Here is a 57,671-nt window from a genome sequence, read left to right as displayed (position 1 = left end):
TCCACGATGGGCTCGCCACGGCGATCTTTGTTTTCACGCTCCTGCTGCTCCTGTTGTTTGGAATCATTTTTACTCATCCGAATCCCTCCTTTACCCTGAGCTCTGCCTTATGATGCGTAATTATCAGCCTGTTTATTCGGAAGCGGCAGCGCTCTGGGATTCCGGTAAGCTTTGCTGGTACGAGTGCACAGGAAAGGAAATAATGAAAACCGTTCCCTCGCCTAGCTGCGACTTCACATCAATGGTCCCGTGATGACGCTGTACAATGCTCATGCACAGGGCGAGTCCTAGCCCCGTTCCCTTACTCTTCGTCGTAAAAAAAGGTTCAAACAAGCGCTCCAGCTCATTCTCGGAGATGCCGATTCCCGTATCCGCAACATAAAGCTGGGCCTGATCCCCATCGAGCCGGGTTTCGATCGTCAACGTCCCCTTGTCGTCCATCGCCTCCATCCCATTTCGGCACAGATTCAGAATCAGCTGTTTCATCTCCTTGGCATTCAGGTACAGGCGGGGAATCCCATTTCCGAGTTTCAGGTCAATGCTCTGTCCGCGCAAATTCGCGTCGGCCCACAAGAGCGGGCTGAGCTCATGGATAATGTCATGCAGGTGACACTCTTCCTTCTCTGCAACCCGGTTCTGGGCGAGGGATAAAAAATCGCTGATGATACCGTTGGCCCGATCGAGCTCCTCCATGACGATCCGGTAATAATGGTCCAGCGTATCCGGACTCTTCTCCTGCATCAGCTGCAAGAATCCGCGGACGACAGCCATCGGGTTGCGAATCTCATGGGTAATGCTTGCCGCCATTTGGCCAACCAAACTTAAACGTTCTACTTTAATGAATTCCGTCCGAAGTCTCTCCAGCTCCGTAATGTCTTCCATAATACCTACCGCACCCAAGATGTCGCCGTTCCCATTATGTATAAGCGGATAGATGCCTGTGGAATATACCCGGGTAGCGCTTCGCATAATCTCGCCGGTGCTTTCGATTCCGTCCATAGCTCTCTGAAACCGGCTGCGCAGATGTTCCTTTTGAATCATGCCGTCCAATAAGTCAAATAAGGGTCTGCCGATGACATCCTTGGTTGTCAGATTAGGAAACACGTTGCGAAAGCTGCGGATAAGCGGTTGATTAAATGCGATGATATTGCCGTTTCGATCCACCGCGACCATCCCTAAAGGAATCATCTCCATCATTTTCGTTAAAGATGACCACTCTCTGTTCTTCACATCGTATTGGCCAGCGCCCAGGCGCTCACATGTTAATTCGATCCAGTATACAATCATTCCTGAATAAAAAATGCCGATCAGCATATACAGAATGGTCACCAATATCGTATCCGGATTCAGATCATTATTCTTAACCTTTCCTTCAATCGCGTGGGAGGCTACAATAATCAGCATAGCCGGAATAAGCGCGCTCCACAGCCAACAAATTTTTTCGGTCATGGAGCCTTTCTTGAAATTAGAGGTAATCCAGGGTAATAGCGAATACCCCAGAATGAGCATATTCAGAATGAGGCCGATCGTTGACCAACCGTTAATCAGCCCTTGGCTTGTGATATACATAGCTGCAAGAAAAAGCCCTGAACGACGACCTCCATATAATATGCCTAGAAACAACGGGATTACACCAAGGTTGATCGGTACGTAATAATCGTTCATGGCCGAGATCAAAATGCATAATATGGTGCTAATCCCGCTTGCTATGACAATATGTTCGCGAAATCGAAGCAGATCATCCGGATGCTTCTTGTTCAGCCACTTTAGATGTCTGTCGAGGAGAAGCGGCAGATGAAAGATGAGTGTACCAGACAGCAAAACTTGCAGCAAGATATCTTTCCATAGGCTCAGCACAGTGATCGATCACCTCAATTGGACGACGCATCTAATATTTCTGATTAAAGCATAGGCGACATCATATTACAATATCTTGTAATTTCTCTTTCGAAGTCTGGGGAAACTCCATCCTATGTCCTATTCATGGGGTTTGGGATAATTCGCAAAAATCCTATATAATAAGATTCATCTATTAATTGATATACCCCCAAAGGAGCTATGAGCAAACATGCTTGATTATGATATTATTGTCATCGGCGGCGGACCTTCCGGATTAATGTCCTGCGTGGCTGCAGGGGAAAGAGGAGCTTCCGTTCTGCTGATCGACAAAGGAGATAAACTTGGCCGTAAACTTGGCATATCGGGCGGCGGAAGATGCAATGTGACGAATGCCAAAGAACAGGATGAATTGATTGCCAACATCCCGGGAAACGGCCGTTTTTTATATAGTGCTTTTCAGCATTGGAACAACAAGGATATCATGTCTTTTTTCGAGGGCCTTGGTATCCGCCTCAAAGAAGAAGACAACGGGCGCATGTTTCCTGTGACGGATAAAGCCTCCAGCGTCGTGAATGCCTTGATTGGCAAAGTGAAGGAGCTCGGTACCGACATTCGGACAAACAGTCCGGTGAAGAGAGTTCTCTATGAGAACGGCCGGACGGCCGGGGTAGAACTTAAATCCGGGGAAGCGATCAAGTCATCCTGCGTGATCATTGCAACCGGCGGGCAGTCTGTGCCGCAAACCGGTTCCACGGGGGACGGCTATCCATGGGCTGAAGCGGCAGGCCATACCATCACGGAGCTGTATCCAACTGAAGTGCCTATCGTCTCCACCGAGCCGTTTATTGCCTCTAAAGAGCTGCAAGGCCTTTCACTGCGGGATGTCGAGCTGTCCGTCTGGAATCCGAAAGGAAAAAAAGTGATTGCCCACCGGGGAGACATGCTGTTCACCCATTTCGGGGTGTCCGGTCCGATCGCGCTGCGCTGCAGTCAGTTCATCCGCCAGGTACAGCGGAAGTTTGATATCGTGAATGTGGACATGGCCATCGATCTGTTCCCCGATCGCTCCCAAGCAGAGCTTGAGGCCGAACTCAAAGGGCGGCTGGAGGATGAGCCGAGGAAGAGCATCAAAAACGTGCTTAAAGGCGTGCTGCCGGAACGAATGATCCCCCTGCTGCTATCCAAGTCGTCCATCGATTGCGATATGATCTGCAGCGGAATATCCAAAACAGCACTGACAACCTTTGCCTCCATTCTAAAAAAGTTCACGTTCCGCGCTTCGGGCACCCGTTCGCTGAAGGAGGCCTTCGTGACAGGCGGCGGCGTCAGCCTCAAGGAAATCCAGCCCAAAAGCATGGAATCCAAGCTGATGCCCGGCCTCTTCTTCTGCGGTGAAATTCTGGATATTCACGGATACACCGGCGGTTACAATATTACGGCTGCCTTTGCGACCGGTTATACGGCAGGCAAGCATGCAGCCGAAGCCGCAGCGATAAACAAATCATAAGAAAAACGTCTATCGACGTACTTTCACAGATGACAGACCGCAGTTAAAGGAAGTTTTTCTTGCGATATCAGGAAGTCACAAGCTTCGAAGTTTATACTTCTGATATCTACAAGAAAAACGTCTATCGACGTACTTTCACAGATGACAGACCGCAGTTAGAGGAAGTTTTTCTTGCGATATCAGGAAGCTACAAGCTTCGAAGTTTATACTTTCTGATATCTTAAATAAAGCGCGCTGGTATGCCCATTCATTGGAGCAATCCAGCGCGCTTTTTGTTATTCTTGCGGGTGTCTCTCTTCCTTGTAGACCGGCCAAGACATGAGCGATGGCGCGATCATGACAGCCAGCACAGTCAGTGCAAGTACGGCGATCCATCCCATCGTCCCTTGTAAAAGCGTTAGTCCAGCCACGAGCGAATAAAGAAAGGCGGGGAGAGCGAGCAAGGTTCGGACCGCGAGGACACCGGCCGAACGATGCTGCTGATTCGTAAACGGGAGCACCTGCATAAACTCCGCCTTGGCGAACACCGCCCACCTTGTATTCAGCCAATACGACATCATCAATACCAGAGCAAGATATACAATGATTTTGATGATCGGCGGTGGCAGCCAGACGGCCGGAATGCCGACCAGCGTAATCTGAATGTACAATAACAAGCTCTCAGGGTGGCGCAGAATCGCCTTTAACCCCGCATCGGCCAGCCTCTTCTCCGGCGTACCTTTGAACAATCGGCCGGACTTGCGCATAAACCAGGTTTTACTTCGTACACTTGGAGGTTTGCCGACGGCTTGAACCAACAGCTTCTCCGTCAACTGGACCCTTGTCTTTGCATCCTCACGCGCATCTGCGATGAAGGTCCCTTGCATGGCAAGCCGCTTACGGCTAAGAAGAAATAGCAACAGGAGCAGAATCAAGGCAGCTGCCCACAATACAACATAGAACTCAAGCCAAAATGTAACAAGCAGCGCTAGCAGTCCGAATGAGAGCCAGCGTACGAGATAAGTCATTACATGTTTCCGCCAGCCTTTATAGCTGGAACGAATCATAGCGGTTGATAGATTCGCGCACCAGGCGCATACAGCCGTAATCACCAGCAAGGTCAACAAGGCAATGCCGGTTATCTCATGTTCCCTGACCAGGATTGGCAGCACAAGCACGGTAACGACCAATCCCTTGATCGCTGAGACCGTATGGCTGTACGCCATGCCTCTGATCATTAACCCCTTCATCCAGCCCCGCTGCTGGCGAAGAAACAACACGTCAGCCTCTTCCAGGAACAGCAGCACTCTGCCGGAGAACATAAAGAGCAGGATGCCTGCCACCGCCTGCAGCGGGAAGAATTGTGCCCATCCGGGGAGCGGGCTCGTCCATAACTCGCGGTAGAGCCCGCCTCCCAGGAGCAGACCCGGAACAATGATGTACAGCATCACAATCCAGTCGACCACAGTTGCCAGATTATCGCGTTGATTCTTCCAATGAGCGGTCACCCTTCGCCAAAAGAGGGCGCCAGGATGGCTGAAATGATAGGAGCGATCCATGTCCATCACCTCCCTCATGTCAGCACATCGAAGCAATCAAACAATGATGCGCCGGGAAGATCAGCGGCCTGTTGGATTTGATCCAACGTGCCCTCCGAGGCAATCCGCCCTCCGGATATGAGCACAAAGCGATCGCAAATTTTCTCTGCGGTATCCAGCACGTGGGTGGACATCAATACGCCGGCTCCTCGACTTCTCTCCTCAAGCAGCAAATTCAAGAAATCTCGGGTGGCGCGGGGGTCCAACCCAATAAACGGTTCATCTACAATATAAACGTCCGGCTTGGAGAGAAAGCCGATCATCAGCATCATCTTCTGCTTCATTCCTTTGGAGAAGCCTCCCGGCAGTTCATTGCGCACGGACTCCATTCCAAACTGACGGAGAAGCTGATCGGCCTGTGCCTCGAAATGTTCATCATCCATTCCAAATGCGGCAGCTGCCAAATCCAGATGCTCCCATAGCGTCAAATCCTCGTAAAACACGGGCTGCTCGGGAACGTAAGCATATCGGGGAGGATTGCCCGCAATATAGACGTCGGCTTTACTATCCTTAAGCAGCCCCAGCACCGTCTTTATGGTTGTGCTTTTTCCGGCTCCATTCGGCCCGATCAAACCCAGCAGCTCGCCGGGCACCACTTGAAACGATATATCCCGTATGCGCGGGCGGCCTGGTTCGTAACCCGCCTGCTGAATATCCACTTTCAGCACCGGCTCGGGCTCAAGTCCATTCTCTTGAATCTTATGCATCCTAACACCCCATCCGTTAATCCTATTCTCAGTATTACGCAGATGGACAGCAATTCGTTGCATTTAGCGAAACATTCTTTCATTATATCGTAGAAGTTTCAGGGACCATGAGGCCTTCGCTCCTTGCGGCAAAAGCCTCATCCTTCCGTTCGATTCTGCGTTTGCACAACAGCAGCGCGGCACCCACTGCAGCAGTTCCAAGCCCTGCAACGATATAAGTCGGCACAGGTCCCATGCCTGTTACAAGCGCGCCGCCGAGCGTAGGTCCTATGATCACAGCACCGCTTGTAAGGCTGTTGACCGTCCCGAATACGCGGCTTGTCATATGCTCAGGGGTCCTCTTCATCAGCAGCATCTGGAACGGAACAAGCACAAAGCCTCCGCCTGCACCCGCCAAAAAGAAGGAACCGAACAAAACTACGCTTTGCAGCAGATGCGGCATTTCGATCACGACCACTACGGCACATACGGCAAATACCAAACCTGCCGCGGCAGAGCCTACGCCCATCTTGGCAAGCGTGCTCCAGCTCAGCTTGCGGACAAACATGGCTGCGATCAACGTGCCCAAGCCGCTGGCCGAAATACAGTAGCCAAGCAGATCATCCGATACGTCGGGGATCAGCCGGAACAAGGTTACGATCTGGGAATCGGCCATCTGCAGCACCAGCATGACTGCGCATATCGTAACGACGCCGCCCAGCAGCAGCGGCATGCCATAGATCAGCTGCAGCCCTTCCCCGATCTCCTTGAAGAAGGATTTTTTCTGTGTGTCATGCCCACTTCGCGCTTCATTTGGCGACTCACCGATCAGTCCTTTCTGCTTAAGCAGCTTCCGACCCGGAACGCCAAGCAAAAACAGCGCCGATACGATGAAAGCCCCGGCATCGATGATAAAGCATAACTGAATGCCGAATAACGCCATCAATAGTCCGCCCAAGGAAGGCCCGATGATTTTGGACATCTGCTCGATCGATGAACTGATCGTCACCGCCTGATCGATGTGCTTCGGGTCTACGATCTCTTTGATCTTGCCGCTCTTGGCAGGAGAGAACAGGACATCCATCAAGCCTTTAACGATCAGCAGTATATAAATTTGTATTAGATTGCCTGCAAACAAAACCCCAATCAAGATAAAAGCTCTGACCACGTCCGATATCACCATGATTTTTTTGCGGTCATACTTGTCACCGATCCATCCTGCCACAGGGCCGCCAATCAAGACGGGAATGGCCATGCACAATGTCATCGCCGCTATTTCCCAAGGCGCGGCCTGCCATTTTAATCCGACAAGCGTTAAGAGCGCGATGATATACAGCCACTCTCCCATGTTGGACACCAGCTGGGAGCCCATCAATAGCATATAGTTCCGATTGCGCAGCAGCGGTTGAAGTCCCTCTGATTCCACGATTTGTGCTTGATTCATGTTCCCCACCCTTTTCATCCCATTTGAATAATTTCATTATAGAATCGGTGTTCAGAGGGCGTATCGGGCTGGAGGTGTAGCTGATATCGAGCCGCAGGATGAAAATGTTTCGGCCGCATTGTGACAAATCACATGTTGAATTTATTCATTTCAGCGTAATCTTAGATTTGAAGTAATTCAGGACATGAGTCCATATCAAAGGCGGGAGAATGTATGAAGGTGTCACATGAATGCGATACACAGCTTGCTATGCACCTGTATCGGGTGTTTGCCAAGTCATTCAAGAGCGTCAACGAGCATGTCGTGAATGGAAGTAAAATCGAAGGCTTTAATCCAACTTCTTTTGCCGTAATGGAAGTACTGTTCTATAAAGGCCGCCAGCCCATCCAGCAGATCGGGGCACAGCTGCTCCTGCAGAGCGGAAACGTAACCTATGTGGTTGATAAGCTCGTCGAAAAAGGATATGTGCGCCGCAAACCCTGTCCCGAGGACAGAAGAGTGATTTACGCCGAGCTGACCCCGCCCGGAGAACAATTGATGCAGAAGCTTTACCCCCTGCATGAACGTCACATCCAGCATGCCCTCGGTGGATTGGATGAGGAAGAAAAGCACCAACTGATTGGACTTCTTAGTAAAATGGGAAAACATGCGGAACAGGTGCAAATCGTACGCCAGCAAGGCTGAAAAAGCAAAGAGAAGAACCCTCCTCCTTCTCGGAATTCAGGGTTCTTCTTATTGAATGTACTGGTTAGAAACGCTCAGTCTTTAAAGCCTTCCAAGGCTATGGTCGGCTTCCCGTCCGCCTGCCAGGCCCCCTTGTTGTATCCCGCATTGTATCCCGGCGTTGCTTCAGGCTCCCAGTAGAACACGCCCAGCCCCGTACCTCCCGCTAAACCTCGCACCTTGGTCTTGATGCTCTGAATAAAGCCCTTGGCTGCCGCCGGCTGATTGTAATCCATGCCGATTTCGCTAATCATGATGCTTTTACCAAACCTGGACGTCATGTCTTTGGCATTGGCTATCGTCTGATCGACCTTCGATGACCAATCGCTTACTTCCGGGTACAGCGACATACCGATAATATCAAAGTTCGCGCCGTTGCTGATCAAGCCGCCAATGTTCCACTTGAACAATTCATTATCGTAGCCATTGGATAAATGGACAATCGTCTTGGTAGAACCGCTGACAGACTTCACCGCATTATGCCCCGTATTAACGAGCCATGCGTAGTTCTTCATGTTCACCGAAGCTTTGCCGTCCTCCCACAGCATCCCGTTGTTGGTTTCGTTGCCGACCTGCACCCAATCCGGAGTAACGCCCTTGTTCTTCACGGTGTTCATCACATAGACGGTATGGGAATAGACCGCATCCATCAGCTGCTGAAAGGTGAAATTACGCCAGGCATACGGCTTGTTCTGCTGCCCCGGGTCCGCCCAGGAATCGCTGTAATGCAGCGTAAGCATAATGCTCATGCCTTTGTTCTTGGCACGCTGAGCCAGCTCGGCCGCCTTTTCCGCATTCAGATAGCCGTTCATATAATCATTCATATTGGGATTGACCCAGACCCGAATCCTTGCGGAATTGATCTGGTAATCGTTCTTCAGAATGTCCAGAATATCGCGCTGAGCCCCGTTCTTGTCCTTCCACTTATACCCCTGAGCTTCCATACCGGGGACCCAGCTGATGTCAGCCCCTTTTACAAAAGCAGGCACCGCCTCGGCGGAGCCGTTACCCGAAAAGCCAAACGATAACGCAAGCATCGACACGCAAAGAAACATCTTGAACCAAACTCCTTTCACAACTCCAGTCATCATGATACCTCCTTTGTCATTTCTTCACTGCGCAAGTGACACCCTTATTGTAAGCGTTACCCAAATGAAGCCACAGGGCATAATGCCAACATTTCCGGTCCTTTTCCAAGCAAAATAAAAATGTGCAAAAGAAGGTTTTCTTGTGATCTCAGGAAGGTCCCTGCTTCGAAGTTTATACTTCCTGAAAAAAAACAGGTGCCAGCATGGCACCTGCCCTTATATGAGGATATGTCTGGCGGACTAACGGATTCATTTACATGCTTACGTTACGCGTGATAACCTTCACGCAATAAGGTTCCAGCTCAAGATCCGTATCCACAGCTTCGCCCGAGATAAAATCGTTGTACCGGGTTCCGTCCAGCGTGACCCGCTTCGCTTCGCCAGAGAAGTTCATTACAAAAATGTAGTCCGACTCACCATCCGTACGAATGGATGAGCTTACGCCCGAAGGCAGCTCCACCGGCAGCGCCCGGCGCACGCCTGTCTGTTCAACAAGCTTCCTGTAAAAATCGGAATGAAAAGGCTCCCTGTTCCGGGAGGCGATATAATAGGCTCGGCCCTTCCCGAGCTGATTGACCGTCAATGCTGGCCGCCCCGCGTAGAAATCGGACCGGTAAACGGCCAGTGCCTCCGCCGTCTCCAGATGAATGAGGTCGCACAGCTCAACGGCTTCATAAGCCTCGGCCAGGCCAAGCCCACCTCCGTCATTCGTTACGATCCCATTGACATCGTGATCATGGAGAGCATCGATTTCCTCCGACCATACGCCGAGCGTCTTACGGAGGGGACCCGGAAATCCACCGAGGAAGCAAAGGTCAAACTCATCGACGATTCCCGACCAATACGTTGCAACAAACGTGCCGCCCGCTTCCACAAATTGTTGAATCCGCTCGCCCACGCCTGGGCGCACCATGTACAGCATGGGTGCGACCAAAAGTTTATATTTGGAGAAATCCTGCTCCATATCGATGACATCGATCGGGACTCCCTGCTTCCATAAAGCCCGGTAATGCTCTTGTACAGTCTCCTCATACTTGACTCCCTTGTTCCGCGGACCTTGCGCATCATTGATGGCCCAACGGTTCTCCCAGTCAAAAATGACGGCCGCTTCCGCCGGAATGCCCGTTCCTACAACGGCGTCCATCTTCTTGAGATAGTCCCCTACCTCAGCCACATCGCTGAACACCCGGGTGCGTTCATGACCGACATGATCAACGACGGCGCCATGCAGCTTCTCACTCGATCCCCTGCTCTTGCGCCATTGAAAATACTGCACCGTATCCGAACCATGGGCAACGGCTTGCATGGAGGACAGCAAATGCATACCCGGACGCTTCAGCTTGCTCACCGGCTGCCAGTTCGTCAGACTTGGCGTGCTCTCCATCAGCATCCAGGGCTTTCCGCCTTTGATCGAGCGGATGATATCATGCATCATGGCAACGCGGGCCGCCTGCACGGCTTCATCCCCGCCCTGATCATGCCAGGTCGGATAGCTGTCCCAGGACACCACGTCCAGCAGATCGGCAAACTTCCAGTAATTCAGTCCTTCAAAATATTCCATCAGGTTGGTCGTAATGGGAAGGGATGGATTGACCCTGCGGAGGGGTTCCGTTTCGTGCCGGATGAAATCCGCCGTCTGATCGGTTACAAACCGTCTCCAATCCAGGTTCATTCCGTGGACCTGCGTCTCCCCGTGTGGTGCCGGAGATTCAACCTGGCTCCAATTCGTAATCGTATGGCTCCAGAATGCGGTCCACCAGGCATGATTCAGCTCATCCAGCGTGGCGTACTTCGCCTGCAGCCAAGACCGGAATGCGTCCTGACAGTAGTCGCAATGGCAATCGCCGCCAAACTCATTCGAAATATGCCAGCCGATGACGGCTGGATGGTTGCCGTACCGCTCCGCAAGCTTCCTGTTGATCGTATGGACCTTCTCCCGATAGACCGGCGAAGTATAACAATGATTATGCCGGAAACCGTGCAGGTTACGGACGCGCTTCTCGCTCACGCGCAGCACCTCGGGATACTTCTCCGACATCCAGGCCGGTCTTGCGCCGCTTGGCGTAGCCAGAAAGGCATAGATTCCATTGGCGGCAAAACGGTCCAATACGGCGTCAAGCCAATCAAACGTAAATACCCCTTCCTCGGGCTCCAATGAAACCCATGAAAATATGCCGACGGACATCACGTTGCAATTCGCCAGCTTCATCAGCCGGATATCCTCTTCGAGCACTTCGGGATAACGGAGCCATTGCTCCGGATTATAATCGGCGCCATGCAGCATGTGCGGAACGCGCTGGCTAATCGGATTAAACGTTCGTTTCATAGTAAGTTAACCTCCTGTTTCCTGATAGGATCGCATCTCTTATTCTTTGACAGAACCCAGCGTCATCCCTTTAACGAAAAAACGCTGCAAAAAAGGATAGACCAGCAGGATGGGCGCAGCACCGATAAAGATCTGTGCGGCATTCACCGTCGTCTGGGACAGCAGCTCCATCTCCTTCGGGCTCATGCTCATCGAGCTCATGTCCCGCTGGATAATGACCGTCTGCAGGAAGGTGGCCAGCGGGAAGTCCTTGGCATTGTTCAGATATAGCAGCCCGTCAAACCAGGAGTTCCAGTGAAACACCATGCTGAAGAGCGCAATCGTGGCAATCGAGGGCAGCGAGATCGGCAAATAAATCTTAAACAGCGTTTTGAAATGGCCGGCTCCATCGATGAAAGCCGCTTCCTCCAGTTCTTTTGGAATCCCCCTGAAGAAGTTCAGCATCAGGATCACCAAAAAGGTGTTCACCGTGCCGGGAATCACCAGCACCCAGAAGGAGTTGATCAAGCCCAGCTTCTGAATCACGATATAGAACGGCACCAGGCCGCCATTGAACACCATGCTGAACACAAACAGCCAGGAATAAACACTGCGGCTGCGGAAGACGCGGTTCTCTTTGGACAGCGGATATGCGGCCAGAAAGGTTACGGCGAGCGTCAAAGCCGTTCCCAGTACGGTACGTGCAATCGAAATCCAGATCGAGTGCAAAAATGCCGGGTTATTGATCGTTTTCTTGTAAGCTTCCAGTGAAAAATCGACCGGCCATAATCCCACCAGACTGGCGTCGGCAGCCGCTTTGGAGCTGAACGAAATCGCCAGCACATGAAGCAGCGGAATGATGCAGAGAATGGCCAGCGCGATAAGCAAGCAGGTATTAAACACGTTAAATATGCGGTATTCCATCGTTTTATGGTACATGGCTCTCCCTCTTTCGCTCTGCTAGAATATACGGTAGCCCGCCCACTTGTAGGCCAGCCGGTAGGATACGAGAATAAGGACCATGCTGATCACGGATTTGAACAGGCCGATAGCCGTTCCGAACCCCATCTCGCCATTCAGGATTGCTGTACGGTATACAAAGGTATCGATGATATCGCCTTTCTCGTATACCAGCGGATTGTACAGGTTGAAGATTTGGTCAAACCCGGCATTCAGGATGTTGCCGAGCGCCAATGTCCCGACAACGATCGTGATGGGAATCATGGAAGGGATCGTGATATGTAGCGTTTGTTTCAGGCGTCCCGCTCCATCGATCTCCGCTGCTTCGTACAGGGTCGGGCTAACGCCGGCCAGAGCAGCCAGGAACACAATCGTATTGTAGCCAAACTCCTTCCATACGTCGGACACGATCACCGTGAACCGGAACCAGTTATTGTCTCCGAGAAAAAAGATCGGATCGATGCCGACAGCGGCCAGAATTCGGTTGACAAAGCCGTCCACCGCGAGCATTTCGATCAAAATTCCGCCCAGGATAACCCATGACAAAAAGTGGGGCAAATACACCATCGTTTGGATGCTTCGCTGAAGCGCCGTTTTTCGGATTTCATTCAGCAGAATGGCAAACACGAACGGAATCAGCAGATTGAACACGATTTTCATCACCGCGATGACAAAGGTGTTCCATATGACCTGCATGCTGTCCTGCCTTTCAAACAAGTATCGGAAATTGTCCAAGCCCACCCATGCGGAGCCGCCAACGCCCTCCCACGGCTTATAGTCCTGAAAAGCCATAATGATGCCGCCCATCGGCAAATAACTGAACAAGAACAGACAGATAAGGGCCGGCAGCAGCATGACGTGGAAAGGCCATGTTTTTTTCATCCTCTTCATCCAAGATCCTCCCGTTAAATCAATCTACCTCTTGATTATAGGACCCGTCCCACGGAGCGCAGTAGCCCACAAAACCAATATTCATGGCACGATAGCAATCAATTTGCAGCCGCTCCGATGGAGCAAAAAGGACGGCCTCTTGGCAGGCCGCCCTTCTCGGTAACCACAACTACTTCACGCTTTGGTACCATTCGTTAACCTCTTTGGTGATCTGTTCCCCGCCTCCGGCTTTCCACGTCTCCACAAATGCATCAAATGATTCAACGGGCTGCTTGCCGTAAATGATCTCGTTCAGGGTTTGGTTCTCGATCTTCAGGAGATAATCCCACTTCGATTTCATGGTGGCGGTTACCGGTCCCGTAAACATGTTTTTCTTGGAGATCTCCTCTTGGGAGAGCAGCACTTCCGCAGCGGCCGGCGTATCCTTGCCATAGTTGACCGCCACATCCTTTTCGAGGCGGCTCTCCGGCTTCCCGCCTTTCGCCAGCTTCAGCAGCGCTTTCATCTGCTCGTCCGGAATCCGAGCCCCATCGCGGACCAGCAAATAACGGACGACATTGACATAACCGCCCTGGATCTGATCGTTCGGCACCATTTCGCCATTGGCATCGAGCTCGAAGTCGTAACCTTCGAACAGCCCGTTGGCAAATTCGCCGCCTTCCTTGGATACGGCAAAGTTATCGAACAGGTAGTTCTGATACGTGAAGAAGGCTTCAGGATGCTCCATATCTTTATGGATCAGGGTAACGCCATTTGTATACTGCGTTCCATGACGCATCGCAACGCCGTCAGGGCCAGCCGGAATTGGCACAGGCCTCCAGACGGCTTCCGGCGCATTCTTTACGGTATCGATCAGCGGCCAGCCGCTCATCCAATAGGGCCCCGGAATGATGCCGGCCGTTCCGGCTACGGCCGGCTCCGCCGTTTTGTTCTCATCCCACAGCGCGGCTTCCTTCGGAATGTATCCTTTATTCATCCATTCGTTCAGCTTCACCAAGCCTTGCTTCATGCCTGCATGGACCGAGCCGTATTCCAGGCTTCCATCCTCAGCCACGTTCCACTGCTGCGGCAGCGTTCCGTAAGCGCCGAATATCCACGACGGATCGCCCATCCAGGTGCTCATGGACGTTTTGAAGCCGATGCTCAGCGGCGTGACTTTATCCGGAGCAAGTCCGGACGGGTTCTGGTTCTTGAAGGCATCCATCACCTGCTCAAGCTCATCCATCGTCTTCGGTGCGCTCATCCCCAGCTTGTCCAGCCAATCCTGCCGGATCCATAATACATAGTCGTGATTATAGGCAAAATCCAGTACCGGAAGCCCCATTCGCTTACCGTCCCGGCTGTATTGATTCCACACATTGGAATCCAGATTCATTGCGTTCTTCCACGTTTCCGATGCATACTGGTCAAACAGCGTGCCTACCTCGGCAAACATGCCGGAATCGATCAAATCCTGGGCCAGCTGCTGATTTTCGGTGCCAAGCGTGACGATATCCGGCATCTCCTGTCCGGAGGACATGGCGAGCCGCAGCTTGGTCGCAAAAGCGCCGTTGGTATCCGTAATGGACCACAGCGATTTGATATTGATGCCGAATTTCTCCTTTGCCCACTTCGTAGCCACGTTGTTCTCGATCGTTTCCCCATTCTTGAATTGCAGCGTCGGATCAACGCCCCATACCGTCGTAATCGTAACTTCCGGATCATATTTCTCTTTGTAGACGTTTTCAGTTTTGGATTCGGCTGGCTGCTGCGCCGCTTCCGGCTTCGGCTCGCCGCCGGAGCATCCGGCCAAGGATCCGGCCAGGAGCAAGGACGCGGCCAGGATCGGGAACCATTTCTTTCTTCTAGCGGTCATCGTTAAATCCCCCTTCTACCACCTTATGGATTACATGTTTAATTATAGAGGGGCCGGCAGCCGCATCCTATGTCACGAATCGAAGATTTCTGCACCTTTAGCAACATCCTTGGTCTCTGTATTCATTCGGGGTCATTCCGTAGTGCTTCCGGAACATCTTGCTGAAATACTGCGGATTCTGGTATCCAAGCTCAGCGGTAATTTCATAAATCTTCTTGTTCGTATGCTTCAGCAGATATAACGCCCGCTCCATTCGCTTGCGGATGATATAATCGCCGAGTCCCTCTCCGGTTTCGCTCTTATAAATCTTGGATAAATACACCGGATGCAGGAATACCCGGTCCGCAATTGCTTTGACGGACAGGTCATGACCCGAATCGGCTGTCACCATCTCCTGGACCTGTTTGATGATATGGCTCTTGCTCGTTGTCTCCTGTTCGGACGAAATATCGTGAAGTTTGTTCAGCATATCAAGCGACCAGGAGCGCAGCTTGGCAGCCGACTGAACCACCTGCTGAATATATAAGGGGTCCCAGCCCGCCTGGTCCAGCTGATGAATGGTGTGCCCCTGCTTATGAGCAAGGTACATATAGGCATTTGCAACTGATAAAAAAATTTCATACAACGCCGTCTGCCCAATGAATACGGTTTCAAGTTCTGCAAAGACTTGTTCTATTTTGTCTCGGACGGCATCCCACTGCCTTGTCTCCAGCAGATGCAGCAGGCTCGGCGGCTTTGCAAACGCCTGGGTTACGTCCCATACAGGCTCACGCAGCCGGACATCATGGTCTTCGGAGAACCGGATAGCTTCATGATCTCCGTTTCCCCAGAGGTAAAGCGAGCTTAATCCCGACCGGTAAACGGATGCCAATTCCCCCGGAAAATCAAAGGAGGCTGACACGAGAACCGAAATGCTTCCCTTTAGATAGCTGTCCACATCCTGTTGAAACTGGGTTATATACCGTTTCAATTCGCGGGAATCCGCGAATGTTTCCATTTCTCCAGCCTTCGACTCTCTCTTGGGCTGAGCCAACAGAATCAAACCATTATGCGGCGTTTTGCTGGACCACACATGGAACAGCTCGGCAAATACCTCCTCAGCAATGTTGCCGATGGCATATTCCATTAGGCCGACCGAATGGTCGTCCATTCCCGTAAACCTCTGCCCAAGCTGGATAAGCAGCATGATTGCCCGCTGGTCTGTTCGGAGCGGAATTTCATATTCATGAAGCTTGTGATCGAGTGAATGCCGCGACATCTCGCGTCCCAGCAAGAGATCATGCATGAGGCTGTTCCGCAGAATGCCGAGATCCGATTTCCGGCTGTACAGCAATTGATGGTAGTGCCCGAGCTCCTTCCGCTCCTCCTGAATCGATGCCAAAGCGGAGCTCACGCTTCGCATGAATTCACCATCGTCCACCGGCTTCAAAATGTAATCGGATGCCTGCAGTCGAATCGCCTGCTTGGCATATTCAAAATCCGAATAACCCGTAAGTAAAATGCAGCGGATATGCGTCCAGCGCTCGGCAATGGTCTCCATCAGCTCCAGACCGGTCATCACCGGCATCCGAACATCCGTAACTACCACATCGATGTCCTGCTCCTCCAGCAGGTCGATCGCCTCCAGGGCGGAAGAAGCCTGATATACTTCTTCAATATCCAGCTCACGCCATGGTATGGTCTGATATAAACTTTCCGTGACATAACTCTCGTCATCAACCAATAAGATATTCATCAACTCTCTGCCCCCTGCCCTGACTTTGATTGATTCCTCCCAAGCGATCCGGCAGCGGCCAATAGAGCACAGCCCTTACGCCGCCTTGCGGAGATGCCGCAAACCGCAGGCCGGCTTCTTCACCATAACGCAGCCGCATTCGCTGGTGAACATTCCAGACGCCGCAGCCCATCTCCTGATCCATCGGCCTGTTCAGCCGAGCCTCCAGCTCGGCCAGCTTCCACCCGTTCATGCCGATTCCGTTATCATCCACTTGAATGCAGGCAACGCCGTCCAGAATCCGGAAGGTTACCCTGATCTCACCGTCGCCCGAATGAGGTTCAATGCCATGCAGCACGGCGTTCTCCACCAAGGGCTGAATGACCAGCGGCGGGATCTCCATGCCTTCCGCTTCCTCCGTCAAGTCGAGATGATATTGAAGACGCCTCATCCGCATCTGCTGAATTTCCAGATAATGCGTAACGAACTCCACCTCATCCGACAAGGGAACCAGTTCCCTTTCCTGACGCGTGGTATACCGGAAATACCGGGACAAGTTGTGCGACATCGCCACGACGGCTTCGTATTTCCGAAGCTTCGCCATGCTGGTGATAAACGAGAAGCAATTGTAGAAGAAATGGGGATTGATCTGGGACTGCAGCTGCTTCAGCTTCGCTTCCCTGACATGGATCTTTTCCATGTATACATGCTCGAACAGCTCCTGAATCTGCTCCACCATCGAGTTGAATCTCGTAGCCAGAAAACTGAACTCGTTCCGGCCCGATACCTTCATCCTGACCGAGTAATCCCCGGCTTGCAGCCTGCGGAACACATAAACCAGCTGCTTGATCGGAACCTGAACCTGGGAGTACAGCAGGTATGCGGCGAGGCAGCTCATCAAGAGCAGTGCGCTGATCGATATATAAAAGAGTCTGTTCGACGTATGGATCGGCTTCATAATGTCCGATAGCGGAATATAGTCGATCAAATACCATCCGGTCGTTTCCGATAATACGATGCTGACCGAATAGGTTTTGCCGTCCACTTCCTTCACGCGGTTCTCCACGTCCAGCAAGGATTCGCGGCCCAGCTCCGCAATCATATGATTAATCAGTTCCTGGTCCGCGGTACGATTGTAGATGACGCCCGTATCCGGTTTATAGTAGAACGGATCGCTCCTTCCGTCGCTCTTAAAGCGGTCCAGCATATCTTGGATATTGGTGCTGTCGAATTCAACCTTGATCACGGTATTCGACTTGCCCGTATGATGCTGGGTGGAATACGGTGCAACCGAATACCAGACAAACAGGAAACGCCGATCGCTCCCCTCATCATAAGGAGTGACCTGCCACCCCGGCTTCACGTCCTCCGCGAGATCCTCGGGCGAGTAAAACCCGGCATCGCTTTCGGTTACCACCCTCCCGAGGGACGGGGAATAAATCGCCAGATGGCTGCGCCAGTTCGAAGAGCTCTCCTGTATGCTCAGCTTCGTCTGAATCTGCTTCACCAGGTTAATCGCGTCCAGGTTCAGATACTTATCCTGCAAATAAATATCCCGAAAGCTTGAGATGTCCGGGTCATGCAGCAGCAAATTCGGCCACGATGCCAAAATATCGATATTGGTATTCACCTGATTCTGAAAGAAGACGAGCTGGTTCGTATTCGATTGGCTGAGCTCCTTGCTGAGCACGTTCGTCGTGGTTTGGTTCGAATAGAAATAGAGGCCGACAATGGGAATTAACATCAGGAAAATAAACAGAACGATTTTTCGAAACAGATTAAATTTGGACATACATCGGCAGCCCCTTGGTTTATGTAGTGGGAGAAGTTCATTTATAAAGCGAAATATGTTTATTATATCGGAGTTCGCCCTGCGCCGTGTAGGGCATAAAAGCAAGATTTCGGGCACTTTCGAAGGGGATTGCTGCGAGATGGCCGCTTGCAGTCCACCAAGAACCGCATAAAACAAAAAAACAGGACCCCGGCCTCAAAGAGAGCGGGGTCCTGTTAAACTTATAATATGAAATATATGCCTTGCATGAGTTCATCTATCAATGGCCTGACGGTTTTTCCTCTCCCGCCTCCGGTTCAGGGGGCGCATTGCGGAAGGCAGTCACGATCAACATACAGATCACCGCCATCACGGCCATCACCACAAACAGGGAATTGAGGCTTCCCTCCAATATTCCGCTCAGCAGGCTGCCTGACCCCTCCGGCAGTTCAGCCATTCCATGCGGAGAGAGCAATTTATTAATGTCGTCGCTGGTAATGCCTGCCGCATCCGGCTCAGCGGCAAGCCTGCCCGCAATTCCCGCGTTGACCCATAATCCGAACACCGCTACGCCCACGGTCTGACCGAACGTCCGAATGAAGGAGTTCAGCGCCGTGGAAGCTCCGCGAACCTCGTAACCGACCGAGGATTGCGCGATGATCTGAAACAAGGTGGAGATATAACCGAAGCCTACGCCATAAATGAACGTAAAGACCAGCAGCACGCCCAGCGCCGTATCTTTATGCATGAACGCCAATCCGACCGCTCCGATTATGAGGAGTACGACGCCGATCATCGCTGTTTTCCGGGAACCGGATTTAACGATCAGGCGCCCGCTGATAATCGAGCCGATCAGCCATCCGATCGACATCGGGGCCAGCGTCAGACCCGACAAGGTGGCGTTGCCGCCCCGAACGCCTTGAATCCACAGCGGCAAATACGTGGTCAACCCGATGATAAGCGCACTGACCAGAATATTGGCTACCGTCGATACCGTAATATCCCGGATCTTGAATAAATGGAGCGGCAGCATCGGCTCCTTCACCCTACTCTCCACCACCAGGAACGCAGCGAGCAGCACCACGGAACCGATCATCAGACCGAGCATGAATGGAGAAGTCCAGGAATAGCTCTCTCCGCCGCCTACCGCGAGCGCAAACAGCAGCGCCGTCATCCCCACGGTAAACAGGGCCGCTCCCCCATAATCGATCGATACTTCGCGGGTGGTGCGTTCCTCTTTGAAATAACGGAAAATCAGCCATATCGATAACAGCCCGAACGGAACATTAAAGACAAAGATCCAGTGCCAGGACAGGTAATCCACGAAATACCCGCCAAGCAGCGGTCCGATCAGAGAGGAGATTCCCCATACGGAGCTGATCATCCCCTGAATCTTCCCTCGTTCCTCCAGATTGTAAATGTCTCCGACAATCGTAAAGGTTACCGGGATAACAGCACCTGCCCCGATCCCTTGGATTGCCCTGAATATGATCAGCTGCGTCATGTTCTGCGACAGGCCGCACAGCAATGAGCCTACGAGAAAGATCAGCGAGCCGTATAAAAATACGGGCTTGCGTCCATATAAATCGCTTATTTTACCGAAGATCGGCGTCGTTACAGCCATCGTTAGCAGATAGGCCGTAAAAATCCAGCTCATCAGACTCACGCTGCCGAAGCTGCTGATAATCGCCGGACCCGCCGGTCCGACAACCGTTCCTTCGATCGCAGCCATAAAGGTGGATAACAGAATACCGACCAGGATATAACTGCGTTTGTCTTGTTTTAATACACCCACGTTCCTTCGTCCCCTTTACTCTAGACAGCCCCGGCATGATTCCTGTTCCTGCCGATCCATGTTTCCCGTATGTATCCTATATGGATACGGATAAAAACCGGGGCCAACAGCATAAAAGCGCCTCCCGATACCAGGAGCGCTTTCACATCATGTAACATTTCTATTATAAAGGTTACCGCGATGGTTGCACAGACATTTTCCCGCCCCGCAGATGAATAAAGGAAGTAGCGTGTCGCTTCATAAGCTCGGGATCGTGCGTGATCATCAGGATGGCCGAGCCTTCCCCGATGACATAACGGCACAGCTCGGTTACCTTCTCGATGGCGGCATAGTCCATTCCCGAGGTCGGCTCGTCCAGGATATACAGCGATCTCTCCAGCATCAATTGGCTGATGATGCTTAAGAGACGCTTCTCGCCCTGACTGAGCAGATAGGGAGACATCTGAAGACGATCCGTAAGTCCCGCCTTGTCCAACAGAAACCCGGCTCGCTGCTGCTGGCCAGCTGTCAGCTCGGGGCGCTTCTTCACGGACAGTCCGCCATGAAGGCTGTAGATCAGCTCCTCCCAAACATTCGGAGCCGTAAACATATATTCCGGCTGCTGGAACACGTAGCCGATTAACTCGGCTCTTCGGTAGACGGCCATTCCCTTTGTATCTTCCCCCTGCCAGCGTATGCTGCCTGCCGGAGCCGGCAGCAGTCCCATGATCAGGCGGCTGAGGGTCGTTTTGCCGGATCCGTTCTCCCCGGTCAGCAGCACCCAATCGCCGGGATGAATCACCGCCTCGATATCGCGCAGCGCCTCCCGACCGCCGGGATACGCAAACGTCAGCGAATCAATCTGGAGCAGCGGGGAGGCCGCAGACAGCCTGGCGCCTTCCCCATTGAGTACCGCGGCAGACATGGAACCTGCTGCGATCTGCGTGCCCGCATGGCGCCCAGCCGGATGCGGGGGAGTTGCCGCCGGGACAGACTGGTCCCCGGCGGCACTCGCTGCCTCGCCTGCGGGCCGAGGCAGCAAGCCCAGCTGCACCAGCTGCTCCCCGCAGCGGTGCAGCAGCTCCTCCGGCGGCCCGTCGAGCACGACGGTGCCGCCCTCCAGGACGATGACGCGCTGCGCGGCGCGCGCGACATCGTCAAAGCGGCCGGACGCGGTGATGAGCGTCCGGCCCTCTGCCTGCAGCTTATGGCACAGCTGCAGGAAGTTCGCCTGCGCCGCGGCATCCAGGCTGGCGCAGGCGTCGTCGAAGACGAAGAGCCGCGGGCGCAGCGCCAGCACCGCGGCCATGGCCGTGCGCTGCCTCTGTCCCCCGGACAGGCTGCGCACCGGATCGGTCCGGCGGTGAAGCAGCCCAACCGCCGTAAGGGACTGAACCACCCGCTCCTCGATCTCCACGGGTGTAACCCGCATATTTTCAGGTCCGAAGGCCGCCTCGTCCTCTACGATGCCCTGAACGAGCTGCGCATCCGGATCCTGAAACAATACCCCTACCGCCTCGGCCACGTCGGCAATCGGCGCCGCTGCGGGATCCATGCCATCCAGCAGCACTTCCCCAGTTCTAGCGCCTCCGCCGCTCCGCGGAAGAAGACCGCACAGCAGTTGGCACAGCGTCGACTTCCCACTGCCGCTGGCCCCGAGGATAGCGACCCACTCGTTTTGGTCGATCTTCAGGTGGAAATCCTGTATAACCGGGCGCTCATCTCCATCATAGATAAATCCGAGGTCTCGGCATATTACCGTTGTTCCTGACATGGAGCTATCCCTTCACTGCGACGGCAAACCGGCGAAGCAGGCCTGTCTTCACTAACGCCTCTCCTAACACTTTGGTTAACAGACCGCAGAGCAGCACGCCGCTCAGAATGCGCACAACCAGCGCGATGCCAAGCACTTCAAGCGGCCAGGACGTATATCCGAACATATTGGCCGCGAACAGAAACCATAGCGGTACCATCGCACCGCCGACCAGCATGAGCACGCCGGCACTCCACTTTTTGTGGCGGTAGATGGCAAAAATCGTCTCTGCCACGATCATGTAACAGCCTGCGGCTACAAAACACGAAGCGATGCCGTACACCGTCCCCGTCAGAGCCTGAATCGTGCCGCCAATCGCAAACGTGACAACCGCCGTTCCCGGTTTACGAATGATGTAATAGGCCAAGAGTCCATATACCATGTAGATGCCCGTCGTCGTCGAGGTTGCGATGGGTCCGCCAAGACTGTTCAGCAGCTTGTTAACCGGCCCTATGTATACAGTTAGAACGGCATTGACGGCAGCGAGCATCGCCATCAGAATAATTTCCTGCGTCGTAAAAGCAAACCATTTTTTCTGCGATGATGAATTCAAATGTAGTCCTCCTTATTTCCAGCCATGGCGGCTGTACTAACACTTTCGGATGCTTCATTTCATATTTTGCATGCTTCCGCCCTTAACGTCAACCTTATTTTTATCATTAACGGTTAACAATTTAGGCAATCCACCACACGAAAACCGTTGCCAGTACATACAAAACCGCCGATGCGACCGCCCATGAAGGCAGGTTAACCTCCGTACGATACGTTCGGTCCGGATACGCGCCAAATCCCTTGGATTCCATTGCGCCCGCCGTTTGCTGAACACGACGTAGCGCATTAAGCAGGACAGCTGATACAAACTTCAATCCGTAACCGATGCGACTTCCGAGACCCTTGGGCGGTCGATGGCCCCTTACCTGCTGGGCAGCCAGAATATGGGCACCCTCCTCCTCCAACAGTGGAATGAAGGTAAGCGCAGCGGATACGCCAAACGCAAACCGGTAAGGGATTCGAAGGCGTCTGGTCAACTCGGCTACCACTTCTCTCGGATCCGTTGTCAAGATATAAGCCATCGAGGTCAGAAACAACGTAAACATGCGGAGTGACATGGCACCCGCAGCGTCCAGAGCCTCTACCGTCAGGGTGATGGGTCCCCACTGCAGCCATACGGTTTCTCCTTTGACCGTCAGGCTGGTCAGAATGAAATAGGGCACTGCAACGATCGCAATCAGCCGGATCCCTCCCAGCAACCGTTTGCCTGACACCTGGCCTGCAAATCGGGCTTGTCCTATGCATAGCAGGAGGAATAACGCCTGCTGCCAGGCCTGATCAAGCAGCATGGCGATCACGGCGGTGCAAAATAATATCACCAGCTTGCTTAATGGATCATAACGATGAAGAATCGTGTTACCCTTCTCATATTGAATCAGCATATTACAACTCCTGCCTCTCTATCGGCCTTTCCCAATCTTTTCTTAACCTTGAAAAAACGACGGCATCCACATAACCGTTTGGCGTATGGCGATAATCCCGTAATACGCCTTCGCGCATATAGCCGATCTCCATAAACCATCGGCATGCTCGTTCATTTCTCGGATCAACAAAAGCTTCGATCCGGTTTAGTCCCATGGATATGTACCCAAATGCTGCAGCCATTTCGGCCGCCTCCGACATGAAGCCCTGCCCCCAATAAGTGCTTATTAGCTCACAGCCGAACTCGCCCTTGAACGCACCCTCCAGCTGCCAAATATTAAATCCGCAGCTGCCGATCAATTGTCTCGTTTCGATGACTTCGATGCCCCAGCGGATGGCTTCGTCCTGCTCGGCAAGGAGATGCAGCCAATGAATCAATGCCTTTGCGTCCTCAGCCGAATGCATAGCAGGCAAATCCAGAAAAGCGGTTGTCTTCGGATCGGACCAGCAGCGGAACATCGCTTCCGCATCATCCGCCTCCATTCTTCGCAGCCGTAATCGCCGACCTTTTATCTCCGGAATGATTCCCTCGCAGACGTACATGGTTTTCGAACCCCCTTGCAAAAAAACTGACTTGTATGCGCTGTTTCCGGTGATACTATGTTCGTGTATAAAAGAGTATAGCGAAAAATCAATCCGTATCCTGGTCCCCCATCAACACCTTAGAGCTGGATGTATATATATTGATGGATTCGGGAGGCTTCCGTCAATATGCTTGTAACGGCTCCCTTGTACAGTGCGGAAGAAGGAGGAAGTCATCTGAGTATGTATATCGCGATTGTCTTGCTGTTCACCGTCGTTGTCATTGCCGCTGCCATTACGCAAATCGGATATCTGCAGATTACGCGGATGCGCGTAAAGAATGACCTTAAGCTGTTCACGGTACTGGAAAAAGCCGGACTGTACAGCAGAGAGCAATATGAATCGCTTCAAAAGAACGAAGTGGCGATCACGAGTTTTGACGGGTTGAAGCTGTGCGGCGCAGCCATTGAGAACAATCCCGGCTCCAAGCATTGGATGCTTTTTGCCCACGGCTATACCGGTTCGCGAGCCGTATCCACCCAATTCATCGATTTGTTTACGGAAGAGGGCTACAACGTGCTCCTCATTGATCAGCGCCGGCATGGACGAAGCGAAGGACGTTATACCACCTACGGCTTTTATGAGAAACACGACGTGCAAGCGTGGGTACGCTGGATTACCCGCAAATACGGCGAGGATGTGGCGATCGGGCTGCATGGACAATCGCTGGGAGGCGGAACCGTGCTGGAGTATTTATCCATTGCCGATCCGCAGGTCAAGCTTGTCATAGCGGATTGCCCGTATTCCGATTTGACGGATTTAATGCGGCATCAGCTTACGCGCATCAACAAAATCCCTTCCGTGCCGTTCCTGTCCTGGGTGAACGCCAGAATTCGGCGTAAAGCCGGATTCAGCCTGGATCAGGTCAGCCCGATCCGTGCTGTTCGGAACAGCACGCTTCCGGTTATGTTCATCCATGGCACCAAGGATAATTACGTGCCTACCCGGATGAGTATCGAGATGTTCGAGGCCAAACCGGACCCGAAAAAACTTCTTCTAATCGAAGGCGCTATCCATGCGAACGCTTATCATATTGATCCCAATCAATATCGGGAGAGCGTGCACTCTTTCCTTCGCGAACATATAGATCAACCCGTGAGAGCACCTCAGCCAGAAGCTGAGCGGTTGTCACAGCCCGAAACGGAGGCAGCGCCTGCCCCGCATCCATTCCAGCTTGAGCTGGACGGCTCGCTTGAAACGGTTTAGACCGGTGGCCAAAAGAAGCCCCCGCCTGCACGCATAAGAACAGCGTGAGTCGGGGGCTTCTTTTAATGTTATGCTGTTAGCTACTTACGCCATGGAGTCTGCCTTCTTCGGATTCACCGGTTTAAGCACTTCATCGCAAAGCTCCTTAAGCCTGCTCTGAATTTCTTTAAATTCCTCGATCCCGGCTCCCGTGAGGCTGTATCCTTCACCGTGCGCCGTCAGGAAGTTCTCCTCGGTCAAGCGTTCGAGTTCATGCTTAACCTCCCTGTCGCCAACCTTATATCCATGGCGCTCCAGCTCGGGCTGCATCTCGCTGATCGTTAGGTCCCGCTCATGGGCGTGATAGAGCATATGAATACCGATAAACAAATTCTGAACATCTGCGCGCATTCGATCTTCTCTCCCTCCACCTGATTGAATTGATACCTTGTCATGTCTTACATTACCCCTGCACCATGGAGAGGAATCAGCCGGATTTGCTGGAGCTTTTCTTCCCATGGCTTGTCCCTTGACGAATATCATATACTTATACTAAGGTGATTGAACCAACACGAATAAAGGAAGGGCGGATAACCACATGTTTCAAAACACACCCTATGAGGGAACTCGGAGTGAGCAATACGCCCAGGTCCTGAACCAGTTAAAAGCACTTATACACGATGAGCCCAATGCCATTGCCAATTTGTCCAATGCCTCGGCGCTGCTCAAGCAGTTTCTGTCCGATACAAATTGGGTCGGCTTCTATCTCTATGATGGCAAAGAACTGGTGCTCGGGCCATTCCAAGGACTGCCCGCTTGCATCCGGATTCCGATGAATCGCGGGGTTTGCGGCACGGCTGCGGCTGAACAGACGACACTGCTTGTTGCCGATGTACATGAATTCCCCGGGCACATTGCCTGTGATGCAGCTTCGAACAGCGAGATTGTAGTTCCAATGATGGTGGATGGCGCATTGTATGGCGTTCTCGATATCGATAGTCCGCTGAAGAACCGTTTCGACCAGGAGGATCAAGCTTTTCTGGAGGAATTTGTCCACATATTGGAAGGGCAGCTCACATTATAATCAGGATGATTTGACGTATTCTTCCGTACACTAACCAAGGATTTGAAACCACAATTCTTAGGAGGAATACACACCATGTACCAAATGAATAACAACAACTCGCAAATATCGCAGCAAATTCGCCAATGCGAGCAGATTCTTCAGCAGTTGACCCAGCAAACGCAGCAGGGTTCGGCTATGTACCAGCAGTTGATACAGCAAGAGCAGCAAAATGCTGCCCGCCTTGAGGAGCTCGCTCAGCGTGAGCGCCAAGCGGCACAGATGATCCAGTCTGCCCTTCAAGGCCATCAACAGGCGATGCAGCAGTATCAGCAAATCTCTCAGATCGTTAGACAAGTCGAGAATTCTGTGCAAGCTCACAACCAAACACAGCACATTCAGCCTTCGTTTGGCCAACAGGGTTTTCCTAATACACATCAAGGCCAAGGCTTCCAATAAGAAAGTTAAAGGGGTATCTCGCAGGTCGATAAGTTCTGCGAGATACCCCTTTTATTATATTTCTTATTACTTCTTCTCTTCACTTACACTGAATTCGATCTCGGCTTGTATCTTATAGCGCTTGGGCTCTTCCCCGTTCGAACCGCCCTGGTCCGCGCCGTGCGACTGTGAATCAATCACGAAATCCGCGGATCCGTAGACAACATAGTGCCCGCCCGGAAAGCCATCCTTCAGGGAACGGATGAAATCTTTGAACTTTTTATCGTCTTTGCTGCCGTATCCGCTACGCATTTTATAATACTCGCGGAGGGGTTCCCCCTTTTTCAGCGTGGTCGTAATATAAGGCTCATTCATGGCATAACTGATGTCATAGTCTCTTGTGAGCTCTTTCATCGGGAAATAAAAGGCGGAGGCTGCATGGCCAATCGTAACCTCATCCTTCTCGCCTACATACTCCAGTTCCGCGTATACTTGAACCTGATCTCCATGCTCGTACTGCCCCTTCTCGCTAACGAGGCGATACACGAAGTCCCCGTCGGAAACTTCTGCATGATTTTCCCTGGCAGCTCTATTCAATGAAGGATCAGACGGAGCCGCCCCTAGCGTCTCCTGCTTGTCACAACCTGTTAGCATAATAAACATCAAGATAAACCCCATAGAAAGGTAGCTTTTCATCTTCATCTTCATTTTCACCTCAACTTCCAGACGGATGGTCAGAGCGCAATGTTGCACAGAAATGCAAAAAAGTCGCATCCAAAACTCCTCAGATTTGCGAAGTTTTGGATCGACTTATAGTCAAACGGTTCTATTAATGACAGCCCGTGTTGTGACCACAGGACTGCATCGAATTTCAAGACTCGTAAATGTTCTTTACCCGTCCCACCTGGCCATCTTGAAGGCGTACTTTAATGCCATGCGGATGGTTCGGGGAATTGGTCAGAATATCCTTGACCACGCCGCGGGTTAATTTGCCCGTTCGCTGATCCTGCTTCAATACGATATCAACCTCAAGACCCGGTTTGATATTGGAACGCTGCCCACCATTCATCGTCGTCCCTCCTGTCCATTTCTTGATGCTGTCCGTTCTCTATTGTCCACCTTACTGAAATCAAAGGTGAAAAGCAAATCCCAAACAACAAAGGACTGCCCGTTAAAGATCATTCAGATCTATTCGGACAGTCCTTCTATCTCATTCTAAGTATAGATATATTCTCAATGAAAAAATGATGATGTATTACAGGACGCTTCCGCCATGCACGAAGCGATTTTTCCAGGAATCACCAAAGGTACCTACAAGGACACCACCGGATTGTTTCGAGTACGTATGCAGCAGCTTATTGTCTCCCAAATAAATAGCTACATGGGTGATCCGCTGTTTGGACTTGTCCAATCCGGCATAAGCGGATGCCGATGAACCTCTGTAACTCATAAAGAATACCAGGTCCCCGCGTTTTAATTGATTAACGTTATATACAGCTATTCCTTTGTCCTTGATGTACTGCCCTTGCTTGCGGGAATCGCTTGGGAGCGTAATGTTAGCGCCGTCCATAAATGCGCGGCGGACAAAGGCCGAGCAATCAAAGGTTTTCGTTGAACTGCGGTTAGAACCGAATTCATATGGCGTGCCCAGATACTTCATACCTGCACTGATTACTTTTTCAACGCTGGCACTGGCAGAGGGCGCGGTACTTCCCGAATTGCCGGAATTACTGCCGGAATTGTTAGAAGATCCATTACTTTGGTTAATATATTTAGACGAAGCATAACCTTGCTTACCGTCCGAAGTTTTGATCTTATACCAGCCTGAGCTGCTGCCCAGAATTTGAAAGCTATCCCCTTTATACACACGATCCAAGACTTTACCCGAAGTCGAAGGCTGATTGCGCATGTACACATTCGAGCTTGCTACACCATTGGTTACTGACTGCACGCTGGCAGCAGCCACTTCATTCACAGACCCATATCCGTAAGAACCAAGAACAGCTGCTGATAGAAGCGCTCCGGCCATCAATTGTTTAAAGCTTTTTTTCGAGAAAATAATGATCTCCCCCATCTCGTTAGATTGTGGAATGACGAAATTGTCATTTTCGTGATCCCGCAATCATTATAGACAGGGCATGTCTCGGGACGCATGCTACCATCCTCACAAAAACGCATACCAACTATTGGCAAAGAGGAGGACTTTAGTCTCTTTTTATACTTGAATTTAGTATAAATAGATTATTATAGAAATAAAACATGCCAAAATAACCCAACCATCCCGGTATAACGAACGCCGGAATTCTCTGTTGGGTCTTTCTACTTACCATATATACGTATATTTTCTTACTATTGTTGCATGAGAGAATATATTTCGATCCTTCTTACAGCTAAAAAAGCCTGTCCAGACGGGTGTCCCCATCTGACAGACTCTAGTTTATCGTACATCCTAAATTTCATTCCACTACAATTTTGTAAACTTTTGACCTTATGGCCTCTTGGAATAGAGCGGATACCCAGGGTTTTCCGGTACGTCAATCAGGATGACCCTGACATTGTCTTGCGCCTTAAGGCTTAGCGTCTCGCCCAGCTTCGTATCCATTACCATAAAGTCCCGCTGACGAAATAGAAGGCTTTCCTCTTCGCCACAAAAGCTGCCCGCTCCCCTTACGGCAAGCACAGCCGCTCTCCTGCCGGACTTCAATTCATACTGAGCTTCGTTCCCGGCCAGAATCTGAATATCCAGCATCCTCACATCCACAGATAAATCGGTTGGTGCGGAACCGCCAATCATCGTTTTAAACAGCCCACCCTGTATGCGGGTTACCGGAAAGGAATCCGGTCGATACTGACGACAGGCAGGATTCTGTTTCAATGAATCGCGAAGATACGGCTCGAACCAAATCTGAAATCCTTCTGCATCCGGCCCAGTCAGACGTTCCTCGTGCGTTAGTCCGGAGCCGGCCCTCATCAATTGCAGGCCTCCAGGCCCCAACTCATCGTGCGTGCCATGCGAATCCTTATGAACGCCCTTCCCCTGAATCATATAAGTCACGATTTCAAAACCCTGATGGGGATGAGGCGCGATATAACCTTCGACGGGCGAACGGAACCAGGACCAATAGAAAAGCGGTCCCACCCGGGTCACGGCAGACCCTTCTCCGGAGAAACCGATCGGCTTCTGCTCCGTTATCCTTCCTCCATCGAGAGAGCCCTTGCCCTGATTCTCGGGTGGATATACATTTCCTATCATGTCCAGTCTCCTCCTTTCACCTATCCATGATTGACCTTGAACAGGTGCTGCATTGATTATCTCGGCTTTAAGATAGTATTAACGATAACAGAATATATATCAACATCCTTAAATTCCCTTATTGTGAATGCATATTTGCGAACCACTTTTCAGTTTATTTTCAGTTCACGTTCAGACTTCATTCAGCTAGAGCACGTATGATAATGTTGAAGGAATGAGATAAGAGGAGTTTTGTGCTATGGAATCAATGCATCGTATTCGCGTTTTGCTAGTGGATGACGAGCCTCATATACTGCAGTTTCTGGCGCTTGGTCTGCAAAATGAAGGGTTTGAGGTGCGAACGGCCCCCGATGGGGAACGTGCGATAATGGAAGCAAGCCGCTTCGAGCCGCATATCATCGTACTGGATGTGATGATGCCGGGAATGGACGGACTTGCGGTATGCAGACGTTTGAAGGCGGAGGGCCGAGATGTCGCGATCATTATGCTTACCGCGAAGGACGAGATTGATGATCGCGTGAAGGGCCTCATGATTGGAGCGGACGATTACATGGCCAAGCCCTTCAGTTTCGAAGAGCTGCTTGCCCGAATTCAAGCAAGGCTGCGCAATCAGTTCCCGAGTCTGCTGGCTGAAATCCGGCTGGGCCCATTCACCATCGATGACCGGAAGAAAGAAATTGCATACCGGGGGGCAGCCCTTGAGCTGTCGCCTACGGAGTATAAACTGCTTAAACTGCTTGTGACCAAACACGGCAGCGTTCTGAGTAAAACGAACATTTTGAATATTGTGTGGGATTACGACTTTGGCGGAGAGGATAACATCGTGGAGGTTTATATCCGATCCCTGCGCGAGAAGCTCGGTGATAAGGAACACCGGGTCATTCGCACGCTTCGCGGAGCCGGCTACCGGGTCGATTTGCCATGAGTTTGCGAAACCGTGCACGTTCATCCGGGCCTACGTCGCTACGTACGCAGCTCCTATCACGATCCCTCATCGTCTTGGCGCTTCTGCTTGTGCTGATCGGCGCATGGCAATATGTATTGATGAAAAATGCCCTGTTCCGCAATCAAGCCGAGGCGCTTTCCCTCCAGGCTCGCTCTATCCCCGTGGAGCTATGGGAGCCTGATCGGGAGCCGCGCAACCGGCCTGCTGAGCGAAATAACGAAGCCCTTCCGGAAAATCCGCGTCAGGGTGATAGACCTATGCTCTTTCTGCCGAATATGTCGCTTGCCAAGATCGCAACGAACGGAAACTACACCGACCTGACCAGTGACACCGGTCTCTCCGCACCGCAGCTGACAGCAGAGGCTTATACCTCGATTCTGGAGCAATTCAAAGAGCGCCAGCCCGTTGCGTATGAAGTGATTGACAATACCGTAGGCACCGAGCAGATCGTTGTCTTTCGCCCTTACGGCAGCCCAAACAGCCCTTCCGGTATACTGCAGCTTGGGATGGATACACAGCCGCTGCATGCCGTTCTGTTGCGGCAGCTGCTGATTTTTGCCGTACTGGCTATACTTGCCATGGCTGCGGGGGTTGCATTGTACTTGCCTTTGCTGCGCCGGACGCTCCACCCGCTGAACCGAATGGTCGAAACGGTAGAACGCACGGACGCCGGAAACTTAGCGGAGCGTATTCCCGCCGTGCAGGGTCAACGGGAGATTGACCGCTTGGCCGAATCGTTTAACGGCATGCTGAAAAGGCTCGAAGATGCGTTTGAAACGGAACGCGAAGCCAAAGAGCAGATGCGGAGGTTTATTGCCGATGCTTCCCATGAGCTGCGAACGCCGCTCACTTCGATTCACGGCTTTTTGGAGGTGCTTGGCCGCGGGGCCGCCGACAACCCGGAGCAGCTGCATGCTGCACTATCCAGCATGCACGGGGAATCCAAGCGCATGAAGAAACTGGTCGAGGATTTGCTTCTGTTAGCCAAGCTTGACCGCAAGCCGGAGCTTCATCTGCAGGATATCCGGCTGGAGCGGCTGCTGTTTGAGATGGAGCCCCATTTGAGGATGCTTGCCCAAGGCAGGAAAGTAACGATTCAAGCAGCAGCCGTGCTGTGCCGGTGTGACCCCGACAAGATCAAGCAGGTCATCTACAATCTGTTTCATAATGCGGTGCAGCATACCGATGCTGCCACAGGGCGGATTACCGTTACACTGGATAGAACCAAGGACCATGCCGTACTGCTGGTCAGCGACAATGGAGCCGGGATTCCGAAGGAGCATCTGCCCCATTTATTCGAGCGCTTCTACCGCATCGATGAATCCCGGACCAGACAGCACGGCGGTGCAGGTCTTGGACTGTCCATCACCCAGTCCATTATTAACGCGCATGGCGGTCAGATGAGCGTGGACAGCACGGTTAACCAAGGAACGGTTTTCCGTGCGGAATGGCCGGGTATCATTCATCCCCTCCTTGATTGCTAAATAACACGAAATCAGAAAACAACAAAAAGGAGATCATGAATGCTCATGATCTCCATAGACTGGTCGATTGAATTTATCATAGTTATTTGTTTGGAAAACTCCCCCCGCTCTCCCTAATGTCACCTACTGTCTTCGCTCACGTAATTTTTCCTTATATCCTGACAATTTGGTACAATACAGACGGTACGAGAATGTCAAATGAAGGGACTATGATCGATATGTTCAAAATTTTCATTGTCGAAGACGATACCGGGCTGGTCGGCCTGCTGAAAGAATATCTTCATAAATTCGGTTACGCGACGCAGTCCGTTCATGATTTCGAAACGGTGCGCGATCAATTTGAATCTTATGACCCTCATCTTGTACTTCTGGATATCAATCTGCCTAAATTCGACGGCTACTATTGGTGCCGACAGTTCCGCAGCCTCTCCACCTGCCCGATCATCTTCATCTCCGCCCGCGACGGGAAAATGGATCAGGTGATGGCGCTGGAGAACGGCGCCGATGATTATATAACCAAACCCTTTGACTACGAGATTGTCATGGCCAAAATCAAGAGCCAGCTCCGGCGGGCCTACGGGTCCTATGCTGCCGGTCAGAATGAGCGTGTCCTCAGCGTTGCCGGACTCACGCTTGACGTTGAGCGTCTTTCCGTTTCGCTCGGACAGACCCAAGCGGAACTCAGCCATACCGAAGCCAAAATATTGGACGAATTAATGAAGAAGCCCGAGCAGATCGTCAGCAGGGACCGACTCCTGGAGAAAATATGGGATGATCAGGCCTTTGTGGACGATAATACGCTGAATGTGTACATCACCCGCGTCCGCAAGAAACTCACCGCCCTCGGAATTGAGGACGGTCTTCAAACCGTGCGCGGGCGCGGCTATCGGCTGGTACCGAGCTGGGGGGACGAAGCATGAGGCTATTTCTGCAAGAGCAGCGTCCCTTAATGATTGTCTATATCGCCCAGCTCCTTGTCGTAACCCTGATCTACAGGCTGGATGGTTATCGCAATTTGACGGTCAGCCTGTACGCGGGCATCATCAGCTTGCTGCTGCTGCTCGGCTATCTGGCCTTCCGGTTCATTGCCAACCGTTCCTTCTATAAACGATTGGAGCAGCCGCTCCCGGGAGAATCCCTCACCGGCGAATCCTCGGCAGAATCCTCCCATACCCCGCTCGCCGAAGCGCTTCATCAGCTGCTGAAAACCCAGTTCCGGCATTACACCACGGATCTGCATAACTATAAGCATAAGATTGAAGGCCATCTACAGTTCATCAACCAATGGGCCCACCAGATGAAAACGCCGATTTCGGTCATTCACCTGATCCTTCAGGATGACGATGACCCCCGTTTTGCCGCAATCGGCGACGAGCTGGACCGGCTCAAAAAAGGGCTTGATCTGGTGCTGTATACTGCCAGGCTTGATACGTTCGAGCATGATTTCCATGTGGAAAACCTGCCGCTTCAGCGAATCGTCCGGAATGTCACCTCCGAGCAAAAGCGTCTGTTTATCCGGCGGAGAATATACCCGTCCGTCCGGATCGATTCCGGATTAACGGTAGCCACGGACGAGAAATGGCTTTCTTTTGTGCTGACGCAGCTGCTGACCAACGCAGTTCGATATACGCTGAAGGAACAAGGCACCCTCTTTTTCAACGGCTACATCCGGGGGAATCAAATTGTGCTTGAAATCCGGGACGAGGGCATCGGTATTCCCCAAAGCGACCTGCCACGGGTGTTCGATCCTTATTTCACCGGAGAGAACGGTCGCCGGTTCCAGGAATCGACAGGCATGGGACTGTTTCTGGTCAAACAAATATGCGATAAGCTTGGACATGCCTTCGAAATCGAATCCAAGGTCGATGAAGGAACGACGGTCCGCATCGTTTTTGCGGATTCTGCAGGCCGCGTCGCACCATAAATTCCACCGGTAGATGGAAGGGAACGGCAGTACATGCTCTTTAAGAGCGCTGCGGCTTATTCCCCGATCTGCTTACGTCAGTAAAAGAAACCTTACAAGGTTGTAAGGTAACTGTAAGTTACGAATATGGCATAGACGCAAACGAATCTTTTACAATGATAACATCGTTATAGAGGAGTGAAGATATGCCCATCCTGAGCGTCAAGCATCTATCCAAAATCTACGAGGGCAAAGTGGCGTTCCAAGCGCTGAGCAATATTCACTTCAACGTCGCCAAAGGCGAATTCGTCGGCATTATGGGACCTTCCGGCAGCGGAAAAACGACGCTCCTCAATCTGATTGCCACCATTGATCAGCCCACGGCCGGGGAAGTGATCATAGGCGGACGCAATCCCCATCTGCTCAGCAGGAGCGATACCGCTCTGTTTCGGCGCCGGGAGCTGGGCTTCGTCTTCCAGCATTTCAATCTGCTGGATACGCTGACCGTTGAGGAAAACATCGTTCTTCCGTTAACGCTGGAGAGCATGCCGCTGGACGAAATGGGCAGCCGGCTGAACCGGATCGCAGACCGGCTCGGCATCGGGTCCATTCTGCACAAGCATACCTACGAGATTTCCGGCGGACAGATGCAGCGCACCGCCATCGCCAGGGCGCTCATTCAGGAGCCCTCCCTGATTCTGGCCGACGAGCCCACGGGAAACCTGGACTCCAGAGCCTCCAAAGAAGTGATGCAGACGCTATCCGCTTCGAGCAAAGAGGCTTCCGCAACGATTCTCATGGTCACTCATGATCCGGTGGCAGCCAGCTACTGTGACCGCGTCTTGTTCATTAAGGACGGTCAACTATATAATGAAATGTATTGCGGTGACAACCGCCAAGCCTTTTTCCAGAAAATCATCGACATGCTGGCACTGCTGGGAGGAGGAAGTCATGACCTTTCGACAATTCGCTTTTAGGAATGTCCTGAGGAATAAGCGGACCTATGCGGCCTATTTCTTAAGCAGTGCATTCTCCGTCATGATTTTCTTTGTGTGCGCGCTGTTCCTGTTTCACCCTTCCATCACGGACGAGATGTTCTATCCGGTTGTGATCCAGGCGATGGTCGGCGCAGAGCTGATTATGTACGTATTCTCGTTTTTCTTTGTACTGTATTCCGTCGGGGCTTTCTTGAAGACCCGCAAGCGCGAGTTCGGCATTCTGTTCATGCATGGCATGACGGACCGCCAGTTTAACAAGATGGTGTTTCTCGAAAATATGATCATCGGCGTAAGTGCGATTGCAACGGGCATCCTGTTCGGCATCATTACAGGCAAGCTGTTCCTGATGGCAGGCTCGGCCTTTCTCGGAGTCCCGCCCCTGCCGTTTCGACTGAGCCTGCGCGCGCTGGGGCTGACGGTCGCGAGTTATGTGCTGCTGTTCCTCATCATTTCGCTGTGCACACCCTGGCTGCTGCGGCCCAAAGCGCTAATCGACTTGTTCCAGTCCGGACAGCGGCCGAAAACCGCGCCCAGGACATCGCCGTGGTTATCCATATTGGCGGCTGCCCTGCTGTTGGTCAGCTACAGCCTGGCGGCCACGACAAGCGCATCGACCCTTGCGCTGCGCATGTTTCCGGTTACCTTAATGACGATGATCGGCACGTATCTGTTGTATACCCAGCTTGGAGTTGCTCTCGTGCGGAGGTTGAAGCAGAGCCGCCGGTTAGCCTGGAGAAGGACCAAGCTGATCTCGCTATCCAGCCTGCAATACCGGCTGAAGGATCATGCCCAGATGTTCTCGATGGTGACGATCGTGCTGGCCGTGTCTTTTTGCTCGGTAGGCGTATTTGCCTCCATCCCGGTGCTCACGAAGCAGTTCAACGAGGACTTCCCAGCCGCCATCGGTTATCTCGCCAAAACGGGAGATGCCTCCGAGGAGCAGCATTTGAACGAAATCCGGCATGAGCTTGAATCGAGAAAAATACCGTTTGAAACGCTATCGTTTCGCGTTAAATATACGGATGCCGTACTGGCATCGGCGCAGGTCGGTCCATCGGAGATTCCGTTGACACTGATCTCGTTCTCCGATTATAAGGCGGCCGTCGTGATGGCGGGACTGCCGTTTAACGAACAGCCGCCGAGCGGCGAGGAGGCCCTTGTCCTCATTGCTTCGCAAAACGACAGAGCTTATATCCGCAACCGGGATTACGCTTCTTACCGGCTGCGGGATTCCGACATCCGGCTGCGTGAAATCGGTTATTCCGATCATGTCGGCGTGCCGGAATATTTGCTGCCGGAGATGGATGACGATTCCCGTTTCGGCGGACTGGTCGTCAGCGACGACATCTTCGCCGCTATCACGGATCCGGTCCGGCAGGAACAGTACACCGGCTTCTACGTGGATGATTTTACGGAGACCGAGGGCATCGTCCCTCACTTGGCCCCGAGCGGTGCCGTGCGTTATGAGATGGACCGGCCTTACGCGCTGGCGGTCAGCGGCACACTGTTTGCCCTTCGGGACAGCCTGTACAATATGCTGCTCTTCGCGGCATTGCTTGTGGGCACGGTGTTTTTTATCGCGGCAGGAAGCTTCCTGTACTTCCGCCTCTATGCCGATCTGGATTATGACCGCAGGCATTATACCACGATATCCCGGCTCGGGATGACGGATAAGGAGTTCCGGCGGATCGTAACCGGACAACTGGCGCTGCTGTTTTTTGTACCGATCAGCCTTGCGATCGTGCACAGCATCTTTGCTTTCATCGCGCTGCAAAGCTATTTCTATTTATCCATTGCGGCTGAAATGGGCATTGTGCTGATCAGCTTCCTGATGATGCAGGTCCTGTACTTCTTCTTCATCCGCAGCCAATATTTGCGCAAGCTGAAGCAGACCCTTATATAAAGGATGGCAGAGACATCCTTATCTTTTGAAAGAGGTGTAACTTTTGGAAAACTGGATTACGGACATTATGGAGAAGTTCGGCTATGTCGGCATCCTGCTGATGATTGCCTTGGAAAACGTCTTTCCGCCGATCCCCTCCGAGGTCATTCTAACCTTCGGCGGATTCATGACCACCTACACGAAACTGACGGTGCCTGGCGTCATTATCGCAGCTACCATCGGATCTGTACTCGGTGCTGTTATTCTGTACGGGATTGGTCGCCTGCTCGATGTTGAGCGGCTTGAAAAAATCGTGGATCGCTGGGGGCATATCCTCCGCGTCAAAAAAGAAGACATCCGCAAGGCGGATGCCTGGTTCGATAAATACGGCTACTGGACCGTGCTGTTCTGCCGCATGATTCCGCTGATCCGGAGCCTGATCTCCATCCCGGCGGGGATGTCCAACATGAAGTTCGGCATGTTCCTGCTCTTCACGAGCATCGGTACCTTGATCTGGAACGTCATCCTGGTATCCGTCGGGGCCGCCGTCGGTGATTCATGGGAAAATATCGTGGCCTTCATGGACGTCTATTCCAATATCGCTTATGCTTTAATAGCTGTGGCCGTGATTGCGTTCCTGTTCTTTTTCTTCCGCAAGCGGAGAAAGTCAGCTTAAGTCAGCTTTGGATCATGCATTTCATGCCATTCATCATTCATATCATTACATTTAACATTTTTTTGTAAGGGAGAGACTATAGGTCATGGATTTTTTAACCATCCTCAAAGCAATTATTCTGGGAATCGTCGAGGGACTGACCGAGTTCGCTCCTGTATCCTCTACCGGTCATATGATCATCGTGGATGACATGTGGCTGAAATCCGAGGAGTTTCTGACGAAATACGTAGCCAACACGTTCAAGGTCGTCATTCAGCTCGGCTCCATTCTCGCCGTCATCGTGGTGTTCAAGGACCGCTTCCTGGATCTCTTGGGACTCAAGCGCAAAAAACCAGAAGCGGGCGTACCGGCGGGTATGGGCAGACTGAGACTCAGCCAGGTTATCGTCGGTTTGATTCCGGCGGGCGTGCTGGGCGTCTTGTTCGAAGACCTTATTGACGAGCATTTATTTTCTACCGAAACGGTGCTGATCGGGCTTGTGATCGGAGCCATCTTCATGATCGTTGCCGACAAGGTCAGCTCGAAAAAAGAGCCGAAAGTGGTCACTGTCGATCAAATTACGTACAAGCAGGCATTCAGCGTCGGACTGATTCAATGTCTGTCGCTCTGGCCAGGCTTCTCCCGCTCCGGCTCCACCATCTCCGGAGGCGTCATGCTGGGCATGAGTCACCGCGCGGCGGCTGACTTTACCTTCATTATGGCTGTGCCGATCATGTTCGGAGCCAGCTTCCTGTCGCTGCTAAAGAACTGGGAATACTTCACGCTCGAGGCTCTTCCGTTCTTCATCGCCGGATTCGTGGCAGCCTTCGTCTTCGCCTTGATCTCCATCCGCTTCTTCCTGAAGCTGATTAACCGGATCAAGCTGGTGCCGTTTGCGATCTATCGGATCGTGCTCGCTGCTATTATTGCGTTGGTGCTTTATCTGTAAAACCGTTCGTTCATGTATATTGAATGCACAAGATTGAAAAAAGGCGGGGCTGTCCCTAAGTCATCTTCAATGACTTTTGGGACAGCCCCGCCTTTTATTAAGGGTGCTAAATCTTTCTGTATGCTCTTTTGTTATAGAATTTCGTTTACCGCATTCGAGAACCATTTCGCGATGATTTGAGGCCTTGTGATGGCGCTGCCTACAACCACGCAATAAGCTCCCATTTCGATCGCTTTTGCAGCCTGCTCCGGTGTGTTGAAGTTGCCTTCTGCAATGACTGGCTTCTTACACTGCTTAATCAGTTCTTCCAGCACGGTGAACTTCTCCACATGCTGAGACTGCGGTGTATAACCAATAAGTGTCGTTCCAATGTAGTGGAACCCCAATCGATCTGCTCGCAACCCCTCTTCCGTTGTGGAGATATCCGCCATGAACTTCTGCGAAGGATATTTTGTAAAGATCGATTGCAGGAATGCCTCATCCTGATCCATCGTTGCTTGCACAGCAATAATCTCAACCCCCGTACCAACAAGCGCATCCACTTCGGTCATGGTCGCTGTAATGAACGATTGCATGCCCGGATAGTCTTTTTTGATAATGCCAATAATGGGCAACTCAACTTGCTTCTTTATTTCCTCGATGTCTTCAACGCTATTAGCACGGATCCCCACCGCACCGGATTCGGCTGCCGCAATGGCCATACGTCCCATAATAAATGAACTATGCAACGGTTCGCCTGGCAAAGCCTGACATGATACAATTAATCCTCGTTTCACAATATGTTCCCTCCATGCCATATCCTCTTTTATTCTTCTCCAATAGCCTCATTTATCTTTTGTTTAATTAAGTCGGCTTTTGCGCCAAATACAGCCTGAATCCCGCCTTTTACTTCCAATACTGCAGTAGCACCCAGTTCTTTAATTGTATCCTTATCTACTTTCGATACATCTTTGACTGCAACACGAAGTCTCGTAATACATGCATCGACATCTTCCAGGTTCTCCTTGCCACCAAGCGCATTCAGCACTTTCATCGCGGTCTCTCCAATACTGTCCTTGGATTCAACCGATACGCTCTCCCCATCACTTTCACGTCCCGGTGTCGCCACATTGAATTTCGTAATTAAGAAGCGGAACACAAGGTAATAGATGATAGCCCAGAAGAGCCCCACAATAATGACATAGATCCAATTAGTTTTGGCATTCCCCTGTAGAACCCCAAAGAGCATGAAGTCGATGGCCCCGCCAGAGAAGGTATTCCCGATACGAACGGATAACATATCCGCGATCATAAAGGATAGACCATCTAGAGCCGCATGAATCACATATAACCAAGGAGCGACGAATAAGAACATAAACTCAATCGGCTCCGTAATCCCTGTCAGGAACGATGTCAGCGCTGCACTAAAGAACAAACCAAACACAAGCTTGCGACGGTGCTTCGGAACGCAATGATACATCGCAAGACATGCCGCAGGAAGACCAAACATCATCGTAGCAAAACGTCCTGCAAAAAAACGGGTTCCTTCGGAGAACATTCCAACATGATTCGGATCAGCCAGTTCGGCAAAAAAGATTTTCTGCGCACCCACCACTTGCTGACCTGCAACCGTGGCGACACCGCCCAGCTCTGTGAACCAGAACATCGGATAAATCATATGGTGTAGACCGACAGCACCTGTAAGACGAAGCAAGAATCCGTATAAATAGGTACCGAAATATCCCATTCCGGCTATAGCAGTCCCTGCCGCTACCAGCCAGCCTTGAAATGTAGGCCAGATTAAGAAGAAAATCCCGCCTCCAAAAATAGCACTAAACGATGAGACGATCGGAATAAAGCGCGAGCCTCCAAAAAATCCAAGAAAGGAAGGTAATTGAATCCCCCGGTATCGATTGTTCAAATAAGTAACCAGGATACCAATGACAATAGCCCCTACAACTCCGGTGTCAATGGATTCAACGCTTGGATTAAATACCGTGATCATTGCACCAATCGATGCATTCATAACCAGGAACGAGACGGCTGCCGCCAGCGCAGCAGTACCTTTATCTTTTTTCGCTAACCCAACGGCAAGACCAATACACATGATTAGCGCTAAGTTGGCAAACACAACATTGCCGGCTGCCGACATAATTTGAAAAACAGCTTGTAAAAACCGCGTATTCAGAATCGGATATGCAGCAATCGTATTCGCATTCGATAAGGCTCCCCCAATCCCAAGCAGCAAACCCGCGGCAGGTAGGATTGCAATCGGTAACATAAATGACTTACCAAGCTTTTGCAACTGTTTAAACATGGATTTTCCTCCTATTGGATCAATCATTGTATTCCATCGCGATATGTCAATTCTACATCATGAAATTATTTTAGTAAATATAATTTCATTAAAATAATTTTATTAATTGGTAATTAATCTATGACACTTAGTATGAACAATGACAATAAAAAAAACCTGTGCCCCTCCAGTAGACGAAAAATACGTCAACTTCTGAGGTTCACAGGTACGATGAAAGCTTTATTATTAATCCATTCGATTGTGTTCAAGAATCGTATTAACCGTAATTTGCATCCGACTATTTAAATCCGGATCCGCGAGTAAGATCATGCATAAAATATCTATCGCATACATGACGGAAAATTGACTATTTACAAACCTTTCTTTATCAACAAACAATGTGTTGGAGACCAAAATAAAAGAGTCCACTTGTTGCGCAAGCGTACTTTCGGAGAAGCTGGTCAGACAGATGACTTTGCACCCATTATTCTTTGCAATTCTGGTTGCGTCGACAATGACAGACGTTTCCCCTGAACTGGAAATCGCAATAACGAAATCATTCTCATTCACTATCGAACTATTGATCAGCATTAAATGAGAATCCGTAATACTCTGCACATTGAAGCCCATACGCAGCAAGCGAAGCATCATTTCCTTCGCTGAAAGTCCCGAGCTCCCGATTCCGTATATATAAATTCGTGCTGCGCTCTTAATCGCTTCAGCAAGTCGATGCAAATATGTAATGTCCAGTAATTGATTCGAACGCTCAATGACCGTCTGATAGAATTTAGATACTTGAATGAGAATATTGTCCTCCGCCGAAGGAGCCGTCGCAGTACGAAGCCTGCCCAACTGAACCTTCAATTCGGCAAAATTATTGCAACCAATCTTCTTGCAAAAATGCGTGATTGTCCCATTCGAGACACCAACATGGTTCGCCAGCACAGATATATTCATGTTATTAATTGATTGACCTTCTTGAAGAATATAATTCGCTACCAACTGTTCTTTCTTCGAGAAACTCGGATATAACTGCTGAATAACCATATAAATATCCATTGAATCCACCACCGCCATTTGGGAATTATAACAAAAAAAGCATATGGATTCAATATTATTGCTATGGGCGTGAATGCTAGTGTCCATCCTGAATCCTAGTTCGTAAAAACGGGTATACAGAGAATGATATCGAGCTCGTCCGGAAGACCGATTTTTAGTAAACAACGTCCGCTCTGTCCGTCAACGAATATCATAAATGCGGGGACTTCGAGGAGCAGACTACTACAGTTGGTCCTTTGAATAATACCGTACCTTCTTACCATGACAGCTGGCGTATTCAATCTCGGCCCGAGTGCTGTCTCCAATATAGCCATTCACATCGATTACAAAGATTTCGTCCGACATATCGATTTTGCGGAAGTGCAGCTCTTTAAGCTTGCGCTCCTGCTCCTCCGTGATCTCGATCCCGTCGCTCTGCTCAAAAAAACCGACACTAAGAACGATATGTCCGCTTAACGTAAGCGCAGCTTCGACTTCCCGAAACTGTGCTTTAAACTTGGTCGAGCCGCATAGCGTTATTACCTGCATAGTACACCTTCCTTTTGGCAAATAGATGCTCGTACTCTTCAGAAATATCGTGGACAAGAAAAAATGCGGATGATAAAAGTTTCTAATGCGCTAAATGCTCTCTATGATTGTCATAATGATAGGGATAATTGCTCAAGACCATCATAGGAGTAAATATGGTGCAACGCAACCATTCATCCATGAAGAAAAAAAGAAAAAGCCCTCCGATAAGGAGGGACTTCTGCCTAATGGTTGTACGGGGAATCCCCTATCCATCGACGAGCCAGGATTCATTCATTCTCGTAGCAGCTTGAAACCCCTCCGCCTCACTCTTCAAACGATAAATTGGCAGGCTCCTCCAGCAGCTCATAGTGAAAGTCGAGGTTCGTCGTAGGTACGCTGAGATCCACCTCTTCAAAGCGGAAGCTGTCCACCCACACCTTGCCTGTCCCCATCAGCAGAACACCGATCGAAATCGTGGCGCTGTCCTCGGGTACGTCGAGTACGATCGCATAGTGATTCCAGTGCGTGCTGCCCACAATGCGCCGGTCATTCATATTATCGAATTGGAGCACGTCTTCCGCACGATTATCGACGCGCATCCACAGCCCGCAGTATTCTTTGATGTTCTCGGTTTTGACAAAGCCGGAGAACCGCATCCGCTTGCCCGCATACTTGTCGGCTTTGAACTGCTGCATCATGGTCGCAAAAGCGCCATCTTCCATTGGGGTAAGGGCTTTTAGGTAACCGGAAGTGCTTCCTTGGTGGACGGTGGACCGGTCGACGCCGATTTCATAATCATGCGGATGACTTCCGCTCAGAAACCAGCCTTTTAATGCGGATTGCGTTTGCTGCTGCATATGATCCTCTCCTTTTTGGTAGCTTGAGTGTTGAGCGTGAACCGCAAAGATTTTGCGGTAACGCCCCGGCGGCATGCCGTACAATTTTTTGAATGCTCTCGTAAACGACTCCTGACTCTCGAAGTGACAGTGCAGGGAAATGTCGATAATCGCAGCCTCGGAGTGCAGCAAGAGCTGTGCTGCATAACAGAGTCTTCGTTTTCTAAGGTAATCCGCGATATTCATGCCAACCTCCTTCCGAAACAAGCGGTGGAAGTGATATGGCGAAAAACCGGCATAGGATGCAATATCCGTGAGGGTCAGCTGCTCCTCCAGATGCTGCTCCATGTACGCTATACTTTTTTGAATGATACGCTGGGTACTCAAGGTCAGGCCCTCCTTTGTTATTAGGATACCAAACGGGAGAAGAGCGTTTTTGATCTTTTTTGCCAACATAAGAAAACCGTCTGTTGATGTGATTTCTCGCAAGACAAATCGCAAATAGCGGAAGCTGTCTTCTTGCCGAGATTAGGGAGGCTCAAGCTCTGAAGTTTAATCTTCTGAAATAAAAAAAGCCCCTTCGATTACGATAATCGAAGAGGCCTATTGCAAGCGAACTCATGCCATAAGAAAGCTAAGACGCGCCTCAGCAGAGGCGTGGCTCCGTGATTCACAGCAGCCTCGTCTCGAGCAGGAAAAATGTATGTCATCCCTGATGACTGTTTCCTCTACCCGTTGTAATTCGGCGGATCCCCGAACTCCAGAGCACTCCCGCATTATATAGCCGAGCGCATTCTGCTGAAAGGCTAAGCCGCATACCGCACCATTACCCCAGCGGTTTCAGCTGAACGGTACGCTTGGTGCTTGCGGATTCGTACGCTGCAATGGCTACACGGGCAGAATAGTAGCCGTCTTCCCCCGTTATTTCGACCGGCTTGCCATCGCGAATGCTGTCGATAAAGCTGTTGACGAGACCTGCGTCCATGTCATCGCCCCAGAAGCTCCACGCCGCTTTACCAGTTACATCGCTGTAGACATCGTTCTTCTGAGCAAAGGAATCAATGTTCAGCACACCCTTGGTGCCAATGATCTCAAGCGTTACATCCCCCCAGGTGGGGAAGGTGCGATTACGGGACCAGCTTGGGTCCAGTACAGCAACAACGCCATTCGCGAATTTGACGTGGACCATGCCGGCATCGTCAATCTCTGTGTCATGGAAGAGTGTTTCCGCATGGGCGTATACTTCCTCTGCCTTGCTGCCGGTAAACCAGTGCATCAGGTCCATCACATGGACGGTATGGTCCAAGACGGCCCCGCCGCCCGACTTCTCCCGTTCGATAAACCAGCCGCCCGGCATGCTTCCCCGGTTGGTTCCCTTCATGGCCAAAATTTCGCCGATTTGCCCTGCATCAATCGCTTCCTTCGCCTGACGAACGGACGTAATATAACGGCAAGGAAAAGCCGTCATGAGCTGAACGCCATGATCCTTGCACACTTGAATCATCTCCAGCATTTCGGACTCGGACAAGCCTAACGGCTTCTCGCACAGCACATGCTTACCCGCCGCAGCGGCAAGTTTGGTGAATTCCGCATGACGCGCATTCTCCGAACAGATGACAACCGCATCCAGTTCCTGTGCCAGCAATTCATTATAGTCTGCATAATACGGTATGCCCCGGTCCACTGAGTAAGGGCGCACGCGCTCCGCGTCTTCATCGGCGACGCCGACCACCTCGACATCATCTCGCTTCAGCATGCCAAATAGATAGCTCGCTGCATGCATATGAGCAAAGCTGATAAAGCCTACTTTAACTTTCTTCATGAAACCGTCCCTCCGATCATCACGGGCTGTCCAGTCTGAGCCGATTGCTCCGCTGCCTGAGCGATTTCAACGGCGTAGCAAGCATCCTTAATACTTACGAGCGGCTCGCTGCCGTTTCGGATGCACTCGATAAAATGCTGCACCTCGTTATAATAAGGGTCATACAGACTTGGGCTTGAAGGAACCTGTACGGCTGCTCCCTCGCCTGCCTCCGTATTCACCAGTTTAATGTCCAGAGACTGCACCTGATTGCTGTCAAATCTTATAATTCCCTGGTCTCCCGAGATCTCGAACTGCGTTGTAAACGGTCCGGGATACCCCCAATAGCCGGTTAGACTGGCGATTGCGCTATTTTTAAAATGAAGCGTAAGCTGGGCATACTCCATCTCAGGCTCATCCCGCTTAACAATGGAAGCATACACCGACTCCACTTCCCCGAACAGCCAGCAGGCAAAATCGATATCGTGAATCATGAGGTCCATGATAACACCGCCGCTCTTGCCCGGGTCGTTATACCATCCATCCATACCCTGCGGATACGAACCGTACCGCTTAAAGTGAGCCATCTTCGGTGTTCCGATGCTTCCGGAGTGAGCCTGCCGATAAGCGTCATGATAGTTCGGGAAGAACCGAACGACATGTCCGATAAACAACCGGACTCCGTGCTTCTCACAGGCTGCCTTCATTTCCTGTGCATCCTCCAGCGTTAATGCTGCTGGCTTTTCGCAGATGACGTGCAGTCCTTTTTCAGCTAACTTCAGTACAAACGGTTTATGGAGATAGGTGGGCAGACACACCGCAACCGTTTCCAAATCTTTTTGTTCAAACAGCGACTCTACATCCGTGTATGCCTTCGCCCCGGTCAAAGCTGCTGCCCGCTCAGCCCGCCCGGCGTTAATATCAACCACGCCTGTCACCGTTACTCCCGGCATTTTCGCCAAGTTGTGCGCATAGGCCGTTCCCATCGTTCCACAGCCCAAAATCGCTATATTCATGCTTATCCCTCCAGTATACCTGTAATGACTTGGACCAAAAGGTGATGCCGTATCCGTTGTCCGCGAATACTACTCCACCCTGTTACATTCTTCATGTGACATGACATTCCTGCCTATATTTCTCATGATTCGTGCTTTTTTGAACTTATGCCGCTAACTTGGTAAAGTGTATATATAGAGTAGAGAGAAAGGGTGTAGCGAGAACATGTCAGAACTTGTCGTTCAAACAAAAGACGGGCGTATTCAAGGCAGTTCGGAAAACGGAGTACGTGTATGGAAGGGAATCCCTTATGCAAAGCCACCGATCTGCCCGCTTCGGTTCCGAGCTCCCGTGTCCCCCGATCCATGGGACGGGATAAAAGATGCCACCGCCTTCAGCCCCATGTGCCTTCAACCGCTTGAATCCACCTCAAGTATGCTTGGCGGAGGAGTGACCAAAACGGTGTCCGAGGATTGCCTCTATCTCAATGTGTGGGCACCCCTGAATACGCCAGCGGAGCCGCTGCCCGTCATGGTATGGATTCACGGGGGCACTTTTGTCACAGGCTCGGGCAGCTTGCCAAGCTATAACGGCGCGCCCTTCGTTCTCCGTGGAGACGTGATTGTAGTAACGCTCAATTACCGGCTGGGTCCGCTCGGCTTTCTCCATCTCTCTCCATTCGGTGAAGCCTATTCCTCCAATACCGGTTTATTGGACCAGATTGCCGCCCTGCAATGGGTGCGGGATCATATCGAGGCCTTCGGCGGCGACCCAGAGCGAGTGACGGTATTCGGAGAGTCGGCCGGCAGCATGAGCATTGCAGCCTTACTTGCAATGCCCGCAGCCAAAGGGTTGTTCCATCGGGCCATCATGCAAAGCGGTGCTTCCCAGGTCATGGCTCCGGAACAGGCAAAGATGGTAACGGCTGGTTTGCTTAAGGAGCTGGATATAACGCCTGATAAGGCCCATCAGCTTGAATCCCTCCCAGGTGAGCAAATATTTGAAGCCGGGGAACGGCTGAAGAAACGAATTGGAGCCGGCGTCAACATGATCTTCCAGCCGGTGCTGGAACCGGAAACGCTGCCTCATGATCCGCTGCAGGCTGTTCAATTGGGTTGGGCCAAGGACGTGCCGATCCTGATCGGAACAAATCTCGATGAAGGGGCTTTGTTCTTCCGACCGGACATGCCGCTTGTGAAGGAGAACGATCTTGTCCGCACCGTGGAGATGATGACCGGCATTGAGGATGCCGCCCCAATCACAAAGGAGTACCCGTACAGCATCGACGGACATGCCCAGATTATGACCGACCTGTATTTCTGGCGCTCGGCTCTGCAGTTCGCTTCCGCTCAGAGCAAACACGCGCCGGTATGGATGTACCGATTCGATTGGACGCTGCCGAATCATCCGGTTCTCGGCAAAGCGATGCACGCCCTGGAAATCCCGTTTGTATTCAACACACTGGCGCTGTTTCAGAACATCGGTGTTCAAGTCGATGCCGCCACGCAAGCCCTGTCCGACCGGATGCAGGATGCTTGGATTGCATTTGCGCGCAATGGCTCACCGGATACGGAGGCGCTGCCGTGGCCTGCTTATGACCCAGCATCGCGTTCAACGATGATATTCAACAACGACAGCAGGGTCATCGAGGACCCGGATGCGGAGAAGCGGGAAATGCTGCAATTATAAAATAGCAAGCCATAAGCAAGGAGTCCCTTTGCCAATAGAATCCTTATGGCAGCAAAAAAGCTGTATTTCCAGGCATGACATCATGGATATCATGCTGGAATACAGCTTTTTTGTTATTATGGGCCGTACATGTACATGCCGCTGATTGTGGGCTCCCCAGCCCCCGCCTGCTGAAGCGAAAGGATGGTGAGGACTAAGGGCCCTAGGAAAAGGCGGGAAGCAGCCTTATTTCACAGCTCCCTGCGTAATGCCATTGATGATCCACTTCTGTGCGAACAGATAGATGATGATCATCGGGAGCATCGCCATCAGGTATGAAGCAAAGGCCAGATTGAAGTCTGTATTGAACTGCCCCTGGAATATATACTGCACAAGCGGCAGCGTGTAGGAATCCGTATCGCTGATAATGATGAGCGGCAGCAGGAAATCATTGTAGGTCGAGAGGCAAATCAGAATGCCCACCGTCGCATTGATCGGCGCCATCATCGGGAATATGATCCTCCAGAAGGTCCCCCAAGTCGACGTCCCGTCCACTCGGGCCGCCTCCTCCAGCGCAACCGGGATGGATTTAATATAACCCACGTACACAAATACGTTAAATGCCAAGGCATATACGGTATGCAGGATCGTAAGCCCGACCAGATTCGTCATATTAAACCCGGCTGTCAGCTTGACCAGCGGCAGCATAATGATCGGGAATGGAATGAACATGGCACTGATGAAATAGAAGTACAAACCTTTGAAGAACTTCCGGTTCATATTGCGGGCAATCGCATAAGCGACGAGCGAATTGGTCAGCAGGGTCAGCACCACCGTTGCTGTCGTTACCATGGCGCTGTTGCCCAGCGCGTTGAAGAAATTGGTCATTTTTATGGCATTCGTAAAATTCTCGAAATGAAGCTCCTTCGGCAGGCCGAATACGGAAGCCAGCATGTCCTCCGGCGTTTTGAGCGCAATCGTGATCGTCATATACAGCGGGAACAAGATCAGTATCGTACCCAATGTGATGAGAATCATCACCGTCCAGTTGGTTTTCGTCCGCATTACATGTCCCCCTCTCTTCTCTGCAGGAACCGAATCTGCACAATCGATATCGTCGCAATCAGGATGAAATAGATCACGGAGTTCGCGGATTGATAAGCAAACTCTCCTCCCTCGAAGCCGCCCGTATAAATCAGGTGGGAGATCGACTGCGTCGCCCGGCCCGGACCGCCGTTGGTGAGGGCGACGATCTGATCAAAGACCATCAGGGAATTCTTCATCGCCAGCACCATGTTGATCGTAAAGAACGGCGCGATCAGCGGAAACGTTATTTTCCAAAATTCCTGCCAGCGGTTCGCCCCATCGAGATTGGACGCTTCATACAGTGTGTGAGGGATGGTCTGGAGCCCCGCGAGATACAGGATCGTGTTATAAGCTATGCCCTGCCATACCGCTACCACCACGATCCCGATCCAGGCATGCTGTTCACTGCCCAGGATATTGGTGGACAGCCACTCGATCCCCAGGTTCTGTCCCCAGATGGTGAACACATTCGAGAACAGATAGTTGAATATGTAACCAACAATCAGCACACTTAGAATATTCGGAAGAAAGTAGATGCCTCTGAAGAAATTCCTCGCTTTGATTCTGGCATTCAGCCCCATGGCAATCAGCAGACTGAAAATGTTGATCAGGATGGTTACCACGACCGCGAATTTGAATGTGAACCAATACGCATTGCCCACGTTGCCGTCCTTGAACAGATTGACGTAATTCTTGAATCCGATGAAATCGAAGTTATCGCCGAATCCGTTCCAGTTCGTGAAGGAGTAATACACCCCCTGCAAAGCCGGCAGCGTCAGAAATACAAAGAACAGCACGACCGCCGGCACGGTCATCAAGTAATAAGGCATAAGCCGCTTGTTCATGTTGGGTCCTCCTCAATGCTTCTTGGATATCGTGTGAAGAAAATACCGCCTTCCGCCCGTTAACGCCTGTCAGCTACCTTGTCCCATTCGGTGTCCAGCTTCTTCAGATACCCGTCGATATCCCGGTTCTGAAGAAAGGATTGAATCACCGAGTTCAGCTGCACCGCCGCGGGAATGTAGTGGTCGGCAAAATCGATGACCTGGCCCCGCTCCAGATAAGGCAGAAGCTCTGCGACGGAGGGATCCTCCTGCTTCACGCCCTCAACGGTGGAGAACAGCGTTTGCTCCGTTATATACTGCTTGCTATGCTCAGGCTCCAGCAAAAATTGAATGAACTGCTGGGCCTCCTCTTTATGCTTCGAATCCTCGGATATGGCAAGTAACGTATCGACACCCGATATTAGTTTATTCTCCTCGGGTTTATTGCCGGTTGGCATAGGGAAGAAGCCGATCGGTGCATCCGGATTCGCTTTCCGGATTTCCGGAATCGCCCAGGTTCCTTGGATATACATGGCGGATTGGCCTCTCGCAAAATCCCGGTTGCCGTCCGCGTAGTTCTTGCCAAAGTTATCCCCATGGCCATAATCCATCAGCGCGAGCTGCTTCTCCGCAATCTCCCGGTATTTCTCGGCAAACGTTACCGTGCCTTCCCGCCGATCCATATAAAAGTCAATGCCTTCCAGATTGGATGCCAATGCGTTAAACGGCAGCACCGTCTGCCAATCGTCTTTATAAGTGAAATAGAACGGGATTTTCCCCGCATCCTTGGCCTTCTGCGCCGTAGCTAACAGCTCGTCCCAGGTCTTGGGAACGCTGAGCCCCAATTCCTTAAAAATTTCCGTATTGTACATCACGCCGTTAGCGTTCGTTGAATAGGGAATGCCCGTAACCTCGTCCATCCCCGCTACGTCTTTCAGCATCTGGACATAGGTCTCATCCACCTGACTCAGCAGCGGATTATTCGTCAAATCCATAAAAATGCCGCTTTGCGCCAGCAATGAATAGGTATCGGTTGCACCCATGCCGATAATGTCAGGAATATCATTCTTGACGACTCTTGTCTTGAGTACGGTCTCCGCATCCGGCGGATTTACCTGAACAACCTTGATCTCGGATTGGGATTGATTAAATTTCTCAATTAGTGCATCAAAGGAACCTTTCGCTTCAGGCTTATTTTGAAAAAATTCAATCTGCACGCGTCCCGATTCCTCTTTTGCACCGCATGCGGTCAGTATTAGTACGATCACCAAACACGCCGCGATCCATTTACCAAGCTTCATGGTCTGCCCCCCATTTCATATCCTGATGTAGTTTTGGTCAAAGTCCATGTCTTTTTACTACCCTTTTTGCTTGGTTGGTAAACCTTCCGGGCTCCAAGGCAGCGTCCAGATACCGTGTAAGACAACAGAAAAAAACGTCTATTCGACGTTCCTTCACAGAAGACAGATCACGTATAGAGAAAGACTTTTGAAAGTATCCTATGGTTTAGATCCGTGAAACTGCCCCCCCCCATAAACATAAAAAAAAAACCAGCAGATCAGGGTCTTTATCCTGATCTGCTGGCAAGGTTCGGCTATCGTTTCCTAGCCCGATTCAACCTACTCCAACCATTTTTTATGAATGTCGGCAAACTTGCCTTGCAGCTTCATTTCGTCAATCCACATTTCCAGATAGCTTGCATATTCAAAGTCGCCGCGAGGAATCATGTAGCCTTTTTCGCTGTTCGTGAAAGGCTTATCCGTCAATGCAGCATACAATCTGGAATCTGCTTTTGCATACGTAATCGCTTCGATCGTATCGGTAATCATCACGTCACAAGGCTGTCCCCTATCAAGCAGAATGATCTGCTTTTAGGGAACAGCCTTATTTCATTGCATGTGGATCCTTAGTTTACGAATAGATATCCCTGTTCATTGTAGGCATGGAGCAGCGTATATCGGCTAAATCGAACCTTGTGGGCTTCACCCAGGCTCCGCTTCAGCAGCTCGCTTTGGATCGGAAGCTCCGACACCCCAGCCGGTCCGCCGACCATTCGCATCAGATCCCCCAGTTCTTCCGGCTCCGGGATTTGCGTTATATGCGAGCGGATTTCGTTCCAGTGCTGCGTGATCCGAAGTGCAACGTCATCCGCACCTCGGGAGGCGCCTATGTTCATCTCAAGCCCCTGTTCCACGAGACGGTGATACAGCTTCGAGATTTCCACGCAAGCGGCACCTACCTTGGCTCCGTGCAGCAGCTGCTTCTCCCCTAGCCGGATAAACTCCATCTCCCAATAGTGGGACAGATGATGCTCCGAGCCCGAAGCCGGATGGGATTGACCGAACAGCAGCATGGCTAAACCGGATTCGATGAGCGCACCCATTAAGATGCGCACCCCCTCCTCACTCTGCTTCCCAATCAGCTCAACCCCGTTCACGCATTGGTCGAGCGCGGATCGCGTAATATCCGCCGAGATTTGTAAATAGGGTTCGCCGGCCACCAGGCTTCCGAATTTCCAGTCGAACAGCGACGTATACTTGCCCAGCATATCCCCGAACCCGGCTGCGGTAAGCTGCGGGGGAGCCGACATGAGAATATCGACATCCGCAAAAATCGCGCTCGGTCCAATGGCCGGAATTGTCTTCTTCTCGCCCCGTATAATGATGGGCGCTCCCTTGGAATTAAATCCATCCACCGAAGCGGCCGTGGGTACCGAGATGAACGGGATACCCGCGGTATAAGCAGCGTACCGACTAATATCGTGAATCGTTCCCCCGCCTACCGCCAGCACCGCCTTCGCCCCGCTTTGCTGGATATCCAGTATGACCTGAATCAGGGAAACCTCATCCGCGATAACATCTCCCTTCCAATCCGGAAGAAGACGGGTGACTTGGACCTGAATCGAGGATTTCGTGAGCAGGTTCGCAAGCGGCTGGCCCGCTATGTCATAGGTATTGCCGTCTACGACCATCACCACCGAGGTCCACCGTTTCGTCTCAAGGTAACCTGCGACCTCACGCAGAGCTCCGGACTGGATCTGAATCGACTCCACTTCGTCCAGATTCGAAAGCTGCCTAGCAGGTAAATCCGCCGCCAAACTTCGGACATTCGATAAAATGGAGGTCATATCGGCGTGCCCTTCTTTCCGATCACCGCCATCGCCGGCAGCGGGTCATTGCAGGTCATGCCGGTGACCCCGCATTCCAGCGAATAGCGGACACCCTCCTCATCGTCCGGGCAATAGCTCCAAACCAGAAGCCCCTGTTCCTGGAACCGGGTAACGAATTCAGGCGTAAGCAGCGACATCTCCACGCCGATTGCCCACATCTTGGAGTAGGTTCCTTCCTCGCCGAAGACAAATCGGGACATTTTCTCACCAGGGAAACCCTGTGTCTTCAGACCATGCGTATCATGAATATGGATCAGAACTTCTGCATCGAAGCAGGTGAATACACAGCGCGGCAGGTACCCGTATCGGTTCAGCACATCAACCGCCAGGTCTGCGGTTTCTTTGGCCTCGGGGCTTGGCTTAATCTCCACGTTGCACAGAACTTCGGGATATTCCCGGAGCAGTTCGCATAGCTCCGCAAGCGTCGGGATCTTCAATCCTTCAAACTCCCGGGCGAACCAGCCGCCCGCATCCAGAGATTTCAGTTCCGCAAGCGTAAAATCCCTCACCTCGCCAGCGCCGCTCGTCGTACGCTGAACCGTTGCATCATGGATAACCACCACTTCCTTATCCCGCGTCAGCCGGAGATCAAACTCCAGCATATCTACCCCTAACTCCAGCGCCTTGCGAAAGGCCAGAAGCGTATTTTCCGGATAAGCTGATTTATACCCGCGGTGTGCAGCCACCATCATACAGGATGGTTCCCGTAGTCGTTCGATCATATGTCCTGCCACTCCTTTACCAGTTGTTATTGGGCCAAAATCCGTTCCGTCTCTTTCTTGAAGGTATCCAGCGTAGCCGGAATATCCTTGCTGTCGTACATGATCGCTTCCATGGCCGAGAAGAACTCATGCATAATCTCCGGCCATGCCACGTCCTTATTGGTATCAACGGCAAATTCCAGCTGATCATAGGCGACTTTGCGATTCGGTTCTTTGGCCCACAGCTCTTGGATCTGCTCCGACTCCACCATCTTCTTCGTGAAAGGCAGGTAACCGGATTGCAAAATAAATTCAAGACCGCCTTCCTCTTCCATCTCCATCCACCGGATGAACTCCCAAGCCGCTTCCTTGTTCTTGGAAGAGGACAGCATGGTCACATTTGCGCCTCCGGTCGGATTCGCATACACTTCGTCCTTAGGCAGGAATGCCGTCACGTAATCGAAATCCACCGCGCTGGACAGCCCGCCAATCGATCCCGTAGATTGATACATCATGCCGACCTTGCCCTCCACAAACATGCTGTTCACAATGTTGCCGGAATCCTGAGCCGGCGGATAATACAAAGCGCCAGTGCTTTGCAGGTCTTTAAGGTAAGTGAACATCTTGACGCCTGCACCGTTATCCCCGAAGCCGATCGACGTATTATCATCATTGAAGAAAGTGCCGCCCGCCTGCGAGATCATGGCAATCGGGTACCAAGTGTCATAAGGCATCGTAACGCCGTAGCGCTTATACTCGCTGCCTTCCTTAACCACCAGCGCATTGGCGACCTCCTTCAGTTCCTCCCATGTGGTCGGAATTTGAAGGCCCTGCTCATCCAGCAAGGTTTTGTTCACATGCAGAATCGGGGTGGAACGGTTCAGCGGCAGCGATACCAATTGATCATTGAAAGTGGAGTGTCCCATCAGTCCCGGCGTAAAGTCATCGACGCTGATGCCAGAGCCTTCAAGATACGGCTTCAGATCTTCAAGCACTTCCGAATCGGCGAACATCTGAACGTAGGCTCGCTCCAGCATACTGACATCCGGACCGGTATCGGATGCTATCGCCTGCTGCAGCTTGGTTACCGTCTCGTCATAACTTCCCTGGAAGGTGCCTATCACTTCGATGTCCTCATGGGATGCATTAAAACGCTGGATGAGCGCGTCCATGTATTCCCCGTTCTTGCCGCCCAGCGAGTGCCAGAACTGAACCGTGGTTTTTCCTTTGTCTCCGGACGGGGCTTCGGTTCCCCCGCTGCCTGGGGCTTCGCCAGGACCACTGGAAGTTCCCCCGCCACCGCATGCGGCAAGCAAACTGAACAGCATGATGACGGATAGCAGTGTATACCATTTGGATTTCATATGACTCATTCCTCCATTAATTATTCGATTATGAATTGCTGAACCCTGTCATTTCCTGTGATTATTTAATGCCTGAATAAACAAAAGCCTTCACGATGTGTTTCGAGCAGAATACATACACAAGCAGGATGGGCACAACCAGAATCACGTTCCCGGCCATAATGATATGCCAGTTGCTGATGCCCTCGGTCTCCCTTAGCATGGCGATCCCCAAGGTCAGCGGCCGGACGGCAGCGGAGTCGGTCATGACGAGCGGCCAGAAATAGTCATTCCAGTGGCTGACAAAGCTGAACAGCGCGATGGTAGCAAGTGCCGGCTTCGACATGGGAATCATGATTTTCCGAATGATTTTGAATTCAGTCGCATTATCAAGCCGGGCCGCTTCAATGATTTCCTCCGGAATCTGCATGAAGTACTGCCGCAGCAGGAAGATGCCGAAGGCATTCGAGATGAACGGGATGATCTGCGGCAGCAGGGTTTTGACCAATCCCCAATCCGCCATCATCAGATAGACCGGTATGAACGTAACCTGGCCCGGGATCATGAAGGCCAGCAGAATCATGCCGAACAGCAGCGTTTTTCCCGGAAACTTATACTTGGCAAATGCATATGCGGCCGGGATCATGATCAGGAACTGCAGAACGATGATGGATCCGGTGACAACAACCGAGTTCCTGAAATAGGTCAGAAAAGGACCTGCATTCATCGCCTCCGCGAAGTTGCCCCACTGCGGTGAGGCTGGAATCCACGTCGGCGGAAACGTCATCGTTTCCCGGAATGTCTGGAGCGATGTGGAGATCATCCACAGAAACGGGAAGATGAAAATCATGAGCACTGCAGCCTTCAGCAAATAGCCCAGCGCCGTCCATACGATTTTTAAGTCAAAGGTCTTCAAACTGTGCCTCCTTTCTGCATGGCCAAAGCCTTATTGATAATGAACCTTCTTGGACAGCAGCCGGAAATAGATGAATGTGAGCAATCCGATAATCGCCATGAGCACAACGCCTGTCGCGGCCGAATAACCAATATTGGTCGTTCGGAAGCCGTATATGTAATACACAAGCGTGGTCGTTGCATTATTCGGTCCTCCGCCCGTCATCACCTGAACGGTGTCGAATACTTTGAAGGAGCCAATCGTCATGATGATCAGGATAAAAAACAGCTGCGGCGAAATCATCGGTAATGTGATTTTGTAAAACACCTTGAACCTGCTGGCATTATCCAGCGCCGCCGCTTCATAGATGCTTGGCGATATGCTCTGCAGGGCCGCCACGATAATCAGGGTGTAATAACCGATGGCCTGCCAGACCGATACGATAATGACGGATATCAATGCGGTCTTGGAGCTTTGCAGCCATGCGGACGGCGGGAGCCCAACCAGCTTGAACAGATAGTTGAGAAGTCCTTGATTCGGCTCCATCAGCCACAGCCAGACCAGTGAGATCGACACGATGGAAACGACGTGCGGCGTGAAAATCCCGGCCTGAACGACCGAATTGAAACGGCCTTTCTTGTTCAGCCATACGGCGATCAGCAGGGACAGCAGCATGGTAAGAATCACGACGCCAACTGTATAGACGGAGGTGTTCCAGAGCGCTTTGTAGAAATCCCCACGATCCAGAATCTGGGTGAAATTGTCCAATCCGACAAACTTGCTCTTGTCCTTGTTCATCAGGTTGTATTTGAACAGGCTTAAGTAAATCAGATAACCTACCGGATACATCACAAACAGCATGATCCCCGCCATGGCCGGCGCAATCAGCACATAGGGCCTGATCCCTTCCCAGATCCGCTTCTTATCCATGAGCCAGCCCTCTCAGCCGCTCCATGAACTCCCTATAGCGGACGTCCTGCTCTTCGATCCGGTACTCATCCGCCCCGAAGAAAAACAATTTATCCGCCGGTACGCCGAGATATACCTCCTGATCGACATGGAATTTGTCATCCTGGCACTTCACCATGAATGCCTGGCCATCCGTTGTCCTCACCTGATAAATCGTCTCGGAGCCCAGCATTTCACGCGTGATGACCTCACCCTTGGCCGTATAATGGAACGACTCCGATTCTGTGCCGATTACGACGCTCTCCGGACGGAATCCGAATGTGGTGCGATCCTCGCCCAGCGGCGCAATGTTCATGGGGGGAACCCCGATAAACTGGGCCGCAAACAGATTGCTGGGCTCGCGGTACACCACTTCGGGCGGCGCTTCCTGCTGAATGACGCCTTTGTTCATGAGCACGATGGTATCTGCCATCGACATCGCCTCGATTTGGTCATGGGTCACATAGACAAAGGTCGTTCCCAGCTTCTTGTGCAGCTCAATCAGCTCAATCCGCATCTGAACCCTGAGCTTGGCATCCAGATTGGACAACGGCTCATCCATCAGGAATACGGACGGATTCTTAACCATCGCCCGGGCCAAAGCCACCCGCTGCCGTTGCCCGCCGGACAAGGTGGAAGGCTTACGATCCAAGTAATCGTTTAGTCCAACGGTTGCCCCTATGGTCTCCACCAGACGTGTACGCTCGGCTTTGGGAACCTTGTTGTTCACGAGTCCAAACTCGATATTCTCGCGGACCGACATCGTCGGGTAGATCGCGTAATTCTGAAATACCATGGCCAC

Annotated in this window: 51 protein-coding genes and 1 pseudogene (1 of these 52 only partly in view); 14 read left to right on the top strand and 38 right to left on the bottom strand. The window is 51.5% G+C overall.

Annotation, left to right across the window (positions count from 1 at the left end; all coding sequences use genetic code 11):
- Positions 1–132 precede the first annotated feature (132 nt).
- A complete protein-coding gene (locus tag PLA01S_RS25965; protein WP_127594669.1) occupies positions 133–1,857 on the bottom strand; it encodes a two-component system sensor histidine kinase NtrB in 1,725 nt (574 codons plus the stop codon).
- Between the two features lie 211 nt (positions 1,858–2,068).
- On the opposite strand from PLA01S_RS25965, the gene PLA01S_RS25960 reads away from it, so the two are divergent.
- Entirely contained in the window at positions 2,069–3,346 is a 1,278-nt protein-coding gene (locus PLA01S_RS25960; RefSeq protein ID WP_127594668.1) for a BaiN/RdsA family NAD(P)/FAD-dependent oxidoreductase, read from the top strand.
- Positions 3,347–3,621: 275 nt separating this feature from the next.
- Here PLA01S_RS25960 and PLA01S_RS25955 read toward each other — a convergent pair whose 3' ends face one another.
- The 3 genes from PLA01S_RS25955 to PLA01S_RS25945 form a co-directional block, all read right to left on the bottom strand.
- Positions 3,622–4,884 carry an ABC transporter permease gene (locus tag PLA01S_RS25955; protein ID WP_127594667.1) on the bottom strand — a complete coding sequence of 421 codons (1,263 nt, stop codon included), beginning with the start codon at positions 4,882–4,884 and terminating at the stop codon, positions 3,622–3,624.
- A gap of 14 nt (positions 4,885–4,898) precedes the next feature.
- A complete protein-coding gene (locus PLA01S_RS25950) occupies positions 4,899–5,630 on the bottom strand; it encodes an ABC transporter ATP-binding protein (RefSeq protein ID WP_127594666.1) in 732 nt (243 codons plus the stop codon).
- Between the two features lie 82 nt (positions 5,631–5,712).
- Entirely contained in the window at positions 5,713–7,053 is a 1,341-nt protein-coding gene (locus PLA01S_RS25945) for an MFS transporter (protein WP_127594665.1), read from the bottom strand.
- Between the two features lie 213 nt (positions 7,054–7,266).
- On the opposite strand from PLA01S_RS25945, the gene PLA01S_RS25940 reads away from it, so the two are divergent.
- The gene (locus tag PLA01S_RS25940; RefSeq protein WP_127594664.1) at positions 7,267–7,737 is read left to right on the top strand and encodes a MarR family winged helix-turn-helix transcriptional regulator; all 471 of its coding nucleotides are present in this window, start codon (positions 7,267–7,269) and stop codon (positions 7,735–7,737) included.
- A 74-nt stretch (positions 7,738–7,811) separates the two neighbouring features.
- Here PLA01S_RS25940 and PLA01S_RS25935 read toward each other — a convergent pair whose 3' ends face one another.
- From PLA01S_RS25935 to PLA01S_RS25880, 12 genes are all read right to left on the bottom strand, one after another.
- Positions 7,812–8,831 carry a glycoside hydrolase family 53 protein gene (locus PLA01S_RS25935; protein ID WP_371860459.1) on the bottom strand — a complete coding sequence of 340 codons (1,020 nt, stop codon included), beginning with the start codon at positions 8,829–8,831 and terminating at the stop codon, positions 7,812–7,814.
- Positions 8,832–9,117: 286 nt separating this feature from the next.
- Positions 9,118–11,190: a beta-galactosidase gene (locus tag PLA01S_RS25930; RefSeq protein WP_127594663.1), complete on the bottom strand. Its 2,073-nt coding sequence runs from the start codon at positions 11,188–11,190 to the stop codon at positions 9,118–9,120.
- A 39-nt stretch (positions 11,191–11,229) separates the two neighbouring features.
- The gene (locus tag PLA01S_RS25925; RefSeq protein WP_127594662.1) at positions 11,230–12,108 is read right to left on the bottom strand and encodes a carbohydrate ABC transporter permease; all 879 of its coding nucleotides are present in this window, start codon (positions 12,106–12,108) and stop codon (positions 11,230–11,232) included.
- 21 nt (positions 12,109–12,129) lie between these two features.
- Positions 12,130–13,020, bottom strand: a complete 891-nt coding sequence (locus PLA01S_RS25920; protein ID WP_036664449.1) for an ABC transporter permease — start codon at positions 13,018–13,020, stop codon at positions 12,130–12,132.
- Between the two features lie 169 nt (positions 13,021–13,189).
- Positions 13,190–14,875: a type 2 periplasmic-binding domain-containing protein gene (locus tag PLA01S_RS25915; RefSeq protein WP_127594661.1), complete on the bottom strand. Its 1,686-nt coding sequence runs from the start codon at positions 14,873–14,875 to the stop codon at positions 13,190–13,192.
- 97 nt (positions 14,876–14,972) lie between these two features.
- Complete coding sequence (locus PLA01S_RS25910; RefSeq protein WP_127594660.1) at positions 14,973–16,610, bottom strand: response regulator; 1,638 nt, start codon at positions 16,608–16,610, stop codon at positions 14,973–14,975.
- Positions 16,591–18,381, bottom strand: coding sequence for a sensor histidine kinase (locus PLA01S_RS25905; RefSeq protein ID WP_127594659.1), 1,791 nt, complete (start codon positions 18,379–18,381; stop codon positions 16,591–16,593). The genes PLA01S_RS25910 and PLA01S_RS25905 overlap by 20 nt, the downstream gene beginning before the upstream one ends.
- A 259-nt stretch (positions 18,382–18,640) precedes the next feature.
- A complete protein-coding gene (locus PLA01S_RS25900; protein WP_127594658.1) occupies positions 18,641–20,155 on the bottom strand; it encodes an MDR family MFS transporter in 1,515 nt (504 codons plus the stop codon).
- A gap of 172 nt (positions 20,156–20,327) precedes the next feature.
- Positions 20,328–21,908, bottom strand: a complete 1,581-nt coding sequence (locus tag PLA01S_RS25895; protein WP_127594657.1) for an ABC transporter ATP-binding protein — start codon at positions 21,906–21,908, stop codon at positions 20,328–20,330.
- Positions 21,909–21,912: 4 nt separating this feature from the next.
- On the bottom strand, positions 21,913–22,500 hold the full coding sequence (locus PLA01S_RS25890) for an ECF transporter S component (protein WP_100540155.1): 588 nt from the start codon (positions 22,498–22,500) through the stop codon (positions 21,913–21,915).
- Positions 22,501–22,621: 121 nt separating this feature from the next.
- Positions 22,622–23,380, bottom strand: coding sequence for an energy-coupling factor transporter transmembrane component T family protein (locus PLA01S_RS25885; RefSeq protein ID WP_127594656.1), 759 nt, complete (start codon positions 23,378–23,380; stop codon positions 22,622–22,624).
- 1 nt (position 23,381) lies between these two features.
- Positions 23,382–23,963, bottom strand: a complete 582-nt coding sequence (locus tag PLA01S_RS25880) for a GNAT family N-acetyltransferase (RefSeq protein WP_127594655.1) — start codon at positions 23,961–23,963, stop codon at positions 23,382–23,384.
- A gap of 168 nt (positions 23,964–24,131) precedes the next feature.
- Here PLA01S_RS25880 and PLA01S_RS25875 point away from each other — a divergent pair, with 168 nt between their 5' ends.
- Positions 24,132–25,208: an alpha/beta hydrolase gene (locus tag PLA01S_RS25875; RefSeq protein ID WP_127594654.1), complete on the top strand. Its 1,077-nt coding sequence runs from the start codon at positions 24,132–24,134 to the stop codon at positions 25,206–25,208.
- An 84-nt stretch (positions 25,209–25,292) separates the two neighbouring features.
- Here PLA01S_RS25875 and PLA01S_RS25870 read toward each other — a convergent pair whose 3' ends face one another.
- Complete coding sequence (locus PLA01S_RS25870; RefSeq protein ID WP_071221900.1) at positions 25,293–25,598, bottom strand: hypothetical protein; 306 nt, start codon at positions 25,596–25,598, stop codon at positions 25,293–25,295.
- A gap of 187 nt (positions 25,599–25,785) precedes the next feature.
- Between PLA01S_RS25870 and msrC the strand changes: the two genes are divergently transcribed.
- Together msrC and PLA01S_RS33220 are read left to right on the top strand one after the other, a co-directional pair.
- Positions 25,786–26,271 carry a free L-methionine (R)-S-oxide reductase MsrC gene (gene msrC, locus PLA01S_RS25865; protein WP_127594653.1) on the top strand — a complete coding sequence of 162 codons (486 nt, stop codon included), beginning with the start codon at positions 25,786–25,788 and terminating at the stop codon, positions 26,269–26,271.
- 75 nt (positions 26,272–26,346) lie between these two features.
- Positions 26,347–26,709 carry an AMP-dependent synthetase and ligase gene (locus tag PLA01S_RS33220; protein ID WP_100540150.1) on the top strand — a complete coding sequence of 121 codons (363 nt, stop codon included), beginning with the start codon at positions 26,347–26,349 and terminating at the stop codon, positions 26,707–26,709.
- A gap of 66 nt (positions 26,710–26,775) precedes the next feature.
- Here PLA01S_RS33220 and PLA01S_RS25855 read toward each other — a convergent pair whose 3' ends face one another.
- The 4 genes from PLA01S_RS25855 to PLA01S_RS25840 all read right to left on the bottom strand — a co-directional run bounded on the left by PLA01S_RS25855 (position 26,776) and on the right by PLA01S_RS25840 (position 29,941).
- The gene (locus PLA01S_RS25855) at positions 26,776–27,366 is read right to left on the bottom strand and encodes a hypothetical protein (protein ID WP_127594674.1); all 591 of its coding nucleotides are present in this window, start codon (positions 27,364–27,366) and stop codon (positions 26,776–26,778) included.
- 193 nt (positions 27,367–27,559) lie between these two features.
- The gene (locus PLA01S_RS25850) at positions 27,560–27,757 is read right to left on the bottom strand and encodes a YwbE family protein (protein ID WP_053490029.1); all 198 of its coding nucleotides are present in this window, start codon (positions 27,755–27,757) and stop codon (positions 27,560–27,562) included.
- 186 nt (positions 27,758–27,943) lie between these two features.
- Positions 27,944–28,762, bottom strand: a complete 819-nt coding sequence (locus tag PLA01S_RS25845; RefSeq protein ID WP_127594652.1) for a C40 family peptidase — start codon at positions 28,760–28,762, stop codon at positions 27,944–27,946.
- Positions 28,763–29,176: 414 nt separating this feature from the next.
- On the bottom strand, positions 29,177–29,941 hold the full coding sequence (locus PLA01S_RS25840; RefSeq protein WP_127594651.1) for a pirin family protein: 765 nt from the start codon (positions 29,939–29,941) through the stop codon (positions 29,177–29,179).
- Positions 29,942–30,179: 238 nt separating this feature from the next.
- Between PLA01S_RS25840 and PLA01S_RS25835 the strand changes: the two genes are divergently transcribed.
- From PLA01S_RS25835 to PLA01S_RS25800, 8 genes are all read left to right on the top strand, one after another.
- Complete coding sequence (locus tag PLA01S_RS25835; RefSeq protein WP_127594650.1) at positions 30,180–30,866, top strand: response regulator transcription factor; 687 nt, start codon at positions 30,180–30,182, stop codon at positions 30,864–30,866.
- Entirely contained in the window at positions 30,863–32,371 is a 1,509-nt protein-coding gene (locus tag PLA01S_RS25830; RefSeq protein ID WP_127594649.1) for a sensor histidine kinase, read from the top strand. Before PLA01S_RS25835 ends, PLA01S_RS25830 begins: the two co-directional genes overlap by 4 nt.
- Before the next feature lie 218 nt (positions 32,372–32,589).
- The gene (locus PLA01S_RS25825; RefSeq protein WP_127594648.1) at positions 32,590–33,291 is read left to right on the top strand and encodes a response regulator transcription factor; all 702 of its coding nucleotides are present in this window, start codon (positions 32,590–32,592) and stop codon (positions 33,289–33,291) included.
- The gene (locus tag PLA01S_RS25820) at positions 33,288–34,295 is read left to right on the top strand and encodes a HAMP domain-containing histidine kinase (protein WP_127594647.1); all 1,008 of its coding nucleotides are present in this window, start codon (positions 33,288–33,290) and stop codon (positions 34,293–34,295) included. Before PLA01S_RS25825 ends, PLA01S_RS25820 begins: the two co-directional genes overlap by 4 nt.
- Positions 34,296–34,480: 185 nt before the next feature.
- Entirely contained in the window at positions 34,481–35,251 is a 771-nt protein-coding gene (locus PLA01S_RS25815; RefSeq protein ID WP_127594646.1) for an ABC transporter ATP-binding protein, read from the top strand.
- Positions 35,226–37,175, top strand: a complete 1,950-nt coding sequence (locus PLA01S_RS25810) for an ABC transporter permease (RefSeq protein WP_127594645.1) — start codon at positions 35,226–35,228, stop codon at positions 37,173–37,175. The genes PLA01S_RS25815 and PLA01S_RS25810 overlap by 26 nt, the downstream gene beginning before the upstream one ends.
- Before the next feature lie 43 nt (positions 37,176–37,218).
- The gene (locus PLA01S_RS25805; RefSeq protein WP_127594644.1) at positions 37,219–37,830 is read left to right on the top strand and encodes a DedA family protein; all 612 of its coding nucleotides are present in this window, start codon (positions 37,219–37,221) and stop codon (positions 37,828–37,830) included.
- Positions 37,831–37,915: 85 nt separating this feature from the next.
- Complete coding sequence (locus tag PLA01S_RS25800) at positions 37,916–38,758, top strand: undecaprenyl-diphosphate phosphatase (RefSeq protein ID WP_127594643.1); 843 nt, start codon at positions 37,916–37,918, stop codon at positions 38,756–38,758.
- A gap of 131 nt (positions 38,759–38,889) precedes the next feature.
- On the opposite strand, the gene PLA01S_RS25795 is transcribed toward PLA01S_RS25800, so the two are convergent.
- The 7 genes from PLA01S_RS25795 to PLA01S_RS25765 form a co-directional block, all read right to left on the bottom strand.
- Positions 38,890–39,534 carry an N-acetylmannosamine-6-phosphate 2-epimerase gene (locus PLA01S_RS25795; RefSeq protein WP_246059855.1) on the bottom strand — a complete coding sequence of 215 codons (645 nt, stop codon included), beginning with the start codon at positions 39,532–39,534 and terminating at the stop codon, positions 38,890–38,892.
- A gap of 29 nt (positions 39,535–39,563) precedes the next feature.
- A complete protein-coding gene (locus PLA01S_RS25790; RefSeq protein WP_127594641.1) occupies positions 39,564–41,054 on the bottom strand; it encodes a PTS transporter subunit EIIC in 1,491 nt (496 codons plus the stop codon).
- 225 nt (positions 41,055–41,279) lie between these two features.
- A complete protein-coding gene (locus tag PLA01S_RS25785; RefSeq protein ID WP_246059853.1) occupies positions 41,280–42,110 on the bottom strand; it encodes a MurR/RpiR family transcriptional regulator in 831 nt (276 codons plus the stop codon).
- Between the two features lie 204 nt (positions 42,111–42,314).
- Positions 42,315–42,620, bottom strand: coding sequence for a hypothetical protein (locus PLA01S_RS25780; RefSeq protein ID WP_127594639.1), 306 nt, complete (start codon positions 42,618–42,620; stop codon positions 42,315–42,317).
- A 305-nt stretch (positions 42,621–42,925) separates the two neighbouring features.
- Positions 42,926–43,825, bottom strand: coding sequence for a helix-turn-helix domain-containing protein (locus PLA01S_RS25775; RefSeq protein ID WP_127594638.1), 900 nt, complete (start codon positions 43,823–43,825; stop codon positions 42,926–42,928).
- Positions 43,826–44,264: 439 nt separating this feature from the next.
- Positions 44,265–45,260 carry a Gfo/Idh/MocA family protein gene (locus PLA01S_RS25770; protein ID WP_127594637.1) on the bottom strand — a complete coding sequence of 332 codons (996 nt, stop codon included), beginning with the start codon at positions 45,258–45,260 and terminating at the stop codon, positions 44,265–44,267.
- Positions 45,257–46,255: a Gfo/Idh/MocA family protein gene (locus PLA01S_RS25765; RefSeq protein WP_127594636.1), complete on the bottom strand. Its 999-nt coding sequence runs from the start codon at positions 46,253–46,255 to the stop codon at positions 45,257–45,259. Before PLA01S_RS25765 ends, PLA01S_RS25770 begins: the two co-directional genes overlap by 4 nt.
- A gap of 205 nt (positions 46,256–46,460) precedes the next feature.
- On the opposite strand from PLA01S_RS25765, the gene PLA01S_RS25760 reads away from it, so the two are divergent.
- Positions 46,461–47,924, top strand: a complete 1,464-nt coding sequence (locus tag PLA01S_RS25760; RefSeq protein ID WP_127594635.1) for a carboxylesterase/lipase family protein — start codon at positions 46,461–46,463, stop codon at positions 47,922–47,924.
- Positions 47,925–48,149: 225 nt separating this feature from the next.
- Here PLA01S_RS25760 and PLA01S_RS25755 read toward each other — a convergent pair whose 3' ends face one another.
- The 10 genes and pseudogenes from PLA01S_RS25755 to PLA01S_RS25710 all read right to left on the bottom strand — a co-directional run.
- A complete protein-coding gene (locus PLA01S_RS25755; RefSeq protein ID WP_127594634.1) occupies positions 48,150–48,968 on the bottom strand; it encodes a carbohydrate ABC transporter permease in 819 nt (272 codons plus the stop codon).
- On the bottom strand, positions 48,968–49,834 hold the full coding sequence (locus tag PLA01S_RS25750; RefSeq protein ID WP_127594633.1) for a carbohydrate ABC transporter permease: 867 nt from the start codon (positions 49,832–49,834) through the stop codon (positions 48,968–48,970). The genes PLA01S_RS25755 and PLA01S_RS25750 overlap by 1 nt, the downstream gene beginning before the upstream one ends.
- Before the next feature lie 59 nt (positions 49,835–49,893).
- Positions 49,894–51,114: an ABC transporter substrate-binding protein gene (locus PLA01S_RS25745; protein ID WP_127594632.1), complete on the bottom strand. Its 1,221-nt coding sequence runs from the start codon at positions 51,112–51,114 to the stop codon at positions 49,894–49,896.
- A gap of 318 nt (positions 51,115–51,432) precedes the next feature.
- Positions 51,433–51,648: pseudogene (locus PLA01S_RS25740) on the bottom strand (transporter substrate-binding domain-containing protein); the annotation flags it as partial.
- Between the two features lie 71 nt (positions 51,649–51,719).
- Positions 51,720–52,940, bottom strand: coding sequence for a sn-glycerol-1-phosphate dehydrogenase (locus PLA01S_RS25735; RefSeq protein WP_127594631.1), 1,221 nt, complete (start codon positions 52,938–52,940; stop codon positions 51,720–51,722).
- A complete protein-coding gene (locus PLA01S_RS25730; protein ID WP_127594630.1) occupies positions 52,937–53,704 on the bottom strand; it encodes a glycerophosphodiester phosphodiesterase family protein in 768 nt (255 codons plus the stop codon). The genes PLA01S_RS25735 and PLA01S_RS25730 overlap by 4 nt, the downstream gene beginning before the upstream one ends.
- Positions 53,705–53,730: 26 nt before the next feature.
- Complete coding sequence (locus PLA01S_RS25725) at positions 53,731–55,047, bottom strand: ABC transporter substrate-binding protein (protein ID WP_127594629.1); 1,317 nt, start codon at positions 55,045–55,047, stop codon at positions 53,731–53,733.
- A 61-nt stretch (positions 55,048–55,108) separates the two neighbouring features.
- On the bottom strand, positions 55,109–55,942 hold the full coding sequence (locus PLA01S_RS25720; protein ID WP_127594628.1) for a carbohydrate ABC transporter permease: 834 nt from the start codon (positions 55,940–55,942) through the stop codon (positions 55,109–55,111).
- 30 nt (positions 55,943–55,972) lie between these two features.
- Positions 55,973–56,851: a carbohydrate ABC transporter permease gene (locus PLA01S_RS25715; RefSeq protein ID WP_127594627.1), complete on the bottom strand. Its 879-nt coding sequence runs from the start codon at positions 56,849–56,851 to the stop codon at positions 55,973–55,975.
- Positions 56,844–57,671, bottom strand: the 3' portion of a protein-coding gene (locus tag PLA01S_RS25710) for an ABC transporter ATP-binding protein (RefSeq protein ID WP_127594626.1). The gene runs 228 nt beyond the window's last position; the window shows 828 of its 1,056 coding nt (coding positions 229–1,056); its start codon lies beyond the right edge, outside the window; its stop codon occupies positions 56,844–56,846. Before PLA01S_RS25710 ends, PLA01S_RS25715 begins: the two co-directional genes overlap by 8 nt.

It is taken from the genome of Paenibacillus lautus NBRC 15380 (genome assembly GCF_004000945.1).
In the GTDB taxonomy this organism is placed as follows: Bacteria; Bacillota; Bacilli; order Paenibacillales; family Paenibacillaceae; genus Paenibacillus_AQ; species Paenibacillus_AQ lautus.
The sequence above is the reverse complement of the archived record's forward strand: the minus strand, read 5'-3'. Positions and strand labels throughout refer to the sequence as shown.

Bases quoted from the DNA above. Each gene is read 5' to 3' on its own strand.
- PLA01S_RS25835 (WP_127594650.1), top strand. From the start codon at position 30,180: ATGGAATCAATGCATCGTATTCGCGTTTTGCTAGTGGATGACGAGCCT.
- PLA01S_RS25920 (WP_036664449.1), bottom strand. From the start codon at position 13,020: ATGAAGAGGATGAAAAAAACATGGCCTTTCCACGTCATGCTGCTGCCG.
- PLA01S_RS25855 (WP_127594674.1), bottom strand. From the start codon at position 27,366: ATGGGGTTTATCTTGATGTTTATTATGCTAACAGGTTGTGACAAGCAG.
- PLA01S_RS25760 (WP_127594635.1), top strand. From the start codon at position 46,461: ATGTCAGAACTTGTCGTTCAAACAAAAGACGGGCGTATTCAAGGCAGT.
- PLA01S_RS25905 (WP_127594659.1), bottom strand. From the start codon at position 18,381: ATGTCCAAATTTAATCTGTTTCGAAAAATCGTTCTGTTTATTTTCCTG.
- PLA01S_RS25735 (WP_127594631.1), bottom strand. From the start codon at position 52,940: ATGACCTCCATTTTATCGAATGTCCGAAGTTTGGCGGCGGATTTACCT.
- PLA01S_RS25930 (WP_127594663.1), bottom strand. From the start codon at position 11,190: ATGAAACGAACGTTTAATCCGATTAGCCAGCGCGTTCCGCACATGCTG.
- PLA01S_RS25815 (WP_127594646.1), top strand. From the start codon at position 34,481: ATGCCCATCCTGAGCGTCAAGCATCTATCCAAAATCTACGAGGGCAAA.
- msrC (WP_127594653.1), top strand. From the start codon at position 25,786: ATGTTTCAAAACACACCCTATGAGGGAACTCGGAGTGAGCAATACGCC.
- PLA01S_RS25765 (WP_127594636.1), bottom strand. From the start codon at position 46,255: ATGAATATAGCGATTTTGGGCTGTGGAACGATGGGAACGGCCTATGCG.
- PLA01S_RS25880 (WP_127594655.1), bottom strand. From the start codon at position 23,963: ATGTACGTCTGCGAGGGAATCATTCCGGAGATAAAAGGTCGGCGATTA.
- PLA01S_RS25940 (WP_127594664.1), top strand. From the start codon at position 7,267: ATGAAGGTGTCACATGAATGCGATACACAGCTTGCTATGCACCTGTAT.
- PLA01S_RS25750 (WP_127594633.1), bottom strand. From the start codon at position 49,834: ATGAACAAGCGGCTTATGCCTTATTACTTGATGACCGTGCCGGCGGTC.
- PLA01S_RS25925 (WP_127594662.1), bottom strand. From the start codon at position 12,108: ATGTACCATAAAACGATGGAATACCGCATATTTAACGTGTTTAATACC.
- PLA01S_RS25910 (WP_127594660.1), bottom strand. From the start codon at position 16,610: ATGAATATCTTATTGGTTGATGACGAGAGTTATGTCACGGAAAGTTTA.
- PLA01S_RS25730 (WP_127594630.1), bottom strand. From the start codon at position 53,704: ATGATCGAACGACTACGGGAACCATCCTGTATGATGGTGGCTGCACAC.
- PLA01S_RS25950 (WP_127594666.1), bottom strand. From the start codon at position 5,630: ATGCATAAGATTCAAGAGAATGGACTTGAGCCCGAGCCGGTGCTGAAA.
- PLA01S_RS25810 (WP_127594645.1), top strand. From the start codon at position 35,226: ATGACCTTTCGACAATTCGCTTTTAGGAATGTCCTGAGGAATAAGCGG.
- PLA01S_RS25915 (WP_127594661.1), bottom strand. From the start codon at position 14,875: ATGACCGCTAGAAGAAAGAAATGGTTCCCGATCCTGGCCGCGTCCTTG.
- PLA01S_RS25895 (WP_127594657.1), bottom strand. From the start codon at position 21,908: ATGTCAGGAACAACGGTAATATGCCGAGACCTCGGATTTATCTATGAT.
- PLA01S_RS25845 (WP_127594652.1), bottom strand. From the start codon at position 28,762: ATGGGGGAGATCATTATTTTCTCGAAAAAAAGCTTTAAACAATTGATG.
- PLA01S_RS25830 (WP_127594649.1), top strand. From the start codon at position 30,863: ATGAGTTTGCGAAACCGTGCACGTTCATCCGGGCCTACGTCGCTACGT.
- PLA01S_RS25955 (WP_127594667.1), bottom strand. From the start codon at position 4,884: ATGGATCGCTCCTATCATTTCAGCCATCCTGGCGCCCTCTTTTGGCGA.
- PLA01S_RS25820 (WP_127594647.1), top strand. From the start codon at position 33,288: ATGAGGCTATTTCTGCAAGAGCAGCGTCCCTTAATGATTGTCTATATC.
- PLA01S_RS25755 (WP_127594634.1), bottom strand. From the start codon at position 48,968: ATGCGGACGAAAACCAACTGGACGGTGATGATTCTCATCACATTGGGT.
- PLA01S_RS25770 (WP_127594637.1), bottom strand. From the start codon at position 45,260: ATGAAGAAAGTTAAAGTAGGCTTTATCAGCTTTGCTCATATGCATGCA.
- PLA01S_RS25745 (WP_127594632.1), bottom strand. From the start codon at position 51,114: ATGAAGCTTGGTAAATGGATCGCGGCGTGTTTGGTGATCGTACTAATA.
- PLA01S_RS25785 (WP_246059853.1), bottom strand. From the start codon at position 42,110: ATGGCGGTGGTGGATTCAATGGATATTTATATGGTTATTCAGCAGTTA.
- PLA01S_RS25870 (WP_071221900.1), bottom strand. From the start codon at position 25,598: ATGCGCGCAGATGTTCAGAATTTGTTTATCGGTATTCATATGCTCTAT.
- PLA01S_RS25725 (WP_127594629.1), bottom strand. From the start codon at position 55,047: ATGAAATCCAAATGGTATACACTGCTATCCGTCATCATGCTGTTCAGT.
- PLA01S_RS25800 (WP_127594643.1), top strand. From the start codon at position 37,916: ATGGATTTTTTAACCATCCTCAAAGCAATTATTCTGGGAATCGTCGAG.
- PLA01S_RS25875 (WP_127594654.1), top strand. From the start codon at position 24,132: ATGCTTGTAACGGCTCCCTTGTACAGTGCGGAAGAAGGAGGAAGTCAT.
- PLA01S_RS25715 (WP_127594627.1), bottom strand. From the start codon at position 56,851: ATGGATAAGAAGCGGATCTGGGAAGGGATCAGGCCCTATGTGCTGATT.
- PLA01S_RS25935 (WP_371860459.1), bottom strand. From the start codon at position 8,831: ATGTTTCTTTGCGTGTCGATGCTTGCGTTATCGTTTGGCTTTTCGGGT.
- PLA01S_RS25790 (WP_127594641.1), bottom strand. From the start codon at position 41,054: ATGTTTAAACAGTTGCAAAAGCTTGGTAAGTCATTTATGTTACCGATT.
- PLA01S_RS25780 (WP_127594639.1), bottom strand. From the start codon at position 42,620: ATGCAGGTAATAACGCTATGCGGCTCGACCAAGTTTAAAGCACAGTTT.
- PLA01S_RS25960 (WP_127594668.1), top strand. From the start codon at position 2,069: ATGCTTGATTATGATATTATTGTCATCGGCGGCGGACCTTCCGGATTA.
- PLA01S_RS25945 (WP_127594665.1), bottom strand. From the start codon at position 7,053: ATGAATCAAGCACAAATCGTGGAATCAGAGGGACTTCAACCGCTGCTG.
- PLA01S_RS25840 (WP_127594651.1), bottom strand. From the start codon at position 29,941: ATGATAGGAAATGTATATCCACCCGAGAATCAGGGCAAGGGCTCTCTC.
- PLA01S_RS25850 (WP_053490029.1), bottom strand. From the start codon at position 27,757: ATGAATGGTGGGCAGCGTTCCAATATCAAACCGGGTCTTGAGGTTGAT.
- PLA01S_RS25885 (WP_127594656.1), bottom strand. From the start codon at position 23,380: ATGCTGATTCAATATGAGAAGGGTAACACGATTCTTCATCGTTATGAT.
- PLA01S_RS33220 (WP_100540150.1), top strand. From the start codon at position 26,347: ATGTACCAAATGAATAACAACAACTCGCAAATATCGCAGCAAATTCGC.
- PLA01S_RS25825 (WP_127594648.1), top strand. From the start codon at position 32,590: ATGTTCAAAATTTTCATTGTCGAAGACGATACCGGGCTGGTCGGCCTG.